General features: G+C 57.2%; 35 protein-coding genes. 14 read left to right on the top strand and 21 right to left on the bottom strand.

Annotation, left to right across the window (positions count from 1 at the left end):
* Both DBR30_RS22655 and DBR30_RS19950 read left to right on the top strand, forming a co-directional pair.
* Positions 1 to 236: winged helix-turn-helix domain-containing protein (locus DBR30_RS22655; RefSeq protein WP_258224520.1), on the top strand; the 236-nt coding region annotated here is incomplete at its 5' end.
* Positions 237 to 279: 43 nt separating this feature from the next.
* Positions 280 to 1,635: a sensor histidine kinase gene (locus tag DBR30_RS19950; protein ID WP_108588494.1), complete on the top strand. Its 1,356-nt coding sequence runs from the start codon at positions 280 to 282 to the stop codon at positions 1,633 to 1,635.
* A gap of 66 nt (positions 1,636 to 1,701) precedes the next feature.
* Here DBR30_RS19950 and DBR30_RS19945 read toward each other — a convergent pair whose 3' ends face one another.
* The 6 genes from DBR30_RS19945 to DBR30_RS19920 form a co-directional block, all read right to left on the bottom strand.
* On the bottom strand, positions 1,702 to 1,950 hold the full coding sequence (locus DBR30_RS19945) for a GlsB/YeaQ/YmgE family stress response membrane protein (RefSeq protein ID WP_005359720.1): 249 nt from the start codon (positions 1,948 to 1,950) through the stop codon (positions 1,702 to 1,704).
* Positions 1,951 to 2,207: 257 nt separating this feature from the next.
* Positions 2,208 to 2,384, bottom strand: a complete 177-nt coding sequence (locus DBR30_RS19940; RefSeq protein ID WP_019445078.1) for a DUF3606 domain-containing protein — start codon at positions 2,382 to 2,384, stop codon at positions 2,208 to 2,210.
* Between the two features lie 257 nt (positions 2,385 to 2,641).
* The gene (locus DBR30_RS19935) at positions 2,642 to 6,076 is read right to left on the bottom strand and encodes an ImpA family metalloprotease (protein WP_108539772.1); all 3,435 of its coding nucleotides are present in this window, start codon (positions 6,074 to 6,076) and stop codon (positions 2,642 to 2,644) included.
* Between the two features lie 297 nt (positions 6,077 to 6,373).
* On the bottom strand, positions 6,374 to 7,129 hold the full coding sequence (gene lpxH, locus DBR30_RS19930; protein WP_108588493.1) for a UDP-2,3-diacylglucosamine diphosphatase: 756 nt from the start codon (positions 7,127 to 7,129) through the stop codon (positions 6,374 to 6,376).
* Complete coding sequence (locus DBR30_RS19925; RefSeq protein WP_108540248.1) at positions 7,126 to 7,935, bottom strand: DUF4269 domain-containing protein; 810 nt, start codon at positions 7,933 to 7,935, stop codon at positions 7,126 to 7,128. Before DBR30_RS19925 ends, lpxH begins: the two co-directional genes overlap by 4 nt.
* Positions 7,925 to 8,422 carry a peptidylprolyl isomerase gene (locus DBR30_RS19920; protein ID WP_005337417.1) on the bottom strand — a complete coding sequence of 166 codons (498 nt, stop codon included), beginning with the start codon at positions 8,420 to 8,422 and terminating at the stop codon, positions 7,925 to 7,927. The genes DBR30_RS19925 and DBR30_RS19920 overlap by 11 nt, the downstream gene beginning before the upstream one ends.
* A 212-nt stretch (positions 8,423 to 8,634) precedes the next feature.
* On the opposite strand from DBR30_RS19920, the gene cysS reads away from it, so the two are divergent.
* Complete coding sequence (gene cysS / locus DBR30_RS19915) at positions 8,635 to 10,011, top strand: cysteine--tRNA ligase (RefSeq protein WP_041208491.1); 1,377 nt, start codon at positions 8,635 to 8,637, stop codon at positions 10,009 to 10,011.
* Positions 10,012 to 10,146: 135 nt separating this feature from the next.
* On the opposite strand, the gene DBR30_RS19910 is transcribed toward cysS, so the two are convergent.
* The 11 genes from DBR30_RS19910 to DBR30_RS19855 all read right to left on the bottom strand — a co-directional run bounded on the left by DBR30_RS19910 (position 10,147) and on the right by DBR30_RS19855 (position 20,372).
* Positions 10,147 to 10,434 carry a hypothetical protein gene (locus DBR30_RS19910; RefSeq protein ID WP_108540251.1) on the bottom strand — a complete coding sequence of 96 codons (288 nt, stop codon included), beginning with the start codon at positions 10,432 to 10,434 and terminating at the stop codon, positions 10,147 to 10,149.
* A gap of 143 nt (positions 10,435 to 10,577) precedes the next feature.
* Positions 10,578 to 11,360: a DUF6615 family protein gene (locus DBR30_RS21415; protein ID WP_219927583.1), complete on the bottom strand. Its 783-nt coding sequence runs from the start codon at positions 11,358 to 11,360 to the stop codon at positions 10,578 to 10,580.
* Between the two features lie 155 nt (positions 11,361 to 11,515).
* A complete protein-coding gene (locus DBR30_RS19895) occupies positions 11,516 to 13,309 on the bottom strand; it encodes an ATP-binding protein (protein WP_108540253.1) in 1,794 nt (597 codons plus the stop codon).
* A 729-nt stretch (positions 13,310 to 14,038) separates the two neighbouring features.
* Positions 14,039 to 14,794, bottom strand: a complete 756-nt coding sequence (locus DBR30_RS19890) for a substrate-binding periplasmic protein (RefSeq protein WP_108540256.1) — start codon at positions 14,792 to 14,794, stop codon at positions 14,039 to 14,041.
* Positions 14,795 to 14,916: 122 nt separating this feature from the next.
* Positions 14,917 to 15,663 carry a substrate-binding periplasmic protein gene (locus DBR30_RS19885; RefSeq protein ID WP_108540258.1) on the bottom strand — a complete coding sequence of 249 codons (747 nt, stop codon included), beginning with the start codon at positions 15,661 to 15,663 and terminating at the stop codon, positions 14,917 to 14,919.
* A 130-nt stretch (positions 15,664 to 15,793) separates the two neighbouring features.
* The gene (locus DBR30_RS19880; protein WP_108540261.1) at positions 15,794 to 16,540 is read right to left on the bottom strand and encodes a substrate-binding periplasmic protein; all 747 of its coding nucleotides are present in this window, start codon (positions 16,538 to 16,540) and stop codon (positions 15,794 to 15,796) included.
* A gap of 71 nt (positions 16,541 to 16,611) precedes the next feature.
* Complete coding sequence (locus DBR30_RS19875; RefSeq protein ID WP_108540264.1) at positions 16,612 to 17,130, bottom strand: GDYXXLXY domain-containing protein; 519 nt, start codon at positions 17,128 to 17,130, stop codon at positions 16,612 to 16,614.
* Positions 17,127 to 18,131: a DUF4401 domain-containing protein gene (locus tag DBR30_RS19870; RefSeq protein ID WP_108540266.1), complete on the bottom strand. Its 1,005-nt coding sequence runs from the start codon at positions 18,129 to 18,131 to the stop codon at positions 17,127 to 17,129. Before DBR30_RS19870 ends, DBR30_RS19875 begins: the two co-directional genes overlap by 4 nt.
* Positions 18,124 to 19,062 carry a DUF2157 domain-containing protein gene (locus DBR30_RS19865; RefSeq protein WP_108540269.1) on the bottom strand — a complete coding sequence of 313 codons (939 nt, stop codon included), beginning with the start codon at positions 19,060 to 19,062 and terminating at the stop codon, positions 18,124 to 18,126. Before DBR30_RS19865 ends, DBR30_RS19870 begins: the two co-directional genes overlap by 8 nt.
* A 163-nt stretch (positions 19,063 to 19,225) precedes the next feature.
* Entirely contained in the window at positions 19,226 to 19,783 is a 558-nt protein-coding gene (locus tag DBR30_RS19860) for a TMEM165/GDT1 family protein (protein ID WP_005346773.1), read from the bottom strand.
* Positions 19,784 to 20,042: 259 nt separating this feature from the next.
* Positions 20,043 to 20,372 (bottom strand): translation initiation factor, encoded by a 330-nt coding sequence (locus DBR30_RS19855; RefSeq protein WP_005350971.1) that lies wholly within the window; start codon positions 20,370 to 20,372, stop codon positions 20,043 to 20,045.
* Positions 20,373 to 20,491: 119 nt separating this feature from the next.
* Here DBR30_RS19855 and DBR30_RS19850 point away from each other — a divergent pair, with 119 nt between their 5' ends.
* The 3 genes from DBR30_RS19850 (at position 20,492) to DBR30_RS19840 (ending at position 23,355) form a co-directional block, all read left to right on the top strand.
* Positions 20,492 to 20,719 carry a FeoA family protein gene (locus DBR30_RS19850; RefSeq protein ID WP_005337384.1) on the top strand — a complete coding sequence of 76 codons (228 nt, stop codon included), beginning with the start codon at positions 20,492 to 20,494 and terminating at the stop codon, positions 20,717 to 20,719.
* 129 nt (positions 20,720 to 20,848) lie between these two features.
* The gene (gene feoB / locus DBR30_RS19845) at positions 20,849 to 23,119 is read left to right on the top strand and encodes a Fe(2+) transporter permease subunit FeoB (RefSeq protein ID WP_108540272.1); all 2,271 of its coding nucleotides are present in this window, start codon (positions 20,849 to 20,851) and stop codon (positions 23,117 to 23,119) included.
* Positions 23,116 to 23,355: a FeoC-like transcriptional regulator gene (locus DBR30_RS19840; protein ID WP_005350974.1), complete on the top strand. Its 240-nt coding sequence runs from the start codon at positions 23,116 to 23,118 to the stop codon at positions 23,353 to 23,355. Before feoB ends, DBR30_RS19840 begins: the two co-directional genes overlap by 4 nt.
* A gap of 94 nt (positions 23,356 to 23,449) precedes the next feature.
* Here the strand turns inward: DBR30_RS19840 and DBR30_RS19835 are convergent, their stop codons facing one another.
* Together DBR30_RS19835 and DBR30_RS19830 are read right to left on the bottom strand one after the other, a co-directional pair.
* Positions 23,450 to 24,100 (bottom strand): DUF2913 family protein, encoded by a 651-nt coding sequence (locus DBR30_RS19835; protein WP_108540275.1) that lies wholly within the window; start codon positions 24,098 to 24,100, stop codon positions 23,450 to 23,452.
* Positions 24,101 to 24,198: 98 nt separating this feature from the next.
* Complete coding sequence (locus DBR30_RS19830; protein WP_005337380.1) at positions 24,199 to 25,494, bottom strand: DEAD/DEAH box helicase; 1,296 nt, start codon at positions 25,492 to 25,494, stop codon at positions 24,199 to 24,201.
* Positions 25,495 to 25,781: 287 nt separating this feature from the next.
* On the opposite strand from DBR30_RS19830, the gene DBR30_RS19825 reads away from it, so the two are divergent.
* A complete protein-coding gene (locus tag DBR30_RS19825; protein ID WP_108540278.1) occupies positions 25,782 to 26,360 on the top strand; it encodes an O-methyltransferase in 579 nt (192 codons plus the stop codon).
* Between the two features lie 75 nt (positions 26,361 to 26,435).
* On the opposite strand, the gene DBR30_RS19820 is transcribed toward DBR30_RS19825, so the two are convergent.
* Positions 26,436 to 27,851: an FAD-dependent oxidoreductase gene (locus tag DBR30_RS19820; RefSeq protein ID WP_108540281.1), complete on the bottom strand. Its 1,416-nt coding sequence runs from the start codon at positions 27,849 to 27,851 to the stop codon at positions 26,436 to 26,438.
* 12 nt (positions 27,852 to 27,863) lie between these two features.
* Positions 27,864 to 32,321, bottom strand: a complete 4,458-nt coding sequence (gltB, locus tag DBR30_RS19815; protein ID WP_108540284.1) for a glutamate synthase large subunit — start codon at positions 32,319 to 32,321, stop codon at positions 27,864 to 27,866.
* 611 nt (positions 32,322 to 32,932) lie between these two features.
* Between gltB and DBR30_RS19810 the strand changes: the two genes are divergently transcribed.
* From DBR30_RS19810 to DBR30_RS19780, 7 genes are all read left to right on the top strand, one after another.
* Positions 32,933 to 33,862 carry a TIGR01212 family radical SAM protein gene (locus tag DBR30_RS19810; RefSeq protein ID WP_042083735.1) on the top strand — a complete coding sequence of 310 codons (930 nt, stop codon included), beginning with the start codon at positions 32,933 to 32,935 and terminating at the stop codon, positions 33,860 to 33,862.
* Between the two features lie 377 nt (positions 33,863 to 34,239).
* Entirely contained in the window at positions 34,240 to 36,384 is a 2,145-nt protein-coding gene (locus DBR30_RS19805) for a type I secretion system permease/ATPase (protein WP_005350980.1), read from the top strand.
* Positions 36,377 to 37,810 (top strand): HlyD family type I secretion periplasmic adaptor subunit, encoded by a 1,434-nt coding sequence (locus DBR30_RS19800; protein ID WP_005350982.1) that lies wholly within the window; start codon positions 36,377 to 36,379, stop codon positions 37,808 to 37,810. The genes DBR30_RS19805 and DBR30_RS19800 overlap by 8 nt, the downstream gene beginning before the upstream one ends.
* A 37-nt stretch (positions 37,811 to 37,847) precedes the next feature.
* Positions 37,848 to 39,173, top strand: coding sequence for a TolC family outer membrane protein (locus DBR30_RS19795; RefSeq protein WP_108540287.1), 1,326 nt, complete (start codon positions 37,848 to 37,850; stop codon positions 39,171 to 39,173).
* A 135-nt stretch (positions 39,174 to 39,308) separates the two neighbouring features.
* Positions 39,309 to 40,061, top strand: coding sequence for a transglutaminase-like cysteine peptidase (locus DBR30_RS19790; RefSeq protein WP_181363637.1), 753 nt, complete (start codon positions 39,309 to 39,311; stop codon positions 40,059 to 40,061).
* A 3-nt stretch (positions 40,062 to 40,064) separates the two neighbouring features.
* A complete protein-coding gene (locus DBR30_RS19785; protein WP_042056178.1) occupies positions 40,065 to 41,990 on the top strand; it encodes an EAL domain-containing protein in 1,926 nt (641 codons plus the stop codon).
* 263 nt (positions 41,991 to 42,253) lie between these two features.
* A partial coding sequence (locus DBR30_RS19780) for a retention module-containing protein (RefSeq protein ID WP_258224519.1) occupies positions 42,254 to 43,702 on the top strand: 1,449 nt, incomplete at its 3' end.

Genomic DNA, 43,702 nt, shown 5'->3' with positions numbered 1-43,702 from the left:
CCCTGACTCCGCGCGAGCAGGCGCTGCTGACCGCGCTGATGTACCGCCATGGGCGCCCGGTCGCCAAGGGGCAGCTGTTCGAGCAGGTGTTCAACCTCGATGACGAGGTAGGGCTCGACAGCATCGATCTCTATATCCACCGGCTGCGCAAAAAGCTGGTGGGCAGCGGGGTGGTGATCACCACTTTGCGCGGGCTGGGCTATCTGCTGGAAGCGGTGCCGGAGGCCTCCCATTAGTCGCTCCCTGCTCCATCAACTGCTGCTGTTTCTGGGGGGCCCCTTGCTGATCCTCTGGGCTGCCTCGGCCTGGTACAGCTACTACGGCGCGCTGGCGGCGGCCACCTCGGCCTATGATCGCACCCTGCTCGCTTCGGCCCGTACCGTCGCCGAGCGGCTGACGGCAAGCGATGGCATCCTCAAGGTGGATGTGCCCTACGTGGTGCTCGACAGCTTCGAGCGCAACATGCGCGATCGCCTCTTCTATCAGGTGCGCGGCATCGACGATGGGGTCATCTCCGGCTTTGACGATCTGCCCCCCATGCCGGTTGGCACGCCCCTGACCGACCGCTATCCGGCGCTCGCTTACTTCTATGACGAAATTTATCAGGAGGCGCCAATTCGCGCCGTGATGCTGCTGCAACCGGTAGGCGAGGGGGGCGTCAACGGCATGGCCCGCATCACGGTGGCGGAAACCCTGCTCGGTCGCCAGCAGCTGGCGGAGCAACTGCTCTGGTCGGCCCTGCTGACCCAGGGGGCGCTGGTGGTGCTCACCCTGCTGCTCGCTTATCTGTTGCTCAAACGGCTGCTCACTCCGATGCGGCGCCTGTCGCGGGAGATCTTGCGCCGCGATGCCGCCAATCTTGCCCCCTTGCCGGATTTGCTCCCCTGGCAGGAGACCCGGCCGCTGGTGCAGGCGTTCAACCGCCAGCTGGCCCGATTGCGCCAGCTGGTGGCCCGGCAGGAGCGCTTTAGCGCCGATGCTGCCCATCAGCTGCGCACGCCGCTCACCATTTTGAAAACCCAAGTTGAGGTGGCGCGCGGCAGTGGCGATCCGGCCATGATGAGCGAAAGCCTCGATGCCATGGCCGTGCGGCTCGATCACACCATCGCCCTGACCGAGCGGCTTCTGCTGCTGGCCAGACTCAAATCAGACGAGTGCTCCGGGCTGCGCCAACGTGAGCCCATCGAGTTGACGGCGCTGGTGCAGCAGGCCTGTCTGTCACGGCTGGCGCAGGCCCGCAGCAAGGGGATCGATCTCGGTTACGAGGGGGAGGAGTCCGCCATCATGGTGGCGGGGGAGCCGCTGCTACTCGGGGAGCTGTGTGCCAACCTGCTCGACAACGCCATCAAATACACCCCACCCCACGGCACCGTGACGGCGCGGGTGGTGCGAAGCAACGGGCAGATCTGGCTGGAGGTAGAGGATAGCGGCCCCGGCATCGCCCCCGAGCTGGCGGAGCGGGTCTGGCAGCCGTTTCAGCGCCTCGAGCAGGGGAGCGAACAGCCGGGTGCGGGGCTTGGTCTGGCGCTGGTGCGCGATATCGCCCACTACCACCACGGCGAGGTGGTGTTGCTGCCGGCAACCCAGCTGGGGGGCTTGCTGGTGAGGCTGATCTTGCCGCTGGCAACATCGTGAGGGCGATAAAAAAAGAGAGGGCACCTCGCGGTGCCCTGTTTATCTACACATAGATGGCGTTGGGGGTCAGCTGCGGATCTTGTTGAAGACAAACAGGACGATAAGGGCACCCACGGTCGCCAGCGCGATGCTCGGGATATTGAAACCGGTCACCGAGCCCAGCCCCAGCAGGGTACCCACATAGCCGCCAACCATGGCACCGACAATCCCCAGCAGGGCAGTCATAAAGAAACCACCACCGTCGCGGCCTGGCATGATCCACTTCGCCAGAATACCCACCAACAGTCCCAATACGATCCAGGTGATAAAGCCCATGGATTAATCCTCTCTGTGTGTTTGAGCCCGCATTATAGGCAGGGATGCCGGGATGCGAAGGGCCAGACGGTGCTGGCTGGTCACAAGCTGTCGGACGGCGGCCGGCGCTGACCTCATCTATCCGGGCTGCGCAGTCCGGTTGTTAGCGGTTGAATGGCGGTATGTGAGCCGCCAAACAGGGGCGGGGATGGCCCACGTAAAGGCCAAGATGAGAAAAGCCCCGCGAGCGGGGCCGGGTTTGTGACGGGGTTGTGCCCTCACTTCTTGAGGTGTTTTCGGATCGCCTTGCCTGAGGTGCCGACTGCCTTGACCGCCCGCTTCAGCTGGACTTCGGTGCACTCGAACATTTTGATCCACTGTTTCATCTCATAGGGATCGTTGACATTGATCTTCTTGGCATCGAACGGGTGAGCGACCGCATTGCTGTCAGGCATACAAACCTCAACTTGTTGAAATAGCTGGCGAGAAAGACGTTTCTGCCTGAGCGCCATCATCCTCTCAATTGGCAAGGGGCAAGGTGACGGGGTTCACACAACCCGGGGACTGAAGGAGGAGTACAGGTTTGCTTTGCTGATCTGTGAGCGATCACCACTTATTCCACCCTCTTCACATCATCAACAACGGGGCCAGAGGCCGGATAAACAACAAGCGCCCTGCCGGGCGCTTGTTGTGGTTATCGCGATGACCCTATTCAGGGTGTTGGGCAGGCGCTTGGCGAGCCACTGTTGCGGGGCCAGAGGGTGGATCCGTCGCTTTCAGAGAGCGGCAGGAATGTGACGCCTTCGCTCATGTTGGCTGGGGGCAGGTCATCCTCCAGCACATACATCCCCATCGGCAGGCTGCCATAACGCTGGTTGGCCTGCACCTGAGCGACCGCGAGGCTGGAGTAACGCAGGCCAAGCAGATCGAAGTGATTGCGCCAGTCCCAACCGGTGAGCCGACTGAGTGCAACCAGCATAAAGTCATTGCCCGGTATGTCGCGCACCCGTTTACCGCCATAGACTGCATGCCCCGAGTAGGGGAACAGGCTAAAGCCGAGCCTATCCTTGCTGGCATTCCACTGCGCTTCACTGTCTGCTGCCGCGCCGAAGATCCGTGAATGCTGATAGAGCAGGGTGAAGATAGTGAAGCCATCGTTCAGCCGGGTGCCATCAGTCAGGATCATACGGTGGGCGCGTAATGCCATCTGGATATAAAACGCCATGCGATAGCCGTTGTGGACGGCGTAGGCATTGCTCTTCCAGGGGGCTTCGTAGCGACTCTCGCCGGTATCGAGTACCTGGCAGTTGGCCCCGAGCACGACGCGGTTGCCACTCCTGTCCCGTACCTGCGCCGCATCAGACATGAACACATAGAAGAGGTCCTTGTGATTCATGTGCCCATCCTTGATGGGCGCCGTGTTGCTATCCCTCAGATAATGGGCGCGCCACTTCACCACATAAGGGAAGATGTTGTTGGAGTTTTCCCCCGCCCGGCTGCCGTAGCCACTCCAGTTATCGGCATCGTCTGCCGCAGCGTACTGCACGTTCAACCGGTTGGTCTGCAGGTTGTGGCCCAGCTCGTGATTGTCGAGCCAGCCGGTCGGGCTGATGCTGCCGGAAGAGTCCCACGGGTTGCCACTGCAACCACTGCCGCAATGGGCATTCTGGTCATAGTTGGCATGCTGGATGATGGTGCGGGTATGAATCGACTCATCGAGACAACCCTCCCCCAGCAGTGCCACGCAGGCGTTTTTAACATCCGCAGGCAGCGACTCATCGAGCCCCTTGCCCTGAATTTTCAGGCCCGCCAGGGTGTAGACGCCATTGATGTGATCCCGGGCGATGCTGTCGAGCAGGGCATTGGTGTCGGGGATGACGCCACCCACCGCCTTGGTGAAGCGATCCCGGCGCAGATGCTGTTCGGCGCCATCGGCCCGCAGATCGATATGGGGCAGCTCGGTTTGTTCCAGCCGCTCGTTGAACTCTCGTATCTGCTGCTCATCACTGAAATCCATGATGGCCGGATGACGGGTGACGCCCGTGGCGCTCACCTGGACGGCCAGCGATGCTGCCCCCCCTTCCAGATAGAGGTAGATAGGGCCGCCATAAGGAGAGGTGAAGGTGACACTGCCCCCCTTGGCCAAGATCAGTCGTCCGGTGGTCAGCTCCAGCGGGGCTCGATAGATCTTCTGCTCATAGGCGCGATTGGTGTTGGGCCTGTGGTAGTTGAGTCGGACGGTAGCGGACACATCGGCGTTATCGGTGCGTCTCAGGGTGATGGTTTGTCCCGGCAGGGCATACCAGCCGGTGGTGGTCCACTGCCCGCTGTAGGGAACCGCAATGCGCCGACTGTCGGTGAGCGTCGCGGGATAGGCATAGTGGGCGGCCTCACCTTTCACCACTTTGCTGCGATCGGTGACGTACTCCCCCAGATCGGGCTGGGCCGGGGTACGGGTGCGGGCATAGCTCACCAGCCAGTCGGCAAACATCGCCTGCTGCCAGGATTGATGTTCATCCCAGGCAATGGGGTAGTCGATGGCGGCACGGTATTTGTCGGCCAGCAGCAGGGTGGCGGGCAACAGTGTCACGCCGTCACGGACAAAGGGACTGATCCCGGCCTTGTCGAGGGTGATGGCCGCATTTCTCAGCCAGTCGGCACCCAGCTTGAACTGCTGGTTGAAGCTCTCCGACCCACCGCAATTGATAAAGTTGCCGCCGCAGCTATCGAGCCACTGGGTCGTGAAGTTGCGATCCAGAAGGTTGCCAAGCAGGGTATCGACCGCCATCAGCTGGGCGTCGGGTGCCATGATGGTGTCCACTGCCAGATCGCTGGCTCTGAGTTTTGACCAGTAGTTGCCCCAGGTGACCAGCCCCATATCGAGATAGAGGGGGCTTAGCAGCGGGCTGGCATCGCGCCGATAGTTGGAGAGCAGCAGCGGGATCCCGGCCGCTTTGGCCTTGGCGATCGCCTCTGCGATACCTTGATACCCCAGCCCCTGGCGGTCGATATCGCTGATCACGATAAGCTCCGGCGCCATGGTGTCGATGCAGTCGCTCAGCGCCTGATAATCGCAGGTATTGGCCGGGTTGATGCTGTGTTTGTCGGGATAGATCGCCTTGAGCCAGTCCCGCACGCCTTCGTTATGGGGAAAATAGACGCTATCGGCGCGGCTTGGCATCTGGGCGGTGAGGATGCGCAGGCCATCGCTATCCTTGCCCCGGGTCAGCCAGCCAATCAGCCCCTTGAGCAGCGCCTCGCTCTGCGGGGTGCGGTCAACGGAAAACAGGTTCGCCCCCATGGCGGCCTGACGGTAATCGGCTTGCTCGGAGACCATCACCAGCCCCCGGATCTCGCTCTCCCCCTTGCCATTGATGTTGGAGGGGAGCAGGGTCACCGTGCTCTCCGGCTGGAAGCTGGAAAAGGTGATGGAGTCGTGGCTCGGGTTCCAGCTGATCTGTGCCATTCCCTGATAGAGGCTGCGAACCAGCTCGGTGCGGTGCGCCTCACTGTCGGCAATCGCCGCACGGGCATGGGCGATCAGGGATTGCTCGCTGGCAAGGGTATGATCTTCCCGGGCAATCGCATTGGCGGCATCGCTTATAAAGCGGGCCGAGATCTGACAATCGGCGCGCATGGGGGCTGTGGTGTAGGTATTACCCGTCAGGGTGCCCTCACACCCTGCGATCTGTGTCAGTACGAAGCCACTCTCGGGCTGTACGGTGAAACGACCCTGCTCACCGGCGTTCAGACGCAGGGCGTCGGGACTGAGTGCTCCCCCCTGAGAAGCTTGGGTGGTGGCGTTGAAATAGACGGCGGCACTCTCCTGCGTGAAGCTGGCCGAGATCTGGCAATCGCTGCGCATGGGGCCAGTGGTATAGGTGAGGCCGTCCAGGGTGCCATCACATCCGCTTATCTCGTTCAGGAGATAACCGCTGTCAGCCTGTACCGAGAAGCGCCCCTGTTCACCCGCCGCCAACCGTAGGCTGGTGGGGGTCAACTGTCCGCCCGCACTGCTCTGGCTGGATGCCTCGAAATAGTTGGGGGTGACAGGGGGGCGGATAGGGGTCTCTTCCTGTTCGCCATCACCGCCGCCACAGCCTGTGATCAACAGCGCCAGTAAGGGGGTGAGAACCGTCTTTTTCATTGTTTGATACGTTCCTTGTGTTACGACGGGTAGGGGAGTCGGTAGTCTAATGAGCTGTCTTGCTTATTTCAACGCTGACTGAATTGTCATTTTGCTTTATTTTCAGCATCTTGGATGTTTTTTTGGCCGGCTTTTGCCGTATGTGGTGTTGCTGGCGCAGCAGAACCGATAGGGATGGGGCGAGCACCCCATCAGCACAGGCCATACCAGCCTGAGCACACCGTAATGAGTCGGTTCACCGGGTTAACTGAGGATGATGGGCCGCAGGTTTTGCCTGCAACCCTCGCAGGGGGGATGTCAGACGGATGGGTGAGCGGCGGGGCCGATCGTTGCCAGCGCCCGCATTTCCAGCCGCTGCTCGCCGGGGCGGCAGACCAGCACCGAGCCTTGCTCGAACCAGTCTCCCAGCACGATGCGGCGGGCGGGGTGGCCATCGAGGGTGAAGTCGTGGATGGCGGGTCTGTGGGTGTGGCCGTGGATCATCATTCGGCAGTCGTGGGCGCGCAGGGTGTCGTCAACCGCCGCGGGCGTCACATCCATGATGATCTGGCTCTTGTGGGCATTCTCCATCTGGCTTTGGCCGCGCATCTTGCAGGCGATGGCCTGACGGCGGGCGAGCGGCAGTCGCAAAAAGAGCCAGCGCAGCCACTTGAGCTGGGTGATGCGGCGAAATTTCTGATACCCCTCATCCAGGGTACAGAGCAGATCGCCGTGGCTCAGCACTACCCGCTCCCCATAGAGGTCGATAACGCAAGGGTCACCCAGCAATGTCATCCCAGCGCGCTTGGCAAACTGCTGCCCCAGCAGAAAGTCACGGTTACCGTGGATAAAGTAGATGGGCACGTTCTGCTGGCTCAGGGCCAAGAAGGCATCGGCCATCTGTTTATGAAGCGGATTGGGGTCATCATCGCCAATCCAGAATTCGAAGAGATCCCCCAGCACATAGAGGGCATCGGCGCCGGGGGCGTCGTGCTCGAGAAAGCGCACCAGTGCCGCGGTCATATCGGGCCGCTGGGCAGAGAGGTGAATGTCACTGATAAAGAGGGTGCTCATGATGTGGGGGTCGGGCTCTTGGTCGAAACAGGGTAAACAGGGGTGGCAGAGATAGTAGAAACAACAAGGGACAAATAGTGCGCTGCAGGCGCCGCCGCGCCAGTTAAGGTATGGATATCGTCACGGGATGGCGGCTGCCATGACAGCTCGGCCAGATTGCATCCCTCCAGCGTCAGCAGCGCAGCATAAGGATCGCCAGCCAGCCCCAGCAACCGGCACATGGCTGCTTCCCCTTTCAATCCCTCTTCAAGGCGCAGGCGCAGCACTTCGCGGTAGAAGGCATCACCAAACCGCTCGAGCAACGCGGCCATCAGGGTGAGGTGGCGCCAGCCGTTCAGCGTCTCGATGGGGGCGGGGGTGACGTACAGCTCCAGCGGCCAGCTGGTGATGCGGTTATCACAACCGTTATCGGCACTACTCTCGGCAAAGTGCTGGTCGAGGTAGGAAAAGATGCGCTCCAGCAGCCAGACATTGTCGCCCTTGGCGCTCGCCTGCCAACCTTGGGCTGCAAAAGTAGCGGCAAATTCGGCGGGATCTGGATGCTGGCAGAGAATATCGAGATCGCTGCCCGGCCGATCGAGGCCGATGGCGAGCGTGCTCACCAGCGCCATATCGCTGCACTGCGTGGCCAGCTCATCCCACACACCGGCGGTGAGCAGGGCATGGGCCGAGCGCTGGCGCGGGTTGCCGTGGGCCAGATAGTCGAGGCGGCGCCAGTTTGGGCTGGCAGTGGGGGAGGCAGATGGAAAAACTGCGGCCGGGGCCGCAGTTTTGTCAGTGCCGAGTCGGCAGAGATCAGTCAGCAAGGGTCACCTTGGTGATCACCACGTCTTCTACCGGCACGTCCTGGTGGATGCGGCCGTAGTTACCGGTCTTGACGCCCTTGATCTTGTTGACCACGTCCATACCGGCGGTCACTTCACCGAATACGCAGTAGCCAAAGCCCTGAGTGGTGGCAGATTTGAAGTCGAGGAAGTCGTTGTTGTTCACGTTGATGAAGAACTGGGCACTGGCAGAGTGCGGCTCCATGGTGCGAGCCATGGCGATGGTGCCGATCTTGTTGGACAGACCATTGGCCGCTTCGTTCTTGATGGGGGCGCGGGTGTCTTTCTCTTCAAAGCCCGGGGCATAGCCGCCGCCCTGGATCATGAAGCCGTCGATGACGCGGTGGAAAATGGTGTTGTCGTAGTGACCGTCACGGCAGTATTGCAGGAAGTTGGCCACGGTTTCCGGGGCTTTTTCAGCGTTCAGGGTGAGGGTGATGTCGCCGTGATTGGTGTGCAGAGTGACCATGATATGTCCTTTCATTTGGTGCGGACGACGAAGTGCCCGCAGGTGTATGGCATAAAGTGGTGGCAATTCTAGCCCATCAGGGGCTGGCGGCATAGTCTCTCAGGCGCCGTAACCGTGCTGGCAGGCGGGATTGGCCCGCTTTTCTGCCTCGTTTTCTGCCCCTGAACGGGGTATCATGACCAACCATTTTACTCACAGGCAGTGGTTAGAAGATGCTGAAGATATACAACACACTCACTCGTCAAAAAGAAGAATTCAAACCTATCCACCCGGGCAAGGTGGGCATGTATGTGTGTGGTGTCACCATCTACGATCACTGTCATATCGGCCACGGCCGCACCTTCGTCGCCTTTGATGTAGTCGCTCGCTACCTGCGTTACGCCGGTTACGACCTCACCTACGTACGCAACATCACCGACGTGGATGACAAGATCATCAAGCGTGCCGCCGAGACCCAAGTGACCTGCGATGAGCTGACCGAGCGTCTGATTGGCGACATGCACGCCGACTTTGACGCCCTCGGCATGGTGCGCCCGGATATCGAACCGCGCGCCACCCAGCACATCGAAGAGATCATCGAGCTGGTGCAATCCCTGCTGGAAAAAGAGCACGCCTACGTGGCGGATAACGGCGATGTGATGTTTATCGTCGAATCCTATGCCGACTACGGCAAGCTCTCCGGCCAGGATCTGGAGCAGCTGCAAGCCGGTGCCCGCGTTGACGTGGTGGATGCCAAGCGCAACCCCTTGGACTTCGTGCTGTGGAAGATGTCGAAGCCCGGCGAGCCGACCTGGGAAAGCCCCTGGGGCCCGGGCCGTCCTGGCTGGCACATCGAGTGCTCCGCCATGAACTCCAAGCACCTTGGCAACCACTTCGACATCCACGGCGGTGGCTCCGATCTGCAGTTCCCGCACCACGAGAACGAGATCGCCCAGTCCTGCTGCGCCCACGGTGGCGACTACGTCAATACCTGGATGCACAGCGGCATGGTGATGGTGGATAAAGAGAAGATGTCCAAATCCCTTGGCAACTTCTTCACCATCCGCGACGTGCTGGCCCACTACGACGCCGAAACCGTCCGTTACTTCCTGATGTCTGGCCACTACCGCAGCCAGCTCAACTACTCGGAAGATAACCTGAAGCAAGCCCGCGCCGCGCTGGAACGCATGTACACCGCCCTGCGCGATCTGCCGGTGGCCGCGGCTGCCGGTGGTGACGAGCAGGTAGCGCGCTTCAAGGAAGCGATGGACGACGACTTCAACACCCCGGAAGCCTACTCCGCCCTGTTCGATCTGGTGCGGGAGATCAACCGCCAGAAGGGTGAAGACATGGCCGTTGCCGCCGCGCTGGGCGCCCGTCTGCGCGAGCTGGGCGCCGTGCTCGGCATCCTGCAGCAAGACCCCGAGGCTTTCTTGAAGGGTGACGAAGCGGACGAAGAGGTTGCCGAAATCGAGCGCCTGATCGCCGAGCGCAATCAGGCCCGTGCCGACAAGAACTGGGCTGCGGCGGATGCCGCCCGCAACCGTCTCACCGAGATGGGTATCGTGCTGGAAGACAGTGCCGGCAAGACCAGCTGGCGCCGTGCCTAAGGCCGGTGGGCCTTGTTGGTGTCTGGAGCCAACAGGTTGAGCCAATAAAAAAAACCGCAGCCCTGGGGCTGCGGTTTTTTTGTGGTCTGCCGAAGCCTTGGCATCCTTACGGTGACCAATGTTTTAAATGCTATGTTATATGCCTTTTTGCTTACGATATGAGGCATAACTTTTTAAACCGAACATAACAGTTAAAAATAGGAAAAGTAACGGAATAAAATAATACAGCCAATACAATTGTTCAAAAAAGACATTGATTGGCTTGCCAGATGAGCTTTGTTCTACGCTGGACATCCAGTTATATGTACGGTAGGTGAGATACGCAAGCAGAAGAGTAATAGCGACTCCAACTTGCCAAAAGTAGCCAGTAAGTTCCCATAATTGCTCTAACAGTTCTTCTAATATTGAATTTCTACGTCCCATGTAGATTTCTCCTTTGGCATATAACGCACTGTTACGGGGTGAGCAATGTAATAGAAAAACCGCCGCAAACAATCTTCATCACTTAAACCAACGCATAGTGAAAATGCTACGCGTTGGCTGTCCATCTTGAACACCTTGTTAAATTAACTCTCGCCCGTTTCTATGATTAAAATTCGTTTTGGATAATAACCAAGATCGTGATTGTAGAACTCACTTGGCATCTGTTTAGGGCTATCAAGGTGCCCCATTTCGCTGATCCATTCCCATGGATTACGATAAATTTTTGCTCTTACTCCAAATCTTTCAATATCATGCTCACCACTGTCCATGCTTTTACAGATAATTCGAGGGCACTGCGCCAAACAGCGGAGAGGAACCGTTTCAGGAAAGTCATGTATTTTTTGGAAAGTTCTACAACCTCTAGTCGATATAGCTTTTTTGACATTTGCTAGCGGTGTAACTGTACATCCTAACTTCGAGTGCTCTATAGGTAGCGGGCAATTCCAAGTCTTTGGATAATCTTTCTTTTCAAGATGATTATAAAAAACATACAGCGGTATTGCTTTATTAGCTCTTGCATAATCTTCAAGTACATCATGTTGATTTCTTGCTGTAATTCCAGATCCAACCTTATGATTTAAAGAGGAATAGCGAGAGGTTTTAAGATCAAGCTTTTTGGCTTGGACTGCATAACGAAGATATCCATCTTGCGCATTACCAATCCACCACTCCCAATCAGTTCCCATTTCTGCTTCTTTGTACTTTGGGGTTTGAATTATCTTTATCTCGGAGAGGTTTTGCGAAGCCAAATAAAGAAGAATGTTATCCGTTAGCGTCTCTTCTCCTTGTGTAATTCCGAGTTTATTAGAGTTATCCAAACGATTCCACACATCTTCGCAAACAACATTTAAATGATGCTTTAGCACAATACTCCCCCTGTTAATTTAACGCCTGATTAATGGGCTGCCAACACCACGGCAAAGCTTCCGTATAACGCAGTAATAAAAAAACCAACGCATAGTAAAAATGCCGCGTGTTGGCTGTCCCTCTTGAAGCGTTTGTTATGTGTCGCGGGTTACAATTAACTTAATCTTGAATTAATTGCATTAAACCACTCCAATACCTCCCCGTTAGTATCGACTTGCTCAAGAAGCTCTTTGCTCATAAAAGAAACTGCACGACTATTGAGTTTTTTCTTAACGTTACTTTCTTTATAAGGTGTGTGCTCTACTAGCAAATTAGGAATATCAGTTTGACCATCTATTTTTAGGTCAATTTCTAGTTGGAAAGCTTGTTTGATGGCATCGACATGCAAATAGTTTTCGGCTTCACGCTTGCTTGTCAGAAACGCTATTGAACCATCTCCTCGAGCATTAACTGTTTCGCATGCTTGTTGGTATCTAGGTGGCTCCTCAGTATCTCGGTCATAAATATGTATTTCAGGTTTACCAACATTTTTCAAATAGTGACGATTAACCCAGTCTTTTAGTGTTGAACCACCCAAGGGTAATAACACTACTCTTGGGTCACTATTTAAATCAGGCACCTTAGCCCCATCACGTAGTAATATGCGAGACATACCTTTAAAGAAGTTCACATCATTCGGTCCCTCAAGGCAAAGAAACACTTGGGCTCTACTGTCAGGCAGAACACCCAAGTCTTTTGCAATATATTCATATACCGAATCGTTATCTTGAGTTATTGCCAGGTCACCTGAAGCATTCCTGTGAATATGACGAATACTTTCTAGCGGTAGCTGACCCGCTAAAGCTGGAACATGAGTTGTTAGTATTACTTGGCAGTTTTCTAGGCTAGACAGTTCACTAAAAGCTTCTAAGAGCAATTTCTGATTACTAGGGTGCTGAGATGTTTCAGGTTCTTCAATAGCGTAAATAACACCTCGACCAGAGTTTTCCTGCTTGATGCGCTCAGCTTCAGCTTTGAAAAAACTAATAAGTATAAGTCTACGAACACCACTACCACGCTTATTAATATGAATTCCGTCATCACCAACCAAAGAGAGCTTGAAAATACTGTCCCATTTCGGCTCCGCTTTAAATTCAGGAGCTAATTGTTGTGCTAGATTTGGGTCAATATCATTTAGGTGGCTAATAGTATTTGTAGCAACAGCTAAGGCTTTTTCTTTAACTCGCTGTTTAATGTCATTTAGATCACTTTCCAGTTCATCTAGAGCATTTACTACAGCTGCTCTCATTGGGTCTTGAACTTCTGACTCTTCATCCGTACTTGGGCGATCAGCTCTAAACAATGCAAAATGTGGGAGATATGTTTGTATTTGTTCCCAAATCGCTTTACCGTCTTCCTTACTCAAGGAAACTAACTGGTTGGTTAGGCGCAAATCATCTTTCTCTTGATATATTGCTTGTCGCAGTGAAACGTTAGAGCGCCGATCTTCAACATTAATGGAAAGAGATTGTGCGATTGCTTTAAGTTCATCGTTTTTCTTTAGCAAGATACCTTTAACATCTCTTGCGGACGGATGGCGACAATAGGCGTGAATTGCTCCCGCTCCTTTACCTTTTGTATATATTTTGTGAAGCTCTAAATGACCATCTGAGTTTAGAAGATACTCATTGCTAAAAGTGGTCTGAGAGCTAGCGTCTAAAACTAAACTTTCTGGTACACCAGAAAATACGCAACCTATCTTCACATCATCATTTTCGGCTGCGTATACACATTTATCACTTATGTCATATTTACAAAGTTTGTGACCAAAAAAGACACCCAAAGCGTCAAGTACAGTAGTTTTTCCTACGTCATTTCGACCGATTAATGCTGTTAACTCATTAATCACGATCTCAGTCCTTTCTTGATAACCTCGATAGTTCTCAAGAATTAATTTTTCTAGCTTCATCTGATGTCCTTTTTAAAATATTTCGTCTAATTAGAATAGACACATAACAGTGATTAGATAGAAGGCGGCACTAGGCTGTGTTTTTAAAGTGGTTGAAAAATGGCCTTCCCCATTATTTGGGGCCCATTCTTCCAGTACCGTAGGGTGCAATGAACGAAGTGAATTGCCCCTCTATTCGACGCGGGTTTGCTTGCAGCGTCAGGCTTGGCGGATTGCGCCATGGGCTTCACCTGCAAGGGGATCGGTTAGCACGGACGATTACTCTGCACTAATCGACCCTACCGACCCTGCTGGCGAAGTCATGCCAACGGGGTTGGTGACCCCTCACCCGAACCCTCTCCCGCAGGGGGAGAGGGGCGGTTACCTTGGCGCAGGCGCGGGAGACCGGCTGGTCTCCGCTAAAGTGGCTACCGCCCCTGACTGTCGCTACCAGATTGCGCCGTTGACCATTGATCTCGGAAAAGGGGTCAACAGACGCCCGTCGCCATATTACGGAGCCAGAGTGGTCTTATCTATGGTTTTGATGAGATAACTATCAGAAAAGAGTGATTTTTTGAGCTGGCACAAACTTTTATTAATTAGCGATTAGTTGTTGGTTGTCGGGACTTGGAGCTGGCAGGGCGGTGGGGTGACGCCGCGAGGGGGACGCAATCGGTAAAGGAGGAGAGCGCAAACGGTAAAAAGCGAAGGGGCCCGCAGTGGGCCCCTTGTTATTGGCGTTCGACGCCGCTATTTGGCGGCGGGGGTAGGGAAGTATTTGCTGTGCAGCAGCGGGTATTCGCTGCTCGCCAGCACCTGGGTCAAGCCGGTCTGGAATTCCTTGACCAGTTCGTCGCTCACCGGATGGCTGAAGGCGAAGCAGAACTGCTCCGAGCTCAGCACCCACTGCTCCTTGAAGCGGGCGGGATCGAGTTTTTGTTCGACGATCAGCTGCTCCATGGTGGTCTTGTTGGTGGAGACCAGCTCGACCCGGCCTGAGGTGAGCATCTTGAGCGCCTGTGCCAGCCGGTTGGCGGCCATCAGTTTACTCTCGTCAAAGCCGTTGTTGAGCAGCAGTTGCTCCCCCACATCGGCTCGCACCGCCCCGATATTGAACGCCTTGGCATCGTCGAGCTTGGTTATGGTGATATTGCGATCGGCCAGCCCCACCAGCACGATCTCGGCATATCCGATGGGGCAGGCCCACTTGAACAGGGGATCCCGCGCCTGAGTGCGGGCGGTGGAGAAGAGCACCGCATTGGGCTTTTGGGTCAGCAGGTAGTAACCGCGCGCCCACGGCATGATGGTGATGGGCTGCGCCGGGGTATTGGTCTTTTTCCACACCAGTTGCAGCAGTTCGACCGCGAGGCCGGTGGGGGCACCGCTGGCATCGGCGTAGTTGTAGGGTTTGTACTCTTCGGTGATGTAGTGCAGTTTGCCGAGCTCAGGACTCGCCTGTGCGAGGGTGGCCAGCAGCGCCCCGGCCAATCCAATCCATGGTTTCATTTTTGCCATCCTGATCAAGGGAATATCTGCTCAAGTGTGACCAAGCTGGCCGATTTCGCCAAGGCGACGGAGCATGTTTGGCAAAAAAGCGCTTGCGCCCTATGTCGGCGGCGATCTGGGCGTTAGCGCAGCGGCAGGTATTTGGCTTGCAGGGCCGAGAAATCCGCTGAGGCGACGACCTGGGTCAGCGCCTGCTGAAAGAGGGCGACCTCGCTGTCGGGCACCTGACGGCTGAAGGCGTAGCAGAGCGGTCTGGCATCCAGCACGAAGGCGACATGAAAGTCATCCGGCTTGAAGCCAAGCTGCTGCAGGGTTTGATAGCCCGCCAGCTTGTTGGTCGCAAACAGATCGGCGCGACCTGAGGTGAGCATTTTGGCCGCCTGGGTGAGGCGATTGGCCAGCATCAGCTGGCGTTCATCGATACCGCGTTCGAGCAGCAGCTGTTTGGAGACGGTGGAGCGCACCACGCCGACCTTGTAGCGGCTGATCTCGGCCTCCGAGCTGAGGGTGATGTTGTCCACCTTGCGCCCCAGCAGCACAAACTCCGAGTGATCGATGGGGCAGGCCCACTTGAAGAGTGCCTCCCGCTGCGGGGTGCGGGCGGTGGCAAACAGCACCACATTGGGTTTTTGTTGCAGCAGGTTGTAGCCCCGGGCCCAGGGCATAATGCGGATGGGCTGGGGCGACACGCCGCGCGCTTTCCAGATAAGCTGCATCAGCTCCACCGACAATCCAGTCGGCATCCCTTGCTGGTCGCTGAAATTAAACGGGGGAGAGATTTCGCTCAGATACTCGAGCTTGCCCGGATCGGCCTGCGCGAAGGTGGCCCACAAGAGCAGTAGCAGATGAGGTAGGTGCCATGTCCGCACGGGAAAGATCCTTCACAATCAACTATGTAGCCCAGTTTGACTGCTTGCGTCGGGAATAGCTAGCCACCTCTATTGCATCTTTCATCAATAAAATGGGCAGCGAACTGCTGCCCATCGGGTGAGTGAGTGCTCAGCGCACCGGCAGGTATTTGGCCTGCAATTTGCGAAACTCCTCCGAGGCGAGGGCGCGGGTCAGGCCCTGCTGAAAGAGGGTGATCTCGCTGTCGGGCACCTGACGGCTGAAGGCGTAGCAGAGCTGCTCGGCGCTCAGCACCATGGCCACGTTGAAGTCGTCGCCATTGAGCTTCAGTTCGCGGATGGCGTCATATCCCGCCAGCTTGCTGGTGGCGAGCAGGTCGGCGCGGCCGGACAGCAACATCTTCAATCCTTGCGACAGGCGGTTGGCCGGGATGATGTTGTTGTCATCCATGCCGTTGTTGAGCAGCAGCTGCTCGGCGGCGTCCGAGCGCACCGCGCTGATCTTGTACTGACTCATCTGATCGAAGGCGGTCAGGGTGATGTTCTGCGCTTTGCGGCCCAGCAGAATGTACTCCGAGTAGCCGATGGGGCAGACCCACTTGAAGAGATCCTCCCGCGCCTGGGTGCGGGCGGTGGAGAAGAGCACCACATTGGGCTTCTGGGTTAGCAAGTAATAACCTCGGGCCCAGGGCAGGATGCGCACCGGCTGGGGCGTCACGTCGCTGTGTTGCCAGATCATCTGCAGCAGATCGACCGCAAGGCCGGTGGGCTGGCCTTGCGGATCGCTGAAGTTGTAGGGGGGGTACTCTTCGGTGAGGTACTCGAGCTTGCCCAGATCAGCCCGGGCCGTCGAGGCCCAGCAGAGCAGCAACAGATGACAGATCAGCCATATCCTCATTGGGAACATCCTTAGCGATCAACCTTCCCTTGAGTGTGACCATGAACAGAGTAAATAGCCACTCACTGCCGTTACCAGCGAGCGCGGGTCTGCCCGATGGGCTGGTAGGCCTCGTCCCGCAGCCCCACCAGCAGGGTCTTGCCATCCGCTTGCAGCCGGAACTCGCCGTAGCGGGCCGCTTCGTACTGCTGCCCCGTGCCCTCTTCAAAGAAGTAGGCATCGGGGCCGATCTGCCACTGCCGTTCGTTCTGGTGCACTTGCAATAGCCGCTCATCGCTGGCGAGCCGATCCGGTTTGCCATCGGCCACTAGACTAGCCACCTGATGGGCATCGAGGCGGATCACCAGGGTGTCGCTGCCCTTGTCTTGAGTCGCACGGGCGTCGCGGCTGGTCAGCTCGCGGGCAATTTCATAGTTGAGCCGCATGTAATCCCCCTGCATCAGGGAGCGGGGATCGACCGGAGCGAGCCGCAGCAGCACCACTTCGCCGCTGCTCATGGCGTACTCATAGCGCCAGACGGTGGCATTGATGCCTGCCAGGATGGCGAGGCCGCTCAGCAACAGGGCGAGTTGTCGGGTCACAGGTTTCATGAGTCGCTCCTTGCCGCAAAGGTGGTGAGCAGCTGGCGGGCCCCCAGCAGCAGGATGCCGGAGCCCAGCAGCAGCCAGGATTTGGTCATCAGGGTGAGCCCCAGATCGTAGTAATAGAGGGAGCCATAGCCGAGCAGCTGCAGGGCCGAGAGGGTCATCAGCCCCAGACTGCCGGCATAAAACCCGAGGATCAGCACCAGTGCACCTGCCCCCATGCCGGGGATGATGGCGCTGATCAGCACCAACGGCAGGCCAAACAGCAGAGGGAGCCTCAGCTTCACCATCACCGCCAACAGCAGGGCGGCGCAGAGCAGGGGATTGAGCCAGTGCGGCAGGCGCGATAGCCCCAGTTCGTCCAGCACGCTGCTGCCGCCGTCCCAGAGCGGGTGGTGCAGACGCCCCAGCACCAGCAGAGAGAGAGCCAGCCCCAGCGTGATGGAGTGGTAGAGCTGGTGGCGCTCTGGATCCCTATCTGCCCGCAGCCAGCAGAAGGTGATGGCCGCCATCACCAGCGGCAGGGCCAGCAGTTGCAGCCCGAGGCAGGCGAGGCCAAGGGTGAGCAGCAGGGCCGCCGCTACGCTGTGAAACAGCCGCACCAGCCAGTGATCGAACAGCACGGCGATGGTGAGCGAGAGCAGGGCAAGGCCGAACCAGAGCAGGGCGTGATGATAGTCAATCTGATCGATCAGGCCATAGAGCAGCCAGGCATCAGCCGCCAGGGTAAGGGCCAGCACGAACTGATCCCAGAGATCGCCGCTTTGGCTGCGATTGAGGGCGTAGGCCCCCGCCAGCAGCACAGCTCCCAGCAACAGGGCGCTGTTGGCCTCGCGGGTCAGCTGCTCGAAGGTGAGAAACAGGAAAAAGAGCAGGAACAGGGCAGCAATCCAGCCCACCAGCCCCAGCATAAAACGGCTCGACCAGTGAGGTTGGGTATCACGGGGCATCTCCCCTTCCACCAGATTGGCCTGTTGCAGCGTTTGCCAAAGGGTCAGATCACTCATGAGACCTCCGTTGTTGTTGCAGCCAGCGGGCGGCGGTGACAGAAAGGCCGATGGCAATCAGGCTCAGCAGCAAGAAGCCGTTGATGTCGGGCTCCATCCACTTGCCCAGCGCCGCGAGGATGACGGCAATCAGGCTGAGGCACCCCATGGCGAGTCCGGCGATAAATCTGTGGTGCCAAAGGGCATAGGCCGCAGCGAGCCAGCCAAGCCAGAGCGGCCACACCAGCGGGGAGGCGGCATCAAACAGCGCCAGCAGGGTGAGCAGGGAGGCCCCCAGACCTGCGGCCAGACCCGCCAGCCAGCTTGGCATCAGGCGCCAGCGGTTTGGTGCCAGCAGAAGCAGACCCCAGAGGGCGGCGTTGAGCAGGGTAAGGCACCAGCCCAAGCCCTCTTCATCGAAAGTAAAGAAGAACGTGAACAAACCGAGCCGCCAGTAGAGCACCAGCGCCATCTGGCCGAGCAGCCAGCTTAAGGTCCAGAGCAGGGGGCTTTGGCCAAATGCCGCCAGCGGCATCAGCATCAGCGCCCAGGTGGCGAACAGCTGCCAGGGATCGGCGCCGGTCTGGTAGGTCTGACCCACCAGCGCCAGCAGGGCGCCGATATTGAGGGCGATGGCGAGCAGCAGCGCCTGACGGGGGGGCTCCCCAAGGGGCTTGCGCCACAGCAGAAGCAGCATGGCGAGCAGCGGCGCCTCCAGCAGGGCGAGGCGGGAGACCCGGCCCAGCTCTTGCCAGTTGAAGGCGACGAAGAAGATGAGGCCAGCCCCGATACAGAGGGCGCCGAGCCAGAGCAGCAGCCGGTCAAACAGCCACTGCCAGCGCGCCGGATGGGGGGGAAGATCGGCGAGGGTCAGGGCGTCCGCCAGCTTCTCTGGCGCCAGCCGTCCCTGTTTGACCCATTCGAGAAGCGTCTCTCTTGATATGTTGTGCATGGGGGGACTCCACGAGGTTTGCCCCATTATGGCATGAGGCACCCGCAACCGTGCACTGCCCCTTGGCTCTACGGTTGGTGGTTGCGACAGCGGATTACGCAATAGACACAGCAGTAAACAAAAAGCCCTCCACAGGGGAGGGCTTGAGCAGCGGAAAAGGCGATCAGGCAAAGATCAGAGTGCTCACCCCAAGGCCGACGAAGAGGATGGCGCAGGCGATGCGGATCCCCTTGAGCGGCAGCTTGTCCGCCCCCAGCTTGCCGATCAGCACCACAGGCACGTTGGCCAGCATCATGCCGAGGGTGGTACCGGTAATGACCTGCACCAGCGAGTCATACTTGGCGGCCAGCAGCACGGTGGCAATCTGGGTCTTGTCGCCAATTTCGGCAATAAAGAAGAGTACGAAGGTGGCCATAAAGGGGCCGTATTTATCCAGCGGGCTCTCCTCGTCATCCATCTTGTCCGGCACCAAAATCCAGATAGCCATGGCGATAAAGGCGATGGCGACCAGCCAGGTCATTATCTTGGGATCGAGCCAGCGGCTGATGAACTCACCAATCCAGGCAGCGCCCGCATGGTTGAGCAAGGTAGCCGCCAGCATGCCGGCGATGATGGGCCAGGGCTTGCGAAAACGGCAGATGAGCAGCAACGCCAACAGCTGGGTTTTATCGCCGATCTCGGCAATAGCGACGCTGAGGGTTGAGGTTAACAAGGCTTCCATAAAAATGACCGGGGGACGGAATTGTTATAAACCAAAGACAAGCCTGCGCCATCCGTCCCCGGTATTGGCACTGGCCCGTCAAAGGTCTTGTCAAATCCATGGCTGGCATGGATCACCCTGACCATGGTGATTTGGCACCAAGTATGTTGATCAGGGTCGCAAACCGGTATTCATGCAATGAATGGCACCGGTGTGCGAGACTACTCCCCCTCGATGGGAGCGGGCATTCTAGTGAAAAACCGCATGAGTGACAAGGGGATCAGCCACCCACCAGCTTGACGCTGAAACCGGCTTTCTCCAGCTCGGTTTTGATCAGGTCCCGTTTATCCCCCTGGATCTCGATCACTCCCTCCTTGATACCGCCTCCGGTGCCGCACTTTTTCTTGAGCAGGGTGGCCAGGGATTTTTGCTGTTCGGCGGGTACGCCATGAATGGTGATCACCCCGGCACCCTTGCGCCCCTTGGTCTCGCGGCGAATGCGTACGGTGCCGTCGGTGGGGAAGGGGGAGGCGGATTGGGGAGCGCTCTGCTCCTTGATCATGCCGCCATCTGTGCTGTAAACGAGGCGGCTATTGTTGTCGTGACTCATGGCAATACTTTATCGGTTAGCTAAGCGGAGTTTGATTTTACTCAAATAAAAGTTGAAGACACAGCTTATAATGCCCCAAGTAAAAGCGAATTATTATTGTTTAACTTCAGGAGTCAGTCATGGTACTCACGCAGTTGTCGCCGGGACAGAGTGCTCGCATCAAGAATATGAATCAGCTCGCCCGGCCGCTGCGCCGCAAACTGATGGTGATGGGCCTGTTGCCCCAGACTGAAGTCATCTATCTGCGCTCCGCCCCCCTGGGGGACCCGCTCCAGATCCAGTGCCAGGGGATCTGTCTCTCCATGCAAAAGAGTCTGGCCCAGCAAATAGAAGTCGAGCCGGTATAACCCCCTGCTCGGCTGCCGCTCCCGTTTAGAAACGTCACCGGGAGCGGTTCAGAGACAAGAAGTCGAACCTGCAAAGCGGCTTGCCACACGCACGCGGCGGGTTCAGAAGAAAATAGAGGTAGAGCTGGTATGAATTATTCCCTGGTAACGGTAGGTAACCCCAATAGCGGCAAGACCTCCCTGTTCAACGCCCTGACCGGCGCCCGCCAGCAGGTAGGCAACTGGAGTGGTGTCACCGTCGACAAGAAGATGGGTGAGTTCAGCGCGGGTGAGCATCACTTCAAGCTGATGGATCTGCCCGGCATCTATAGCCTGGCCAGTCAGGATGGCAGTCTGGACGAGCAGATCGCCAGCCGCTTTGCCCAGGGCCAACAACCCGACCTGCTGCTCAACGTCATCGACGCCGCCAATCTGGAGCGCTCCCTCTACCTCACGCTGCAACTGCGCGAACTGGGCCTGCCCATGGTGGTAGTGCTCAACAAGATGGATATCCTGCAAAAGCGCCGCATCGTCATCGACGAGAGCAAGCTCGGCAAATCCCTCGGTTGCCCGGTGGTGGCCCTCTCTGCCCACAACAGCAAGCAGGTTGCCGCCTTCAAACAGCAGATCCGGCAGTTTATCGGTCAGCCGCAAGCCGCCTTGCAGCTCGATTATGGCCACGCGCTTGAAACCGATCTGGCGGAGCTGGAGACCCTGCTCGCCCCGCATCACCTCACTACCCGTGGCCGCGCCCTGCGCCTGCTGGAAGAGGATGCGGTGATGCAGGAGACCCTGCTGCCCGGTCAGCAGGCGGCCGCCGCCAATGTAGTGGCTCGCGCCCATCAGGGACAGGATATCGACCTGCAACTGGCGGATATTCGCTACGGCCATATCCACCAGTGGGTACAACAGGCTCGTCAGCAGAAGGGCAAGCTCACCGAGGCCCAGAGCGAGTGGCTGGATCGGGTGCTGCTCAATCGCTGGATTGGCATCCCCTTCTTCCTGTTTGTCATGTACCTGATGTTCCTGTTTGCCATCAACGTTGGCAGCGCCTTTATCGACTTCTTCGACATCATGGGCGGCGCCCTGTTTGTCGATGGGGTGCACCACCTGCTGGGGCTGGTCAATGCCCCCGAATGGCTGGGCGCCATTCTGGCTGATGGCTTTGGCGTCGGCTTGCAGACCGTGGCCACCTTTATTCCGGTGATTGGCTGCCTCTATCTGTTCCTCGCGGTGCTGGAGAGCTCCGGCTATCTGGCCCGTGCAGCCTTCGTGGTGGATGCTCTGATGCGCCGCCTCGGCCTGCCGGGCAAGGCGTTCGTGCCGATGCTGATGGGCTTTGGCTGTACCGTCCCCTCAGTGATGGCGACCCGTACCCTCAACTCCGAGCGGGAGCGGCTGATGACCTCCGCCATGGCCCCCTTCATGTCGTGTGGTGCCCGTCTGCCGGTTTACGCCCTGTTTGCGGTGGCTTTCTTCCCCGAGTCTGGCCAGAACTTGGTGTTCGGTCTCTACCTCATCGGCATTCTGGTGGCGGTGCTCACCGGCCTGTTGCTGCGCAGCACCCTGCTGCCGGGCAAGAGCGACTCCATGCTGATGGAGATGCCGGATTACGAGTGGCCGCGTCCGGTCAACGTTGCCATCAAGACCTGGCAAAAGCTCAAATCCTTCGTCTTTGGCGCAGGTAAAACCATCGTGCTGGTGGTTGCCGTGCTGAGCGTGCTCAATTCCCTGGGTACCGATGGCAGCTTTGGCCATCAGGAGCAGGAGAGCTCGGTCCTGAGCAAGATAAGCCAGGCGGTGACCCCGGTGCTGCACCCCATAGGTGTACGCGATGACAACTGGCAGGCCACGGTCGGTATCGTCACCGGTATCTTCGCCAAAGAGGCGGTGGTCGGTACCCTCAACAGCCTCTACGCCGGTGGTGGCGATGCAGAGGAGGAGAGTGAGTTCTCGCTGGTGGCCAGCTTCCACGAGGCGATCGATGCCGTGGCGGCCAATCTGGCGGAGATCAACCCGAGTGACCCCATGGGACTTGATGTTGGCAACCTCGACGACCAGAAAGCTGCCGCCGAGGCGCAGGAGGTGGATGTCTCCACCTACGGCAATATGCAGACCCACTTCGACGGGGCGGCCGGTGCCTTTGCCTACCTCTTGTTCGTGCTGCTCTACATGCCTTGCGCCGCCGCCATGGGCGCGCTGGTGCGGGAAACCGGTCGTCAGTGGGCGCTGATGACGGCGGTATGGTGCAACTATATGGCCTTTATGTGCGCGACCCTCTTCTATCAGGTTGCGACCTTTGCCGCTCATCCGGAGCAGAGCCTGTTCTGGATCGTCAGCTATGGCCTCTCTCTGGTGTTGCTCTGGTGGGCCGGTCGCCGTCACGGTGACATCGTCGCCCGCAAGGTGGTGACCTTATGATCCTGCGCGAGCTGGGGGATTACCTCGCCGCGCAGCAGAAGGTGAGCCGGCGTGATCTGGCTCGCCACTTCCACACCTCGGAAGATGCGGTGGAGGCCATGCTCGGCGTCTGGATGCGCAAGGGGCGGGTCATCAAGCGCGAGAGTCGGGTCTGTGGTGGCAGTTGCTGCGGCAAGAGCGAAGAGGTGATGTTCGAGTGGTGTGACGCGGGCCAGATTGGCATCAAGATCCGCTAAACGACTACCCAACCTCATTACCAAAGATCGAACAACAAAAAACGGCAGATCCTGCGCAAGGGTCTGCCGTTTTTATTGCTGAAAACAGGCGGGATCAGGCGCTCTGGCGAGCCTCGCTCAGCAGTGCCAGCGCCGGTTGGGCGTTGTCTGGCATCAGCCGGTAGGCCTTGTGATGTTTGACCAGGGTGGTCTTCTTGTTGCCCTGGCTCAGCAGCAGGCCGTGCTTGAAGGCCGCCTCGGCCAGCACCTGCTCATCACCGCGCACATAGAGGGTGAGGGGTTTGACAAGCTCACCGTCCTCGATATGGCCTTCATATTCGCTATGGCTTACCACCAGACTCGCTTGACCGCCCGATTGCAGGCGCAGCTTGGCGTTCACCTCGCTCTCGGTCAGCACCAGCCAGCCTGCCTGTTCCAGCTCAGCCAGCAGCGCCGCCAGCTTGGCTCCCAGTTGCTGCGGGTTGGTCATGGCACACTGGTATTGGAAGGCGATGCGCTCCAGCAATCCCTTGAGATCGGCGCCTGCTCCCAGGGTGCGGCCAAGCTGTACCCAATCTTTCAAATTTTCCATCACCAGACGGGAGAAGCGTTTCTCCTTGAGGGAGTCGGCCATCCAGGTACAGAGAAAGTGGCTCTCTTGCGCCGGGGTGCGCTTGCCCGCCTTTTGCTCGGCGGTGCGGGCCAGTTCGGCCAGACTCTGGGTGGCCATCTCGAACAGGGCCTGATTGTAGGTCGGAGAGGTCATAAGCAATCCTTGAGTTGACCACCAGGGGCCAACACCGATGACAGAGATAGCAAAGGCGCCAGTGGCGCCTTTGCGGTTCAATAGAGCAACAGCCCGCCTTATTTCGGCTGACGGGGCTTCTTGGCCGCGGCCAGACGCTTGAGGCGCTGACCCTGCAGCTTGGCTTCGGCCATCACCTGGGCCACGGCGTTATCTTCACGCTGCGGACGCTTGCCGAAGCGACGACGCTCCTGCAGCTGTTTGATTAGCTCGTCACGGCTGCTCACTTCGTAGCCCGGCACCATGATGCGGCGGATCTTCTGGCCGATCAGGGCCTCGATCTCCAGCAGGGTACGCTCCTCTTCACGGCTGACGAAGGAGATGGCCATGCCGCGCTTGCCGGCACGACCGGTACGGCCGATACGGTGCACGTAATCTTCCGCCAGGAACGGCAGATCGTAGTTGACCACGTACTCCAGATCCGGGATATCCAGACCACGGGCGGCCACTTCGGTGGCCACCAGTACCCGTACCTTGCCTTCCATGAATTCGCGCAGGGCGCGGCGACGGTTGCCCTGGGCCTTCTCGCCATGGACAACGGCGGACTTGATGCCGTCGAGGTTCAGCTCCTCGACCAGCACATCACAGCTCTCGCGGGTACTGGCGAACACCAGCACCTGCTGCCAGTTCTGCTTGCCAATCAGCTCTGAGAGCAGCTCGCGCTTGCGCTTCTGCTCGACCGGATAGACGGTGTGGCTGACGGTGTCGGCGGTGGAGTTCTGCTTGTTGACGCTGACGATCTGCGGGCGATCCAGCATCAGGTTGGCCAGCTTCTTCACCGCGTCGGAGAAGGTGGCGGAGAAGAGCAGGTTTTGACGGGTCTTGTTGACCGCTTGCAGGATCTTCTGCACATCGGCACTGAAGCCCATGTCGAGGATGCGATCTGCTTCATCCATCACCAGACACTCGACGCCAGAGAGGCTGAGGTTGCAGGCGGTGAGGTGCTCCAGCAGACGGCCCGGGGTGGCCACAATGATGTGAGCGCCCGCTTTGAGCTTCTTGGCCTGCACGTCCTGCTTGCCACCGCCGACGATGGTGATGGTGGTGATATCGAGATACTTGGCGAAGTCATTGATGTTGCTCGCCACCTGAGCCGCCAGCTCGCGGGTCGGGGTCAGGATCAGCACACGGGCGTTGGAAGGCTGGACCGGAGCCGGATTGTCTACCAGACGCTGCAAGATGGGCAGGGCGAAGGCGGCGGTCTTGCCGGTACCGGTCTGGGCGCTGGCCAGCACATCGCGGCCACGGCGAATGGCCGGGATCGCCTGTTGCTGCACAGGGGTCATCTCCTGATAACCGCAATCTGAGACAGCACGCAAAATCTCGGGGGCAAAATCGAACGATTCAAATCTCATAATGGGTTCCTGTGTTCCAGCTGGGCTGTGTTTGGCTTGGTTAGCTCGGCATGAGCGAGACGGAGGTTGTAACCACCGACGGCTGCGCCTGACATCAAGTCAGAGAGTGAGCCGGAAAATGGCGGGCGCGAAGTGTAACAGATAGACGTCACAAATTCTGCCTCAAATGGTTGTCCTTTTCTCATCCTTTGTGGTGTGAATGGCGGTTGAAAGCAATCATTTGACTCCCAAATGCCAAGCTTGGAGGTGTGGGCTAACGGTTTTGGGCAAGGACGAGAGGGATATCAATGGAACTGGAACAGTTAAAACGCCAGCTGGAGCAGCTTGGCGAGCGCAATGACAGCATGCAGCAGGCACGCCACCGCAAGCTGCTCAATATCACCCGCGACACGGGGGAGTTGCTGTCAGTGCTGGTGCAGACCCGTGGGGCGCAGGCGGTGCTGGAGATCGGCACCTCCAATGGTTACTCCACACTCTGGCTGGCAGAAGCGGTGCGTCGGCTGGAGGGGCACGTTACCACCATTGAGCTGGATGAGGATAAGCGCGTGCTGGCCCATGACAACTTTCAGAGGGCAGGGCTGGCCCCCTGGGTAACCTTGCTGGCAGGGGATGCAGGCGAGCTGTTACCGACCTTGCCGCAAGCCGGCTATCAGCTCATCTTCCTCGATTCGGATCGTCAGCACTACCGGGCATGGTGGCCGCAGATCCGCCGCCTGCTGGCACCCCGTGGCCTGCTGGTGGTCGACAACGCCATCTCCCATCGCAGCGAGATGGTGGAGTGGATGAACGAGGTCGGGCAGGATCCGGCCTTTGCCACCTCGCTGGTGCCGGTCGGTAAGGGGGAGTGGCTGGTGGTGCGTTTGTAGGGGGTAGCTACAAAAAATCAGCCCCGCATTGGCGGGGCTGATTGTTAGGGAACATCACGGCTGTGGCCGGTCAGGTCAGACCGCCAGATAGTCCATAATCCCTTCCGCCGCCTTGCGCCCTTCGTAGATGGCAGTCACCACCAGATCGGAGCCACGCACCGCGTCGCCACCGGCGAACACCTTGGGATTGCTGGTCTGGAAGGCGTATTCCGCCTGCTCGCGGGCCTTGATGCGATCCCGGTTGTCGAGCTCGATGCCGAACTCCGCCATCCAGGGCTGGGGGTTAGGCTGGAAGCCAAACGCCATCACCACCGCATCGGCGGCTAGCACCTGCTCTGAGCCCTCGATAACCACCGGATTGCGGCGGCCATTGGCATCGGGTTCACCCAGCTCGGTGCTCACCACCTTGATGCCGACGGTGTGACCATTGGCATCCAGCTCGACCGCCACCGGTTGCAGGTTGAACATGAACTCAACCCCCTCCTCGCGGGCATTTTTCACCTCCCGCTTGGAGCCCGGCATGTTCTCCTCGTCGCGGCGATAGGCACAGATCACCTTGTCAGCCCCCTGACGGATGGCGGTACGCACGCAGTCCATGGCGGTATCGCCACCGCCCAGCACCACCACCTGCTTGCCGGCGAAGTCGATGTAGTCGGCTTGCGCCTTCTCGAACCCCAGCAAGCGGTTGGCGTTGGCGATGAGGTAGGGCAGGGCGTCATAGACGCCCGGCGCCTCTTCGTTGGCAAAGCCGCCCTTCATGTACTTGTAGGTACCGACCCCGAGGAAGACAGCATCGAACTCGCCGAGCAGATCGGCGAAGGTGATGTCCTTGCCCACTTCGGTCTCGAGACGAAACTCCACGCCCATTCCCTGGAAGATCTCGCGGCGACGCTGCATCACCTCTTTTTCCAGCTTGAAGGAGGGGATACCGAAGGTGAGCAGGCCGCCAATCTCCGGATACTTGTCAAACACCACCGGGGTGACGCCGTTGCGTGCCAGCACGTCGGCACAGGCGAGGCCCGCAGGGCCAGCGCCAATGACGGCGACCCGCTTACCGGTCTTGACCACGTTCGAGAGGTCGGGCTTCCAGCCCATCTCGAACGCCTTGTCGGTGATGTACTTTTCGATGTTGCCGATGGTCACCGCGCCGAAGCGATCGTTAAGAGTGCAGGAGCCTTCGCACAGACGATCCTGCGGGCAGACCCGACCGCACACTTCTGGCAGGCTGTTGGTCTGGTGGGAGAGCTCCACCGCCTCCAGAATGCGCCCCTCTTTGGCCAGTTTCAGCCAGTTGGGGATGTAGTTGTGGACCGGACACTTCCACTCGCAGTAGGGGTTGCCGCACTCGAGACAGCGATCCGCCTGCATCTGTACCTGCGGCTGATTGAAGGACTCGTAGATCTCCACAAACTGGATTTTGCGGATCTTGAGCGGCTTCTTGGGCGGGTCGACCCGCTGGACATCGATAAACTGAAATACGTTCTGGCTCATAGGGTTCCCTCCTTATTGCGCCTGGATTCTGAGTTCTGCACTGGAACGGCTGGTGTGACCCAGCAGCGATTTCACGTCGCTGGACTTGGGTTTGATCAGCCTGAACTTGGGCACATAGGAGTCGAAGTTGGCCAGGATCTCCTCGGCGCGCGAGCTGCCGGTCTCATTGAGGTGCGCCGTGATGATGCCGCGCAGGTGCTCCTGATGTATGGCGAGATCCGCCACGTCCAGCAGTTCCACCAGCTCGGGGTTGGTGCGCTTGGCGAAGTTGCCGCATTCGTCGAGCACGTAGGCAAAGCCGCCGGTCATGCCCGCCGCGAAGTTGACGCCGGTCTGACCGAGCACGGTGACGATGCCGCCGGTCATGTATTCACAGCCGTTGTCGCCAATCCCCTCGACTACCGCCAGGGCGCCGGAGTTGCGCACCGCGAAACGCTCGCCGGCAGTGCCTGCTGCGTAGAGTTTGCCGCCGGTGGCGCCGTAGAGGCAGGTGTTGCCGATGATGGCCGCTTCATGGGATTTGAACGCCACGCCGACATGGGGCTTGATCACCAGCTTGCCGCCGGTCATCCCCTTGCCCACATAGTCGTTGGCGTCACCGGTGAGGATCATCTCGAGGCCACCTGCGTTCCAGACGCCGAAGCTCTGGCCTGCGGTGCCGTTGAAGTGCACCTTGATCGGATCGGCCGCCATCCCCTGATTGCCGTGCCGTTTGACGATCTCGCCCGAGAGGCGCGCCCCCACCGAGCGGTCGGTGTTGCGAATGTCGTAACGGAACTCGCCACCGCTTGAGGTTTCCACCGCTTCCAGCAGGTCTTCCACCATCTTGAGGTTGAGCGGCCCCTTGTCGAAAGTGGGGTTGTGCTGCTGGCTGAACAGGCTGGAGCCTGCCGGTGCTACCGGACGGGCCAGAATGCCAGAGAGATCCAGCTTGGCCTGACGAGCGGTGAGGCCGGGCAGGGCTTCCAGCAGATCGGTGCGGCCAATCAGGTCGGTCAGCTGGGTGACGCCGAGCTGGGCCATCAGCTCGCGGGTCTCCTCGGCGATGAACTTGAAGTAGTTCATCACCATCTCCGGCAGGCCGGTGAAGTGCTCGCGACGCAGCTTCTCATCCTGAGTGGCAACGCCGGTGGCGCAGTTGTTCAGGTGGCAGATCCGCAGGTATTTGCAACCGAGTGCCACCATGGGGCCGGTGCCAAAACCGAAGCTCTCGGCGCCGAGGATGGCCGCCTTGATGATGTCGAGACCGGTCTTGAGACCGCCATCCACCTGCAGCCGTACCTTGTGGCGCAGGCCGTTGGCGACCAGCGCCTGTTGGGTTTCGGCCAGACCCAGTTCCCACGGGGAGCCGGCATATTTGACCGAGGTGAGGGGGCTCGCGCCAGTGCCGCCGTCATAACCGGAGATGGTGATAAAGTCGGCATAGGCCTTGGCAACGCCGCATGCAATGGTGCCGACGCCAGGCTCGGACACCAGTTTCACCGACACCAGACAGCTCGGGTTGATCTGCTTGATGTCGAAGATGAGCTGGGCCAGATCCTCGATGGAGTAGATGTCGTGGTGCGGCGGCGGTGAAATCAGGGTCACGCCGGGCACGGAATAACGCAGCTGGGCGATCTGGGCAGTCACCTTGTCACCGGGCAGCTGGCCACCTTCGCCGGGCTTGGCACCCTGAGCCACCTTGATTTGCACCACATCGGCGTTCATCAGGTAGTGGGGGGTGACGCCAAAGCGGCCGGAAGCCACCTGCTTGATGCGGGAGTTCTTCTCGGTACCGAAACGCTTGGGATCTTCGCCACCTTCGCCGGAGTTGCTCTGACCGCCGAGGCGGTTCATGGCGACAGCCAGTGCCTCGTGGGCTTCAGGGCCGAGGGCGCCGATGGACATGGCAGCGGAGTCGAAGCGGGGGAACAGCTTGTCGGCTGGCTCAACCTGATCCAGCGCGACCGGATTGTCGACCTTCTTCAGTGCCAGCAGATCGCGCAAGGTGGCAACCGGGCGCTCGTTCACCAGACGAGCGTACTCCTTGTAATCGGCATAGTTGCCGGAGCGCACCGCCGCTTGCAGGGTCTGCACCACATCCGGGTTGTAGGTGTGGTACTCGCCGCCGTGGACGAACTTGAGCAGGCCGCCGTGGGGGAGGGGCTTGCGCATCAACCAGGCCTGACGGGCCAGATTGTGCTGATCCTGCTGGATGTCGGCAAAATCGGCACCCTGAATACGGCTCGATACGCCGCGGAAGCAGGTATCGACCACCGACTTGGCCAGACCCACCGCTTCGAACAGCTGGGAGCAGCGGTAGCTGGCGACCGTGCTGATGCCCATCTTGGACATCACCTTGTAGAGCCCCTTGTTGATGCCGTTGCGGTAGTTGACCATGGCCTGGCGCAGGGACATGGTGAGCACGCCCTCTTCAACCTGTTTGGCCAGGGTTTCGTAGGCCAGATAGGGGTAGATGGCGGTCGCGCCAAAGCCCAGCAGCACCGAGAAGTGGTGCGGATCGCGGCAGCTTGCGGTCTCCACCAGAATGTTGGCGTCGCAGCGCAGGTTGTTGTCCACCAGGGTGCGCTGTACCGCGCCCACCGCCATGGCGGCCGGGATCGGCAGGGTATCGGCGCTGATATCGCGATCCGACAGCACCAGCAGCACGGTGCCACTCTTGGCAGCGGTTTTGGCCTCCTCGCAGATGCGCAAGATGGCCGCTTCCAGCCCCTCTTCGGGCTTGAAGTTGAGGCTGATCACCTGATGACGGTAGTACTCGCCTTCCAGTGCCAGCAGCTGGTGGAAGTCAGAGTAGAGCAGGATCGGTGACTGGAACAGCACCCGGTGGGCGTGGCCGAAGGTCTCGTTGAAGACGTTCTGCTCGCGACCGATACAGGTGGCCAGCGACATCACGTGGTTCTCACGCAGCGGATCGATGGGCGGGTTGGTCACCTGGGCAAACATCTGGCGGAAGTAGTCATAAAGGGTGCGCGGGCCGGAGGAGAGCACCGCCATCGGGGTATCATCCCCCATGGAGCCGACCGCTTCCTGACCGTTTTCACCCAATACCCGGATGATCTGATCCAGCTCCTCGAAGGAGTAGCCAAACAGCTTCTGATAGGTTTTCAGCTGGTGGTCGGAGAACTCGCGGCTACCGGTCTGGCTGTCGTCCATCTGCTCGAAGGGGACCAGTCGGCGGCAATGTTTATCCATCCACTGCTTGTAGGTGTGGCGGTTCTTGAGGTCGTCATCGATCTCGAAGCTGGTCCACACCTTGCCGTTGCTGGTATCCACCACGAACAGCTCGCCCGGGCCGACCCGGCCCTTCTCCAGCACTTCGTCCGGGGTGTAGTCCCAGGTACCGACTTCTGAGGCGAGGGTGATGAACTTGTCCTTGGTGATGACGTAGCGGGCCGGACGCAGACCGTTGCGATCAAGTGCGCAGGTGGCATAGCGACCGTCGGTCATGACGATACCGGCCGGGCCGTCCCACGGCTCCATGTGCATGGAGTTGAAGTCGTAGAAGGCGCGCAGGTCGTCATCCATGTTCGGGTGCTTTTGCCATGCTGGCGGGATCAACAGGCGCATGGCGCGGAACAGGTCCATGCCACCGGCGAGGAAGAGATCCAGCATGTTGTCGAGACTGGAGGAATCCGACCCCGTGGTGTTGACGAAGGGGGCCGCTTCCTGCAAATCGGGAATGAGCGGCGTCGCAAACTTGTAGCTGCGCGCCTTGGCCCACTGGCGGTTGCCGGCGATGGTGTTGATCTCGCCGTTGTGGGCCAGATAGCGAAACGGCTGGGCCAGCGGCCAGCGCGGGCTGGTGTTGGTGGAGAAACGCTGGTGGAAGACGCAGATGGCCGCCTGCATACGGATGTCGGCGAGATCCAGATAGAAGCGCGGCAAGTCCACCGGCATGCACAGTCCTTTATAGACGGTGACCAGATTGGAGAGGCTGACCACATAGAAGTAGTCGTCGTTGACGCGCTTTTCGATGCGGCGGCGCACGATATAGAGGCGGCGCTCGAGATCCTTGTCGACCCAGCCGGGCGGGGCGTTGACAAAGACCTGTTCAATGCTGGGCAGGGAGGCTTTGGCGATGGTACCCAATACGTTGGTATCGACAGGCACCTTACGCCAGCCGACCAGACTCAGGGTCTCTTTTTCCAGCTCTTCGTCGATGATGTCGCGGGTCTGCTGGGCCAATACGGGGTCAGGGTTGAGAAACAGCATGCCGACCGCATAGTTGCGGCCAAGGTGCCATCCCTTCTCCTCGGCGACAGCTCTGAAGAAGCTGTCTGGTTTTTGCAGCAGCAGACCGCAACCATCGCCGGTCTTGCCATCGGCGGAGATCCCGCCGCGATGCTGCATGCGAGCCAATGCTGACATCGCGAGACGGACAAGCTTGTGGCTGGCTTCCCCTTCCATGTGGGCCAACAGGCCGAAGCCACAGTTATCCCTCTCCAGCTTTGGATCATATAGTGACATTGCATTTCTCCCTTGCTCGGCCTTGTATCGCACTGTCATCACCTGACTGCATAAATTGCGATTGGCTCTTGTGGTTCCGTCTGCCTGACGTGGCGAATCTCCAAACTAATGGGATTTTCTGGCGAGGTCAATCGCAGGTCAGGTTTGTCTTCATGGTTACATTCGCATAACAAAATGTCGGGTTAGGGGGATTCGCTCGCAGTTATGGAGTGTTTATTCTGTGTAGTTTGATTTTGTTGGTTAAATATATCGTCATTGGCGGGCTCAATGGTGCGCTCGGCGACGATGGGCGAATGTAGTAATTTTACCAACCCGATGTGGCCGACAGCGGAAGGGATCACATTTTCAATATCCCATGCTTGCAATTGTGTGCTGTCGGGTCTCTTTGAATTTTTCATTGCTCAACAGTGGGTTATCAGGTCTCATTGTCATATGGATGTTTACTGTTTGAATCGTCAAAGAACTGTAAAAATCCTTTTTTTGCGCTTTTTCTCTATATTTATTCAAAATTGGTCGGGTATTTATATGTTTTACCCTCTCCGCTAGCTTGATCCAGCTCAGCCCCTGTTTTGCGCAAGCTCGTACAATGGCGCTCCTTTAGCGGAGGTGTCATGCAGTTACACGAACTCGTCAATACATTCGGTCAGGATCTCAAGCAGCGTCATGGTCAGAAGATCCACAAACTCTCCATCCATGGGGCCTTCACCTGCCCGAACCGTGACGGCACCCTGGGCCGCGGTGGCTGCACCTTCTGCAATGTATCCTCTTTTGCCGACGAGTCGGCTCAGCAACTCTCAGTGGTGCAACAACTGCTGGCTCGCCGGGACGAAGTCACCCGTGCCAAGCGCTATCTTGCCTATTTTCAGGCCTATACCAGCACCTATGCCGAGGTCGAATATCTGCAGCGGATGTATGAAGAGGCGCTGTCAGTGAGCGATATGGTGGGGCTCTGTGTGGGCACTCGCCCCGATTGCGTGCCGGATGCGGTGCTGGATCTGTTGGCGGGCTATCAGGCCCGGGGTTACGAGGTGTGGCTGGAGCTCGGGCTGCAAAGTGCCAACGACAAGACCTTGCAACGTATCAACCGCGGCCACGGTTATGCCGCCTATGAGGATGCGGTAAGACGTGCCCATCAGCGCGGCATCAAGGTATGTGCTCATCTGATCGTCGGCCTGCCTGGCGAAGTGCCGATGGACAGCCTCGATACCCTGCATCGTATCGTTGAGACTGGTGTTGAGGGGATCAAGCTGCATCCGCTTCATGTGGTTGAGGGTAGTACTCTCGGCAAGGCGTGGCAGGCTGGGCGCCTTGAGGTATTGACGCTGGAGCAGTATGTGGAAGCGGCCGTTGCCATGATCCAGCACACGCCGCCCGAGGTGGTGTATCACCGGATTTCGGCCTCCGCGCGCCGTCCAACCCTGTTGGCGCCAGCCTGGTGTGAAAATCGCTGGACGGCCATGGCGGACATTGCCAAAGCACTCTCATTGAACGGCCCGCAAGGTCACGCGTTGGGCAGACCCTTCATACTTCCTGACCTATAATTGAGCGCCAGATTATTATTTTCACGTAAAACATAGGGTTATATAAAAAACTTCATACCCTAAACTATAGTTTTGCTACGTGCCGGTTGATATAGTGGTGCGCCATAATAAATGTCATTATCAATTAACTCCGACATTCACCCTGATTGCAGTGTTAGCATGGTGTTGATGAGCCGATTATTTTTACCAATAACGAATCATGCCACCATTGCTGCTGTGCCGGGAAATTGGCGATGAGTGTCGCGATCTATCTGGACAGGTTTATCCCCTGATCAGTCTCATCAGCGGGAAGGCCACTCGGTTTTAGCGTGGCTATAGCAGGGAAATATGAGCGATGAACGCTCTTATCTACCTCATTTATGCAGTGACAGGATGCTATGCAAGCAGAAACAAGTCGTATTGATGAGTTATTGGAGTGTCTGGTCTTTTTGACCCGTTTTTATGGTGTGCCCAACAGTCAGGATGCCCTGACGACCGGGTTGCCACTGGTCTCCGGACGCCTGACAACCGCACTCTTTTGCCGTGCTGCCGAGCGGGGCGGGTTATCCGCCCGTGAAGTGATCCAGCCACTGGCCGATATTTCTCCCTTGCTGCTGCCTTGCGTATTGCAGATGCGCAGTGGTGGCGCCTGCATTTTGCTGGAGTGGAACGAAGATCGCAGCCAGGGGAAAGTGATTTTCCCTCAGGCTGGTGATGCCGCGCAATGGCTGACCGCAGCCCAATTGGGTGATGAGTATCTGGGACGCCTCTTCTATGTAAAGAAGCAGTTCAAGTTTGACGAACGCTCGCCCAAGGTGCTGGAAACCCGTGATGGCCACTGGTTCTGGAGCACCTTGTTCGAATCCCGCGGCATCTATCGCGATGTGCTGATCGCCTCCATTCTGATCAACCTGTTTGCCATCGCCAGCCCTCTTTTCACCATGAACGTCTATGACAAGATTGTGCCCAATCTGGCGTTTGATTCGCTCTGGGTGCTGGCGGTCGGGGCCATGGTGGTCTTTACCTTCGATTTTGTGATGCGGCAGTTGCGCAGTTACTTTATCGATATCGCTGGCAAAAAGTCTGATGTGCTACTGTCCGCCAAGATTTTCGCCAAGGTGATGGGCATGAGGATGGAGTCTCGTCCTGCTTCCACCGGTGCTTTCGCCAAACATCTGCAGGAATTTGAATCGGTGCGGGAGTTTTTCACCTCAGCAACGGTTTCTACTCTTATCGATCTCCCTTTTGCCGTTTTCTTCCTTTTTATTATCTGGATGTTTGCCGGTGTGATGGTGGTTGTCCCCATCGTCGCCATGCTGATCCTCATCGCCTACAGCTTTTATATTCAGGAGCCACTCAAGCAGTCAATCGAAGAGGGGTCACGCCTTGCGTCCCAGAAGAACGCCAACCTGATTGAAAGTATTTCCGGGCTTGAAACCGTCAAGATTTTCGGCGCCGAGAGCATGTTCCAGCATCGCTGGGAACAGGCCGTTTCCCATATTTCCACCTGGGGCGTACAGACCCGCCGCATTACCAACTCCATGTCCTCACTGGCCAGTTATATCCAGCAGGTGGTGACGGTCGGTCTGGTGATCGTCGGTGTTTACCAGATCTCCGAAGGCTTGGTCACTATGGGGGGCATGATTGCCGCCGTGATGCTCTCCAGTCGCGCCATTGCTCCCATGGTACAACTCTCCGTGTTGTCGACCCGTTATAACCAGGCCAAATCTGCACTGGATATTCTGGAAAAAATCATGCAAACCCCGGGAGAGCAGGAGGAAGGCAAGCAATATATCCATCATCCGGTGATTGCCGGTCGAATTGAATTCGAAAATGTCTCCTTCAAATATCCGGGAATGGAAACCAGCACCCTGCACAATATCAATTTGCGCATTCAGCCGGGCGAAAAGGTGGCGATTATCGGCCGGATTGGGGCGGGTAAAACGACCCTAGAGAAGCTGTTGATGGGGTTGTATCGACCGACCGATGGTTCGGTGCGTATCGACGGTTTTGAACTTGATCAACTGCCGCCTGCGGTGATCCGTCGCAATATCGGCTGTGTTCCGCAAGATGTCATTCTCTTTTTCGGATCTGTGCGGGACAACATCATGCTGGGTAATCCGCTGGTGGATGATGTGAGGGTCTTGCGCGCTGCCAAGCGGGCGGGTGTCACCAACTTTACCAACCGGGATCCCAACGGGCTGGATCGGCAGATAGGTGAGGGTGGCCGTCAGCTTTCCGGTGGCCAGCGTCAGTCGATCCTGCTGGCACGCGCCCTGCTCAATGATCCCCCCATTCTGGTGATGGATGAGCCGACCTCCAACATGGACAACCAGTCCGAGATGCAGGTCAAACAGGAGCTCGCCAGACTTGGCCCGGAAACCACATTGATCCTCATCACTCACAAAACCTCGATGCTGGATGTGGCATCGCGAGTGATCGTTATTGAGCAGGGGCAGATCGTTGCTGATGGCCCCAAAGAGGTGGTGTTACAGCAGTTAAAGGAAGGCAAGGTGCGCGTGCAGGAGGTGTCCCATGGTTAAGGGGCTCATGGACTGGTTCAAGCGCAGCAAAAAGACGCCTTCCGGCGAGGTATTGCCAGCACCCGAGCATCTGGAGTTTGTCGATGACGGCGCGGCAGCTGTACTGCTGACCACGCCGACCGGAGCTCGTATCCTGCTATGGTGCTGTTTCCTCTTTTTCATGAGTGCCATCGTCTGGGCGGCCTGGGCCGAACTGGATGAAGTCACCGTGGGTCAGGGCAAGGTTATTCCGTCCCGTCAGCTGCAGGTGATCCAGAACCTGGAAGGGGGGATCGTCAAAGAGATCTTCGTCAAAGAGGGGGATATCGTCGAAAAGGGGCAGCCGCTGCTGCGCATTGATGACACCCGTTTCCGCTCCGACTTTAGAGAACGGGAGCAAGAGGTAGTCACCCTGAAGGGGGATGTGGCCCGTCTGCGCGCCGAGATGGCCAGCGTCGAGGTGAAAAACGACCCGGCACTGGGGTGGCGTGAGCAGGTCGTGGTAGGTGAAGCGCCAATCCAGTTCCCCGATGGTTATGAAACTGTCTTTGCCGAATACGCACACCGTGAGCGGTCTGTACAGCGGGATCGCCTCAATAACCTGAAGAACCAGCTCTATATTCTTGGTCAGCAAATCGAACAGAAAGAGCAGGAGCTGATTGAACTGAATGCCAAGATCCGCACCGTGAATCGCAGTGTGGATCTGGCCAGACAGGAACTGAATATTAGCCGTCCGCTGGCGAAAGAGGGTATAGTGCCTCAAGTGGAGCTAATCAAGCTGGAGCGGCAGGTCAACGAGATGCAGGGGGAGCTGGAGAGCAACCGTCTGCTGATCCCAAAACTCAATTCGGTGCTGCGTGAGACCATCTCCAAGCGTAATGATATTGCGCTGAAGTTCAGAGCAGACTCCCAGACTGAACTGAACGAGAAGCAGGGGCGACTTGGCCAGTTGTCAGAAGGGCAGGTTGGCTTGCGAGACAGGGTCGACCGGACCAGTGTGATTGCTCCGCTCAAGGGCACCATCAAAAAACTCAAGATCAACACCCTGGGCGGCGTGGTTCAGCCCGGCATGGATTTGATGGAGATTGTGCCGCTGGAGGATACCTTGCTGGTAGAAGCCAAGGTGTCACCAAAAGATATCGCCTTCCTGCGACCGGGGCTGGATGCCATCGTCAAAATTACTGCCTATGACTTTACAATCTATGGAGGATTGCATGGCAAGGTTGAACAGATAAGTGCGGATTCGATCCAGGATGAGGAGGGGAACTCCTTTTATCTGGTTCGGGTTCGGACAGAGAAGAGTTACTTGGGCGATGAGCTTAACGCACTTCCCATCATCCCCGGTATGTTAGCCAGTGCTGATATCATTACTGGTAAAAAAAGTGTCCTAGACTATTTGCTTAAGCCGATTTTACGGGCAAAGCAGTCGGCACTGAGAGAACGATAAGCCAACAATCTAAAAACAAAACATGACTGGAGATAACATGAAAAAAACGATTGTTGCCATGCTGGTCAGTGGCTGCATCCTGATCCCTAGTTTGGGTCAGGCCCAGACTCTGGAAGAGTCGGTGGCACAGACACTTGCTACGCATCCCAAGATCAAGGAAGCGTTTGATCTGTATCAGGCACGACTCTATCAGCATGATGGAGCCAAGGGTGGCTATTATCCTACGATCGATCTGCGTGGTGGCGTAGGCTATGAAAAAACTGACAGCCCTTCTACCCGTGCTGCCAGTGCCAACAGCAATATTGATGATTCCATGACTCGCAAAGAGGCAGGATTAAGTCTGCGGCAAATGTTGTTTGATGGCTTTGATGTCAGCAACAACGTCTCCAGAACCGAAGCTGAAGCCAATGCCCAGCGTCTGGCGATGATCTCCGAAGCAGAGAATACCGCACTTCGAGTAGCTGAGGTCTACCTCAATATGCTGCGCCAGCAGGAGATCCTGGAGCTTTCCAAACAAAACCTGGAAACCCACGAACAGATCCGCAGCGACATCAGCAAGCGGACTGATTCAGGGCTTGGCTCTACTGCGGATCAGACCCAGATTGAAGGTCGTGTTGCCCGGGCCTATTCAAATCAGGCCGCTGCCGAAAACAACTATCGCGACGCAGAAAGCGAATTTATTCGTGTCGTGAACGAGGTACCTAAAGATCTGGTACAGCCGGTTCCCAATACCGAGCTTATCCCGACCAGCCTCGATAGTGCGCTGAAAACAGCGACCGAAGTCCACCCGACCCTGCTCTCTTCCCTGCAGGATATCGAAGCGGCCAAGTACCAGCATGAAGGTGCCAAATCCGGTTTCTACCCCAATGTGACATTCGAGGTCGATCAGAACTGGAATGAGGATATCGATGCGGTCAAAGGGCGCAACGATGATCTGACCGCCATGGTGCGGATGCGTTACAACCTGTTCCGTGGCGGTTCTGATGTGGCAGAGAGCAATGCAACATCGGCGCTCTACTCTCAGGCGAAAGACATTCATTTGAATGCGTTCCGCCAGGTGGAGGAAGGCACTCGTCTGGCCTGGAGCGCGAAAGAGTCGCTGGCCAAGCAAAAGACCTTCCTGAAAGAGCATGTTGACGCCAGCTATGACACCGTACAGGCATACAAGAAGCAGTTTGGTTTGGGTCAGCGGACATTGCTGGACGTATTGAACACCGAGAACGAACTGTTCGAGGCGCGTCGCAGCTATATCACTGCCGAGTATGATGCACTGCTGGCTGACTATCGCATTCTCAACGCGACAGGCAGTCTGCTCAATGCATTTAGCGTCAAACAACCCGCTGAATGGCAGGCCAGGCAATAACCGTTTGTTCATGATCCCGCAGGGATCATGAACGCCAACATGGTGACTGCTGCTGGCAGTCACCATGTTTGGCTAACGCAGGTTGTTGTACGAGCTTTGAGGAGTGCAGCAGTAATAATGCAGCAGGAATATGATGTGACACTCCAGCGTGGTGCCGGTAGCCGATGGTGTTATCTTCTTAATGAATGGAGATACAGATCCCTACGCGCTCTGCGCCACTCCTTATGGATCCTGCTGTTACCCTTCTCACTTCTGCTCTGTGCCAGTCAGCCTCTGCCACAGGAAGATCTCAACTTGATCAAACGGGCGGAGCAGACCTATGGCGCCAGAGCCGGCAAGCGTGTAACCAGTTGGCGTATGCTGGTCATGGAGACGAAGGGCAGGGCCCTGAGCGAAGAAAAAAAGCTTGAGCGGGTTAATAATTTTTTCAATCGGATGCGTTTTATTGACGATATCAAGTTGTGGCGCAAAAAGGATTATTGGGCAACCCCGCTAGAATTTTTGGGGGCCGCCGGGGGAGACTGTGAAGATTTCAGTATCGCCAAATACTCTACGTTGCTCGAGCTTGGGGTCCCGGATGATAAAATGCGGATGGTGTACGTCAAGGCTCTTGATTACAACCAGTTTCACATGGTGGTGGCATATTATGAGACACCCTCTTCCGTTCCGGTTATTTTGGATAATTTGATAGGCTCGATTCGCCCTGCCACACAGCGGCGAGATCTGGTGCCTATTTACAGTTTTAACGGTAGTCACTTGTGGTTGATGAAGGCACGAGGCCAAGGGGAACTGGCTGGTCAATCATCCCGCTTGGGATTATGGAATGATTTACGCAATCGCATGACCTCGGGGCGATTGGCTCGGCCAGTGGTGAATTTGGATGATTAACCTATGACGCTCTATCGACAGTTATTAGCCACCATGCTGCTGCTGTTTGGATTGTTATTTGCGGCCACATACTGGGTGCAATTCAATTCAACCCGCACTTATCTGGCGCAGCAACAGGAAACAACGGTCATCAATACGGCAACCTCGCTGGGGCTTGCCCTCACCCCCTATCTGGAAAACGGTGACAAGGTCGGTGCCGAGTCGGTGATCCAGGCCATTTTTGATGGGGGCTATTATCGATTGGTTCGCCTGGATCTGCTGGCATCAAAGGATGTCATCGAGCAGGAAAATACCAACAATATTCAGGGGGTACCGCGGTGGTTTGTAAATTTGGGACTGTTTCCTGAGGTATCCAACGAGTCAATTTTGACGTCTGGCTGGTTGCAGCTTGGAAAATTAAAAGTAGTGGGTCACCCCGGCCAGGCTTATTACGAGTTGTGGCGGGGGATGAGTGAGCTGGCGAGCTGGTTTCTGGTCGGCTTTTTGATCACCACAATTTTGTTGATGAGAGCACTCAACTACTTGCTCAAGCCACTCAAACAGATCTGTGATCAAGCCGTCGAGATCGAGCTGCACCATTTCGGTCATACGATCCCGGAGCCTAAAACCCATGAATTGAAGCAGGTCGTTCAGGCGATCAACACCCTCTCAAGCAAGTTGGCGTTGCAGTTCAAAGAGCAAGCCGATGAGGCCGAGAAATTGCGTGAGCGGGTTTATGTCGATGCCGTGTCGGGGCTTGGCAACCGAGCCTATTTTGTGGGCCAGGTAAACGCATGGATAGCGGAGGCTGGCCAAGGTGGCGTCATGCTGGTTGCGGTCGACATGCTGGATGATATCTATCGCGATGAAGGCTTTGCTGCCCGTGACAACATGGTCAAATCGATAGCTCAGGCTTTGAAAGAGCAATTAAAAGGGTGGGATGGCGCCGCCTTGGCACGGATCTCCGCGACGGAATATGCGCTGCTCTGTCCAACTGACGATCTGACTCAGCTAAAAGAGTTGGCTGAAGTGATTAATAGCCGCATTGCCGATCTGGTGGTGAATCCAATGGGCGAAGGGGATGCGCTCTCCGTCATTGGTATTGCCGGTCGTGATGGCAATGATGATCTCTCTGCCTTGTTGACCAAAGCCGATAATGCGCTTGGCAAGGCGCGCAATGAACGCCGCGGTGCTGTGGTGATGGAAGGGGGGACTGAGCAAGGTTTGATGGGGCGTTTGGCCTGGCGAGATCTGGTACAAGATGCCATTTCACGTCAACTTTGGCGCTTCAAAGCCCAACCAGCTTGCCGGTTTGATAATGGAGCAAGGTTGCATGCCGAGCTGTTTGCTTCTATCTCTCGGGATGGCACAGATTATTTTGCCGGTCAGTTCTTGCCCGCGATTGAACAGTTCAAATTGGGGGGCGAGTTTGACCAGGCGGTGCTTGATGCTTGCGTTCCATTACTGCAAAAACAGTCTGATCTGGTACTGGCGATCAACATCACTGCTGGCTCGCTCTGCTCGGATGAGTTTTTAACCTGGCTGACGCGCTATCTGACCGAACATGCAGAGCTCAAAGAGCGGTTGTTATTTGAAATACCTGAAGCTGCCATCATGAAACATAAAGACAACGTGGCTGCGTTGGTGGGCACCTTGCAAGCTCATGGCTTCCAGTGGGGGGTTGACCACTATGGTCGTCACTTCCAGTCTCTGGGCTATCTGGAGGAGCTGTCGCCGGCTTATGTCAAGGTCGATCACGGTTATACCAGTCAGGTCATGGAGCCGGGGGCAGACACCTCATTCCTAGCGGCTGTGTGTCGCGCCGCACACAATGCCGGTGTGACCACCATTGCGACCCGCGTCGAGGATCAACATCAAGTGGAACTGCTTTCCAAGTTGCATATCGATGGTTACCAGGGATTTGTTCATCCTGCCTTCCCATTGTCTTGAACTAAATGCTGGAAATGGCCCCGATAGGGGCCTTTTTTATACCAGTCACTTCTCTTTTCGCCATTTTTCTATAACCAACTCAAGGTCAGCCTTGAATGGGGCTGTATCTAGGGTTCTGATTTGTATTAAGAAATACCAACTCTTCGATTTTTTTCCGTCCATTTGTTGAATTCCTCTCGAACGTACGCTTTTTTGCAACGGAACAGCGCGCTATCTCCTTCTACGGTGTAGACATCAAGATCTGTCACCTTGGAGCAATGGATATGCGTACCCAAATCATCGACAAGTCCGTGGTTGTCTCAGCTATAGAAGGCAATGTGGAGATTGTGCTGGCTGATGGAAGCAGCCGCCCTCTGCAAAAAGGGGAAATTCTCCAACCCGGAGCCAAATTGGCCATAGCGGATGACGCCAAGCTGGCTCTTTCCCCTTATGACGATACTCCAGCATCGGATGTTCCGGCAGGTTCCGAGTCCGCTGAACCTGCTCAACCGCAAGTGGCTGCCAGCCAGGAAGGCGCTCCTTCAGATATTGCCGCATTGCAAGAATCGATTCTGCAGGGTGTTGACCCGACTCAAAACTTTGAGGCTTCTGCTGCTGGTGGGGCACCAGCGGCCGGTGGTGGTGGCGGTATTGGTGGGGTTGCGGGGACCAGTGGTAATGGTGGTTTCGTCACAATTGATCGAACTGGTGATGCCACGATAGCGGCTGCAGGGTTTGATACCACCTACGATACGGCCGCTGTCATCAATGAAAATCAGGCCGAAGATTTGATTCTTGAAAATCAGCTTGATGATTTGGGCGAAACCGCCGTGACCCTGGAAGACACTCAGGTCAGTGGGAATTTGCTCGACAATAGTACCAATCCAGATGGGCCTGCTGATGCCTCTATCGTTTCATATGACTGGGGTATCAATATCGGAGTCCCTGCTGGTGTTGCTGCCACCATTACCGGAGTGGGCACGCTGATCATCAATCCGGATGGCAGCTATATCTTTACTCCTGCGCCTAACTATGATGGTGCTGTTCCCCCAGTGAACTATCAGGTAACTGATGGCCAAGATACAGTGACTTCAACACTCGTTATCTCCATTACTCCGGTAGATGAGGCGGTAGGCCTTGATGGGCTGACTCTGGAAGGGGGAGAGGTGTTGGTCAGTGATGCCAACTTGGTCGACGGTTCGGCACCTAACGCTGCCGCGTTAACTCAAAGTGGGGTGTTTACTTTTAATGCCCCTGATGGTGTGCAAACGCTGGCAATCGGGGCGATCCAGTTGATCAGCAATGGCACCGTGGTTGCTCTGCCTGTATCCATTGAGACGCCGCTTGGCAATGGATTGCAAATCACCGCAATAACCTACGATCCCGTTACCGGTAACGGCAGTGTCTCCTACAGCTATACCCTCCTTGATAACGAGGCCCATCAACAACCCGCTTCTGACCTGCAATTGGGTGAGAGTCTCGCTGTGACCTTGACCGATGATGACGGTGATACAACCAGTGCAACGCTGGACATCGTTATTCAGGATGATGTGCCGACCCAGGATGTGGGGGTGGCCGAAGAGGCTAATTTGGGTGGATTGTCGGTCAGTCTGGACGAGACGGTTGGCAAAGAGGATACCTACAGCGAAAGTGATGTGAATGACGGCTATGTCAGTGATGACGTAGAGGGTGAACTGGCCCGAGCTACAACTACGATTGAAGGTGGTTTGCTG

The sequence above is a fragment of the Aeromonas sp. HMWF017 genome (assembly GCF_003061465.1).
Classification (GTDB): Bacteria; Pseudomonadota; Gammaproteobacteria; order Enterobacterales; family Aeromonadaceae; genus Aeromonas; species Aeromonas veronii.
This window is presented reverse-complemented; position numbering and strand designations above follow the sequence as displayed.

Coding starts and splice junctions, on each gene's coding strand:
- DBR30_RS19945 (WP_005359720.1), bottom strand. CDS start 1,950: ATGGGCTTTATCACCTGGATCGTATTGGGACTGTTGGTGGGTATTCTG.
- DBR30_RS19940 (WP_019445078.1), bottom strand. CDS start 2,384: ATGCCTGACAGCAATGCGGTCGCTCACCCGTTCGATGCCAAGAAGATC.
- DBR30_RS19935 (WP_108539772.1), bottom strand. CDS start 6,076: ATGAAAAAGACGGTTCTCACCCCCTTACTGGCGCTGTTGATCACAGGC.
- lpxH (WP_108588493.1), bottom strand. CDS start 7,129: ATGAGCACCCTCTTTATCAGTGACATTCACCTCTCTGCCCAGCGGCCC.
- DBR30_RS19920 (WP_005337417.1), bottom strand. CDS start 8,422: ATGGTCACTCTGCACACCAATCACGGCGACATCACCCTCACCCTGAAC.
- cysS (WP_041208491.1), top strand. CDS start 8,635: ATGCTGAAGATATACAACACACTCACTCGTCAAAAAGAAGAATTCAAA.
- DBR30_RS19910 (WP_108540251.1), bottom strand. CDS start 10,434: ATGGGACGTAGAAATTCAATATTAGAAGAACTGTTAGAGCAATTATGG.
- DBR30_RS19895 (WP_108540253.1), bottom strand. CDS start 13,309: ATGAAGCTAGAAAAATTAATTCTTGAGAACTATCGAGGTTATCAAGAA.
- DBR30_RS19890 (WP_108540256.1), bottom strand. CDS start 14,794: ATGAAACCATGGATTGGATTGGCCGGGGCGCTGCTGGCCACCCTCGCA.
- DBR30_RS19880 (WP_108540261.1), bottom strand. CDS start 16,540: ATGAGGATATGGCTGATCTGTCATCTGTTGCTGCTCTGCTGGGCCTCG.
- DBR30_RS19875 (WP_108540264.1), bottom strand. CDS start 17,130: ATGAAACCTGTGACCCGACAACTCGCCCTGTTGCTGAGCGGCCTCGCC.
- DBR30_RS19870 (WP_108540266.1), bottom strand. CDS start 18,131: ATGAGTGATCTGACCCTTTGGCAAACGCTGCAACAGGCCAATCTGGTG.
- DBR30_RS19865 (WP_108540269.1), bottom strand. CDS start 19,062: ATGCACAACATATCAAGAGAGACGCTTCTCGAATGGGTCAAACAGGGA.
- DBR30_RS19860 (WP_005346773.1), bottom strand. CDS start 19,783: ATGGAAGCCTTGTTAACCTCAACCCTCAGCGTCGCTATTGCCGAGATC.
- DBR30_RS19855 (WP_005350971.1), bottom strand. CDS start 20,372: ATGAGTCACGACAACAATAGCCGCCTCGTTTACAGCACAGATGGCGGC.
- DBR30_RS19850 (WP_005337384.1), top strand. CDS start 20,492: ATGGTACTCACGCAGTTGTCGCCGGGACAGAGTGCTCGCATCAAGAAT.
- feoB (WP_108540272.1), top strand. CDS start 20,849: ATGAATTATTCCCTGGTAACGGTAGGTAACCCCAATAGCGGCAAGACC.
- DBR30_RS19840 (WP_005350974.1), top strand. CDS start 23,116: ATGATCCTGCGCGAGCTGGGGGATTACCTCGCCGCGCAGCAGAAGGTG.
- DBR30_RS19835 (WP_108540275.1), bottom strand. CDS start 24,100: ATGACCTCTCCGACCTACAATCAGGCCCTGTTCGAGATGGCCACCCAG.
- DBR30_RS19830 (WP_005337380.1), bottom strand. CDS start 25,494: ATGAGATTTGAATCGTTCGATTTTGCCCCCGAGATTTTGCGTGCTGTC.
- DBR30_RS19825 (WP_108540278.1), top strand. CDS start 25,782: ATGGAACTGGAACAGTTAAAACGCCAGCTGGAGCAGCTTGGCGAGCGC.
- DBR30_RS19820 (WP_108540281.1), bottom strand. CDS start 27,851: ATGAGCCAGAACGTATTTCAGTTTATCGATGTCCAGCGGGTCGACCCG.
- gltB (WP_108540284.1), bottom strand. CDS start 32,321: ATGTCACTATATGATCCAAAGCTGGAGAGGGATAACTGTGGCTTCGGC.
- DBR30_RS19810 (WP_042083735.1), top strand. CDS start 32,933: ATGCAGTTACACGAACTCGTCAATACATTCGGTCAGGATCTCAAGCAG.
- DBR30_RS19805 (WP_005350980.1), top strand. CDS start 34,240: ATGCAAGCAGAAACAAGTCGTATTGATGAGTTATTGGAGTGTCTGGTC.
- DBR30_RS19800 (WP_005350982.1), top strand. CDS start 36,377: ATGGTTAAGGGGCTCATGGACTGGTTCAAGCGCAGCAAAAAGACGCCT.
- DBR30_RS19795 (WP_108540287.1), top strand. CDS start 37,848: ATGAAAAAAACGATTGTTGCCATGCTGGTCAGTGGCTGCATCCTGATC.
- DBR30_RS19785 (WP_042056178.1), top strand. CDS start 40,065: ATGACGCTCTATCGACAGTTATTAGCCACCATGCTGCTGCTGTTTGGA.